The 57,671-nt window shown below is 50.4% G+C and carries 53 protein-coding genes, 7 tRNA genes, 1 riboswitch and 1 other annotated feature (1 of these 62 running past the window's edge); of the genes, 19 read left to right on the top strand and 41 right to left on the bottom strand.

Features of this window, described 5'->3' with window-relative positions; all coding sequences use genetic code 11:
• The 4 genes from AC50Y3_RS27965 to AC50Y3_RS27950 form a co-directional block, all read right to left on the bottom strand.
• Positions 1-750, bottom strand: the 5' portion of a protein-coding gene (locus AC50Y3_RS27965; protein WP_494821986.1) for an ABC transporter permease. The gene continues 207 nt to the left of window position 1, outside the view; 750 of the gene's 957 nt are visible here — the first part of the coding sequence; the start codon lies at positions 748-750; the stop codon falls past the left edge of the window.
• Positions 751-753: 3 nt separating this feature from the next.
• On the bottom strand, positions 754-1,830 hold the full coding sequence (locus tag AC50Y3_RS27960) for an ABC transporter permease (protein WP_494821985.1): 1,077 nt from the start codon (positions 1,828-1,830) through the stop codon (positions 754-756).
• The gene (locus AC50Y3_RS27955) at positions 1,827-3,350 is read right to left on the bottom strand and encodes an ABC transporter ATP-binding protein (protein WP_494821984.1); all 1,524 of its coding nucleotides are present in this window, start codon (positions 3,348-3,350) and stop codon (positions 1,827-1,829) included. The genes AC50Y3_RS27960 and AC50Y3_RS27955 overlap by 4 nt, the downstream gene beginning before the upstream one ends.
• A gap of 116 nt (positions 3,351-3,466) precedes the next feature.
• Entirely contained in the window at positions 3,467-4,585 is a 1,119-nt protein-coding gene (locus tag AC50Y3_RS27950) for a BMP family lipoprotein (RefSeq protein ID WP_494821983.1), read from the bottom strand.
• Positions 4,586-5,085: 500 nt separating this feature from the next.
• On the opposite strand from AC50Y3_RS27950, the gene AC50Y3_RS27945 reads away from it, so the two are divergent.
• Entirely contained in the window at positions 5,086-6,348 is a 1,263-nt protein-coding gene (locus tag AC50Y3_RS27945; RefSeq protein ID WP_494821982.1) for an MFS transporter, read from the top strand.
• 255 nt (positions 6,349-6,603) lie between these two features.
• Here AC50Y3_RS27945 and AC50Y3_RS27940 read toward each other — a convergent pair whose 3' ends face one another.
• A complete protein-coding gene (locus AC50Y3_RS27940) occupies positions 6,604-7,008 on the bottom strand; it encodes a CBS domain-containing protein (RefSeq protein WP_494821981.1) in 405 nt (134 codons plus the stop codon).
• A gap of 257 nt (positions 7,009-7,265) precedes the next feature.
• Here AC50Y3_RS27940 and AC50Y3_RS27935 point away from each other — a divergent pair, with 257 nt between their 5' ends.
• Complete coding sequence (locus AC50Y3_RS27935; protein WP_494822017.1) at positions 7,266-7,472, top strand: hypothetical protein; 207 nt, start codon at positions 7,266-7,268, stop codon at positions 7,470-7,472.
• Positions 7,473-7,548: 76 nt separating this feature from the next.
• Here AC50Y3_RS27935 and AC50Y3_RS27930 read toward each other — a convergent pair whose 3' ends face one another.
• From AC50Y3_RS27930 to AC50Y3_RS27920, 3 genes are read right to left on the bottom strand one after another with little or no spacing between them, the layout of a single operon-like run.
• On the bottom strand, positions 7,549-8,277 hold the full coding sequence (locus AC50Y3_RS27930) for a DUF4386 domain-containing protein (RefSeq protein WP_494821980.1): 729 nt from the start codon (positions 8,275-8,277) through the stop codon (positions 7,549-7,551).
• A gap of 19 nt (positions 8,278-8,296) precedes the next feature.
• The gene (locus AC50Y3_RS27925) at positions 8,297-8,509 is read right to left on the bottom strand and encodes a helix-turn-helix transcriptional regulator (protein ID WP_210663636.1); all 213 of its coding nucleotides are present in this window, start codon (positions 8,507-8,509) and stop codon (positions 8,297-8,299) included.
• Between the two features lie 7 nt (positions 8,510-8,516).
• On the bottom strand, positions 8,517-8,963 hold the full coding sequence (locus AC50Y3_RS27920; protein ID WP_494821979.1) for a hypothetical protein: 447 nt from the start codon (positions 8,961-8,963) through the stop codon (positions 8,517-8,519).
• Between the two features lie 226 nt (positions 8,964-9,189).
• Here AC50Y3_RS27920 and AC50Y3_RS27915 point away from each other — a divergent pair, with 226 nt between their 5' ends.
• The 8 genes from AC50Y3_RS27915 (at position 9,190) to AC50Y3_RS27880 (ending at position 19,255) form a co-directional block, all read left to right on the top strand.
• A complete protein-coding gene (locus AC50Y3_RS27915; RefSeq protein ID WP_494821978.1) occupies positions 9,190-10,815 on the top strand; it encodes a response regulator transcription factor in 1,626 nt (541 codons plus the stop codon).
• 2 nt (positions 10,816-10,817) lie between these two features.
• Positions 10,818-12,605 carry a cache domain-containing sensor histidine kinase gene (locus tag AC50Y3_RS27910; protein ID WP_494821977.1) on the top strand — a complete coding sequence of 596 codons (1,788 nt, stop codon included), beginning with the start codon at positions 10,818-10,820 and terminating at the stop codon, positions 12,603-12,605.
• Between the two features lie 12 nt (positions 12,606-12,617).
• A complete protein-coding gene (locus AC50Y3_RS27905; protein WP_494821976.1) occupies positions 12,618-13,604 on the top strand; it encodes a substrate-binding domain-containing protein in 987 nt (328 codons plus the stop codon).
• Positions 13,605-13,631: 27 nt separating this feature from the next.
• Positions 13,632-14,909: an extracellular solute-binding protein gene (locus AC50Y3_RS27900; protein ID WP_494821975.1), complete on the top strand. Its 1,278-nt coding sequence runs from the start codon at positions 13,632-13,634 to the stop codon at positions 14,907-14,909.
• Positions 14,910-15,064: 155 nt separating this feature from the next.
• A complete protein-coding gene (locus AC50Y3_RS27895; protein ID WP_494821974.1) occupies positions 15,065-16,459 on the top strand; it encodes an ABC transporter substrate-binding protein in 1,395 nt (464 codons plus the stop codon).
• Positions 16,460-16,547: 88 nt separating this feature from the next.
• Positions 16,548-17,450, top strand: a complete 903-nt coding sequence (locus AC50Y3_RS27890; RefSeq protein ID WP_494821973.1) for a carbohydrate ABC transporter permease — start codon at positions 16,548-16,550, stop codon at positions 17,448-17,450.
• Between the two features lie 13 nt (positions 17,451-17,463).
• Positions 17,464-18,309, top strand: coding sequence for a carbohydrate ABC transporter permease (locus AC50Y3_RS27885; protein ID WP_494821972.1), 846 nt, complete (start codon positions 17,464-17,466; stop codon positions 18,307-18,309).
• A gap of 130 nt (positions 18,310-18,439) precedes the next feature.
• A complete protein-coding gene (locus tag AC50Y3_RS27880) occupies positions 18,440-19,255 on the top strand; it encodes a serine/threonine-protein kinase (protein WP_494821971.1) in 816 nt (271 codons plus the stop codon).
• 129 nt (positions 19,256-19,384) lie between these two features.
• On the opposite strand, the gene AC50Y3_RS27875 is transcribed toward AC50Y3_RS27880, so the two are convergent.
• Together AC50Y3_RS27875 and AC50Y3_RS27870 are read right to left on the bottom strand one after the other, a co-directional pair.
• Positions 19,385-20,230: an aldo/keto reductase gene (locus AC50Y3_RS27875; RefSeq protein WP_494821970.1), complete on the bottom strand. Its 846-nt coding sequence runs from the start codon at positions 20,228-20,230 to the stop codon at positions 19,385-19,387.
• 24 nt (positions 20,231-20,254) lie between these two features.
• Positions 20,255-21,499 (bottom strand): MFS transporter, encoded by a 1,245-nt coding sequence (locus AC50Y3_RS27870; RefSeq protein WP_494821969.1) that lies wholly within the window; start codon positions 21,497-21,499, stop codon positions 20,255-20,257.
• A gap of 162 nt (positions 21,500-21,661) precedes the next feature.
• On the opposite strand from AC50Y3_RS27870, the gene AC50Y3_RS27865 reads away from it, so the two are divergent.
• Complete coding sequence (locus tag AC50Y3_RS27865; protein WP_494821968.1) at positions 21,662-22,054, top strand: winged helix-turn-helix transcriptional regulator; 393 nt, start codon at positions 21,662-21,664, stop codon at positions 22,052-22,054.
• Between the two features lie 188 nt (positions 22,055-22,242).
• On the opposite strand, the gene AC50Y3_RS27860 is transcribed toward AC50Y3_RS27865, so the two are convergent.
• A complete protein-coding gene (locus tag AC50Y3_RS27860; RefSeq protein WP_494821967.1) occupies positions 22,243-22,617 on the bottom strand; it encodes a hypothetical protein in 375 nt (124 codons plus the stop codon).
• Positions 22,614-22,757: a hypothetical protein gene (locus tag AC50Y3_RS27855; RefSeq protein ID WP_494821966.1), complete on the bottom strand. Its 144-nt coding sequence runs from the start codon at positions 22,755-22,757 to the stop codon at positions 22,614-22,616. The genes AC50Y3_RS27860 and AC50Y3_RS27855 overlap by 4 nt, the downstream gene beginning before the upstream one ends.
• Before the next feature lie 244 nt (positions 22,758-23,001).
• On the opposite strand from AC50Y3_RS27855, the gene AC50Y3_RS27850 reads away from it, so the two are divergent.
• Together AC50Y3_RS27850 and AC50Y3_RS27845 are read left to right on the top strand one after the other, a co-directional pair.
• The gene (locus AC50Y3_RS27850; protein ID WP_494821965.1) at positions 23,002-23,334 is read left to right on the top strand and encodes a PadR family transcriptional regulator; all 333 of its coding nucleotides are present in this window, start codon (positions 23,002-23,004) and stop codon (positions 23,332-23,334) included.
• Positions 23,335-23,340: 6 nt separating this feature from the next.
• Positions 23,341-23,892 carry a DUF2812 domain-containing protein gene (locus AC50Y3_RS27845; RefSeq protein ID WP_494821964.1) on the top strand — a complete coding sequence of 184 codons (552 nt, stop codon included), beginning with the start codon at positions 23,341-23,343 and terminating at the stop codon, positions 23,890-23,892.
• Between the two features lie 80 nt (positions 23,893-23,972).
• Here AC50Y3_RS27845 and AC50Y3_RS27840 read toward each other — a convergent pair whose 3' ends face one another.
• A complete protein-coding gene (locus AC50Y3_RS27840; RefSeq protein WP_494821963.1) occupies positions 23,973-24,974 on the bottom strand; it encodes an ABC transporter substrate-binding protein in 1,002 nt (333 codons plus the stop codon).
• A gap of 201 nt (positions 24,975-25,175) precedes the next feature.
• Here AC50Y3_RS27840 and AC50Y3_RS27835 point away from each other — a divergent pair, with 201 nt between their 5' ends.
• The 3 genes from AC50Y3_RS27835 to AC50Y3_RS27825 are packed head-to-tail and all read left to right on the top strand — an operon-like array spanning position 25,176 to position 28,100.
• On the top strand, positions 25,176-26,180 hold the full coding sequence (locus AC50Y3_RS27835; RefSeq protein WP_494821962.1) for a FecCD family ABC transporter permease: 1,005 nt from the start codon (positions 25,176-25,178) through the stop codon (positions 26,178-26,180).
• Position 26,181: 1 nt separating this feature from the next.
• On the top strand, positions 26,182-27,225 hold the full coding sequence (locus tag AC50Y3_RS27830) for a FecCD family ABC transporter permease (protein ID WP_494821961.1): 1,044 nt from the start codon (positions 26,182-26,184) through the stop codon (positions 27,223-27,225).
• Between the two features lie 14 nt (positions 27,226-27,239).
• Positions 27,240-28,100, top strand: a complete 861-nt coding sequence (locus tag AC50Y3_RS27825) for an ABC transporter ATP-binding protein (RefSeq protein ID WP_494821960.1) — start codon at positions 27,240-27,242, stop codon at positions 28,098-28,100.
• Between the two features lie 57 nt (positions 28,101-28,157).
• On the opposite strand, the gene AC50Y3_RS27820 is transcribed toward AC50Y3_RS27825, so the two are convergent.
• The 7 genes from AC50Y3_RS27820 to AC50Y3_RS27790 all read right to left on the bottom strand — a co-directional run bounded on the left by AC50Y3_RS27820 (position 28,158) and on the right by AC50Y3_RS27790 (position 35,730).
• Positions 28,158-30,308, bottom strand: coding sequence for an acyltransferase family protein (locus AC50Y3_RS27820; protein ID WP_494821959.1), 2,151 nt, complete (start codon positions 30,306-30,308; stop codon positions 28,158-28,160).
• A gap of 180 nt (positions 30,309-30,488) precedes the next feature.
• Complete coding sequence (locus tag AC50Y3_RS27815) at positions 30,489-31,898, bottom strand: glycoside hydrolase family 71/99 protein (RefSeq protein ID WP_494821958.1); 1,410 nt, start codon at positions 31,896-31,898, stop codon at positions 30,489-30,491.
• Between the two features lie 99 nt (positions 31,899-31,997).
• Positions 31,998-32,597, bottom strand: a complete 600-nt coding sequence (locus AC50Y3_RS27810) for an eCIS core domain-containing protein (protein ID WP_494821957.1) — start codon at positions 32,595-32,597, stop codon at positions 31,998-32,000.
• A 15-nt stretch (positions 32,598-32,612) separates the two neighbouring features.
• Complete coding sequence (locus AC50Y3_RS27805; protein ID WP_494821956.1) at positions 32,613-33,173, bottom strand: hypothetical protein; 561 nt, start codon at positions 33,171-33,173, stop codon at positions 32,613-32,615.
• A gap of 220 nt (positions 33,174-33,393) precedes the next feature.
• Entirely contained in the window at positions 33,394-34,497 is a 1,104-nt protein-coding gene (locus AC50Y3_RS27800) for an N-acetylmuramoyl-L-alanine amidase family protein (RefSeq protein WP_494821955.1), read from the bottom strand.
• A 140-nt stretch (positions 34,498-34,637) separates the two neighbouring features.
• Complete coding sequence (locus AC50Y3_RS27795) at positions 34,638-34,898, bottom strand: hypothetical protein (RefSeq protein ID WP_494821954.1); 261 nt, start codon at positions 34,896-34,898, stop codon at positions 34,638-34,640.
• A 145-nt stretch (positions 34,899-35,043) separates the two neighbouring features.
• On the bottom strand, positions 35,044-35,730 hold the full coding sequence (locus tag AC50Y3_RS27790) for a class I SAM-dependent methyltransferase (protein WP_494821953.1): 687 nt from the start codon (positions 35,728-35,730) through the stop codon (positions 35,044-35,046).
• A 259-nt stretch (positions 35,731-35,989) separates the two neighbouring features.
• Between AC50Y3_RS27790 and AC50Y3_RS27785 the strand changes: the two genes are divergently transcribed.
• Positions 35,990-37,357 carry a dicarboxylate/amino acid:cation symporter gene (locus AC50Y3_RS27785; RefSeq protein WP_494821952.1) on the top strand — a complete coding sequence of 456 codons (1,368 nt, stop codon included), beginning with the start codon at positions 35,990-35,992 and terminating at the stop codon, positions 37,355-37,357.
• A gap of 56 nt (positions 37,358-37,413) precedes the next feature.
• Here AC50Y3_RS27785 and AC50Y3_RS27780 read toward each other — a convergent pair whose 3' ends face one another.
• The 5 genes from AC50Y3_RS27780 to AC50Y3_RS27760 form a co-directional block, all read right to left on the bottom strand.
• A complete protein-coding gene (locus AC50Y3_RS27780) occupies positions 37,414-37,962 on the bottom strand; it encodes a TlpA family protein disulfide reductase (protein WP_494821951.1) in 549 nt (182 codons plus the stop codon).
• 13 nt (positions 37,963-37,975) lie between these two features.
• Entirely contained in the window at positions 37,976-38,677 is a 702-nt protein-coding gene (locus AC50Y3_RS27775; protein WP_494821950.1) for a cytochrome c biogenesis CcdA family protein, read from the bottom strand.
• A gap of 73 nt (positions 38,678-38,750) precedes the next feature.
• Positions 38,751-43,202, bottom strand: coding sequence for an S-layer homology domain-containing protein (locus AC50Y3_RS27770; protein WP_494821949.1), 4,452 nt, complete (start codon positions 43,200-43,202; stop codon positions 38,751-38,753).
• Positions 43,203-43,245: 43 nt separating this feature from the next.
• Positions 43,246-44,019 (bottom strand): hypothetical protein, encoded by a 774-nt coding sequence (locus AC50Y3_RS27765; RefSeq protein WP_494821948.1) that lies wholly within the window; start codon positions 44,017-44,019, stop codon positions 43,246-43,248.
• A gap of 321 nt (positions 44,020-44,340) precedes the next feature.
• Complete coding sequence (locus tag AC50Y3_RS27760) at positions 44,341-44,868, bottom strand: hypothetical protein (protein WP_494821947.1); 528 nt, start codon at positions 44,866-44,868, stop codon at positions 44,341-44,343.
• Positions 44,869-45,003: 135 nt separating this feature from the next.
• Positions 45,004-45,226: a binding site (T-box leader), on the top strand.
• A gap of 54 nt (positions 45,227-45,280) precedes the next feature.
• Between AC50Y3_RS27760 and tyrS the strand changes: the two genes are divergently transcribed.
• Entirely contained in the window at positions 45,281-46,567 is a 1,287-nt protein-coding gene (gene tyrS / locus AC50Y3_RS27755; RefSeq protein ID WP_494821946.1) for a tyrosine--tRNA ligase, read from the top strand.
• A gap of 141 nt (positions 46,568-46,708) precedes the next feature.
• On the opposite strand, the gene AC50Y3_RS27750 is transcribed toward tyrS, so the two are convergent.
• The 5 genes from AC50Y3_RS27750 to AC50Y3_RS27730 all read right to left on the bottom strand — a co-directional run bounded on the left by AC50Y3_RS27750 (position 46,709) and on the right by AC50Y3_RS27730 (position 51,020).
• Positions 46,709-47,224, bottom strand: a complete 516-nt coding sequence (locus AC50Y3_RS27750) for a hypothetical protein (protein WP_494821945.1) — start codon at positions 47,222-47,224, stop codon at positions 46,709-46,711.
• A 124-nt stretch (positions 47,225-47,348) separates the two neighbouring features.
• Complete coding sequence (locus AC50Y3_RS27745) at positions 47,349-48,284, bottom strand: SMP-30/gluconolactonase/LRE family protein (RefSeq protein WP_494822016.1); 936 nt, start codon at positions 48,282-48,284, stop codon at positions 47,349-47,351.
• Between the two features lie 15 nt (positions 48,285-48,299).
• Positions 48,300-49,067 (bottom strand): SDR family NAD(P)-dependent oxidoreductase, encoded by a 768-nt coding sequence (locus AC50Y3_RS27740; RefSeq protein WP_494821944.1) that lies wholly within the window; start codon positions 49,065-49,067, stop codon positions 48,300-48,302.
• Between the two features lie 73 nt (positions 49,068-49,140).
• Positions 49,141-50,289: a mandelate racemase/muconate lactonizing enzyme family protein gene (locus tag AC50Y3_RS27735; protein WP_091225446.1), complete on the bottom strand. Its 1,149-nt coding sequence runs from the start codon at positions 50,287-50,289 to the stop codon at positions 49,141-49,143.
• Between the two features lie 89 nt (positions 50,290-50,378).
• Complete coding sequence (locus tag AC50Y3_RS27730; protein ID WP_494821943.1) at positions 50,379-51,020, bottom strand: GntR family transcriptional regulator; 642 nt, start codon at positions 51,018-51,020, stop codon at positions 50,379-50,381.
• 87 nt (positions 51,021-51,107) lie between these two features.
• On the opposite strand from AC50Y3_RS27730, the gene AC50Y3_RS27725 reads away from it, so the two are divergent.
• Complete coding sequence (locus AC50Y3_RS27725) at positions 51,108-51,782, top strand: GntR family transcriptional regulator (protein WP_494821942.1); 675 nt, start codon at positions 51,108-51,110, stop codon at positions 51,780-51,782.
• 412 nt (positions 51,783-52,194) lie between these two features.
• Here AC50Y3_RS27725 and AC50Y3_RS27720 read toward each other — a convergent pair whose 3' ends face one another.
• The 11 genes from AC50Y3_RS27720 to AC50Y3_RS27670 all read right to left on the bottom strand — a co-directional run bounded on the left by AC50Y3_RS27720 (position 52,195) and on the right by AC50Y3_RS27670 (position 57,639).
• Positions 52,195-52,665 carry an SRPBCC family protein gene (locus tag AC50Y3_RS27720; RefSeq protein WP_494821941.1) on the bottom strand — a complete coding sequence of 157 codons (471 nt, stop codon included), beginning with the start codon at positions 52,663-52,665 and terminating at the stop codon, positions 52,195-52,197.
• A 90-nt stretch (positions 52,666-52,755) separates the two neighbouring features.
• The gene (locus tag AC50Y3_RS27715; RefSeq protein ID WP_494821940.1) at positions 52,756-53,325 is read right to left on the bottom strand and encodes a xanthine phosphoribosyltransferase; all 570 of its coding nucleotides are present in this window, start codon (positions 53,323-53,325) and stop codon (positions 52,756-52,758) included.
• Between the two features lie 84 nt (positions 53,326-53,409).
• Positions 53,410-54,114, bottom strand: a complete 705-nt coding sequence (locus AC50Y3_RS27710) for an IMP cyclohydrolase (RefSeq protein ID WP_494821939.1) — start codon at positions 54,112-54,114, stop codon at positions 53,410-53,412.
• 58 nt (positions 54,115-54,172) lie between these two features.
• A riboswitch (ZMP/ZTP riboswitch) is annotated at positions 54,173-54,249 on the bottom strand.
• Positions 54,250-54,311: 62 nt separating this feature from the next.
• Positions 54,312-56,483 carry an alpha-L-rhamnosidase-related protein gene (locus tag AC50Y3_RS27705; RefSeq protein ID WP_494821938.1) on the bottom strand — a complete coding sequence of 724 codons (2,172 nt, stop codon included), beginning with the start codon at positions 56,481-56,483 and terminating at the stop codon, positions 54,312-54,314.
• Between the two features lie 520 nt (positions 56,484-57,003).
• Positions 57,004-57,080 (bottom strand) — tRNA-Pro (locus tag AC50Y3_RS27700).
• 13 nt (positions 57,081-57,093) lie between these two features.
• Positions 57,094-57,170: transfer RNA gene (locus AC50Y3_RS27695), tRNA-Arg, on the bottom strand.
• 6 nt (positions 57,171-57,176) lie between these two features.
• Positions 57,177-57,251, bottom strand: a tRNA-Gly gene (locus AC50Y3_RS27690).
• A gap of 9 nt (positions 57,252-57,260) precedes the next feature.
• Positions 57,261-57,343: transfer RNA gene (locus tag AC50Y3_RS27685), tRNA-Leu, on the bottom strand.
• 28 nt (positions 57,344-57,371) lie between these two features.
• A tRNA-Lys gene (locus AC50Y3_RS27680) sits at positions 57,372-57,447 on the bottom strand.
• A 9-nt stretch (positions 57,448-57,456) separates the two neighbouring features.
• Positions 57,457-57,532 (bottom strand) — tRNA-Thr (locus AC50Y3_RS27675).
• A gap of 30 nt (positions 57,533-57,562) precedes the next feature.
• Positions 57,563-57,639: transfer RNA gene (locus AC50Y3_RS27670), tRNA-Asp, on the bottom strand.
• Positions 57,640-57,671: the final 32 nt, after the last annotated feature.

The following is a 57,671-nucleotide window of genomic DNA, read 5'->3' as shown; positions in this document are numbered from 1 at the left end:
CGGACGCCATTGTCCGAAGATCAAGGCCGCTAGTGCCAAGAAACCGAGACCGGAAACCGTCCCCGTGAATTCGCCGGCGATCGTAACCAGATGGATGCCGCCACCCAATCCTGCGAAAGCACCGGAAATTAACACGCCGATATAGCGCATTTTCCGTACATTAACGCCTGCTGCCTCTGCTGCTTGCGGATATTCGCCGCAAGAACGCAACCGCAGGCCGAAGGCCGTTTTTCTCAGAATCAAGGAACTGAGAAGGACGACGAGCAAGATCAGCCATGTCGTCCAATACGTCTTCGTGAAGAGCAGCGGTCCCAGAATTGGAATATCCGATAGTCCCGGCACATTGAACGGCGGGAAACCGCCCGCAAGGCGGATATTACCGCTGCCCGTGATGTTACGTGAAAGGAACACCGTAAGGGCTCCTGCAATCATATTAATCGCCGTACCGCTGATAACCTGATTCGCACTTAGATGTATACTTGCGAAAGCATGCAGCAGCGAGAAGAGCGTCCCTGCCACGATCGCCACCAGGAGTCCGATCCAGATCGATGCAATTTGATGATCCGGCCAAGCCGTCTGCAGCTTATACATCGTGAAGGCCGATGCGAAGGAGCCAATAACCATGAGCCCTTCCAAGCCGATATTCACGACACCGCTTCGTTCGCTGAACAATCCGCCAAGCGCCGTAATGAGCAGCGGAATCGTAAACATGATCGCATACGGGAATATTTGTTGAATCGTTGTCCACATACGCTACACCTTCTCCTTTCCGCTAACCGCTCCGTTTGCAGCCGCCGCTTTGCGTTTGGACATCATTCGCGTAATGAGTTTGTCCATTAGTACGCTTGTTGCGGCGAAGTAGATAATGATCGCAATAATGGAATCCGCAATTTCCGGCGGAATCTCGGTCATCGCATTCATGAAGCCGCGGCCGGAGTACAAGAGACCGAAGAACAGCGCAGATAACAATACACCGATCGGCGAGTTGGCACCAAGAAGCGCAACCGCGATACCATCGTAACCCTGCGTCGGTAATACACCGATCTGGATGTTGTTTCCGTTGCCTGCATATTGCGCCAAACCGCCAAGTCCGGCGAGCGCGCCGGAAATCAGCATGGACGTGATGATGCTGCGATTAACGCCGATCCCCGCATATTCAGCAGAGTGACGATTGTAGCCAACCGCTTTGAGCTCGTAGCCGAGCGTTGTTTTGTTGATAATGAAAGCAATGATGATCACGACAATCACCGCAAGGAACAAACCCAAGTTTACATAGGAGCCGCCGAACATATCGGATAGGAAGGCCGCCTTCAACGTAGCCTTATCGGCAAGCGAGCGAGATTCCGTCTCGATTTGCTCCGCCTTCAGATAAGCCGGAACCGCATAATAGATCGTCCAATAAGCGATCCAGTTCATCATAATCGTGGATACAACTTCATGTACGTTGAATCTTGCCTTGAGCAGCCCCGGAATAAAGGCCCAAACTGCGCCGCCAAGAATAGCGGCAATGATCATGAGCAGCAGAAGCAGCGGCCTTGAGGTGTCGATATTAAGGCCCACTGCCGACGCGCAGAAGCCGCCGAACAGCATCTGGCCTGCTGCTCCGATATTAAACAAACCTGTACGGAACGCGAAAGCAACCGACAGCCCCGTGAAGATAAGCGGAGTTCCCGTCGCGAGCGTATCACCGAAGCGAGACGAGCTTTTGAGGCCGCCCTCAAAGAGGTACCTGTAGCCCTCAATTGGCTGATGACCTGTCACGGCCATCAGGATTGCGCCCCCAATTAAGCCGAACAGCACCGCACATAGGGATATAATGATATTTCTCATTGGTCTCCCCCATTTCCAACGCCGGCCATCATCAGGCCGATATCGTTCTCGTTCGTTTCGGACGCATTGACGACGCCGATCAATTCTCCGTTATTGAGTACCGCAATGCGGTCTGACACGTTAAGCACCTCGTCAAGCTCCAGCGAGATGAGCAGCACAGCTTTGCCTCTGTTCCGGTGCTCGATCAATCGCTTGTGAATATATTCGATCGATCCCACATCTAGACCGCGCGTAGGCTGAACCGCGATTAACAGACCCGGATCAAGTTCAATCTCACGCCCGATGATCGCCTTTTGCTGGTTACCTCCGGATAACGATCGCGATATGGAAAGGGGTCCTCTGCCTGAACGCACATCGAAGCTCTCCAGAATGCCGCTCGCATATTTGCGAATAGCAGCCTTGTTCAAGATGCCCCGCTTCGAGAATGGCTTGCGGTTATACACCTGCAAAATCATATTCTCTTCGAGCGTGTAGTCCAGCACCAGCCCGCGTTTCTGACGGTCTTCCGGGATATGCGCAATGCCCTTCTGAATCCGGCCTCGGATCGATTCGCGCGTAATGTCGTGTCCATCGATCTCAATCCGTCCGCTTTCGACTTTGCGCAGACCTGTAATCGCTTCCACTAGCTCCGTTTGCCCGTTGCCTTCTACGCCGGCGATACCGACGATTTCTCCTGCCCGAACTTCCAGCGAGAAGTTTTTGAGCCCGGGTACGTTTTTATTATTATTCACGGTGAGCCCATCCAGCTTCAGGATCACTTCGCCTGGCCGACTACCTTCTTTTTCAACTTTAAACGAGACATTGCGTCCAACCATCATCTCAGCCATCTTGAGTTCGCTCGTTGCCGCGACGTCAACCGAACCGATTGTTTTGCCGCGGCGGATGACCGTACACCGATTAGCTACCGCCTTAATTTCCTTCAGCTTATGCGTGATCAGAATGATCGACTTGCCTTCAGCGACCAAGCTCAGCATGATTTTGCCCAATTCTTCAATTTCCTGCGGCGTCAGAACGGCAGACGGCTCATCAAGAATAAGCACTTCCGCATCCCGATACAGCATCTTCAAGATTTCCACGCGCTGCTGCATGCCAACCGAAATATCCTCAATCTTCGCATGAGGATCCACATTCAAGCCATAACGCTTCGAGAGCTCCTCGATACGGCGAGCTGCTCCATTGATGTTTAGCACGAGACCTTTTTTAAGTTCATTGCCGAGAATGATATTTTCGGTAACGGTAAAATTGCTGACCAGCTTAAAATGCTGGTGAACCATGCCGATGCCAAGCTTGTTTGCTACGTTCGGGTTTGCGATCTTGACTTGCTCGCCATTGATCTTAATCGTACCGCGGTCCGGCTGATACATCCCAAATAGGATGCTCATAAGCGTCGACTTACCGGCCCCGTTCTCTCCGAGCAAAGCATGAATCTCGCCTTTGCGCAGCTGGAGCGTAATATCGTCATTAGCCACGACTCCCGGAAACTCCTTGTGAATATTCAACATTTCCACTACAAATTCCATACGATAGGCTCCTTTACCTAAGTGATCGTAAGGGTAAAGCTGATTCATTCTATAATGGTAAAAAGAGACGGAGCGTCCCGTCTCTTCTTAGAATTAAGGTTTATCGCGAAAAGTTCTTACTTGATAAGGCTGCCTTTTTCAGCTGCTACTTTGATATCGCCGCTTTTCATTTTCGCTGTGATATCGGAAACAGTTGTCATGGTTTCTGCGCTAAGGTTCGGGTTCTCTGCTGGCAAGCCAACGCCGTCGTTCTTGATGTCGAACGTCAATGTTTGGCCGCCTGGGAATGTACCGTCTTGCTCAGCTTTCATCATGTCAAAGGATGCGGAGCTAACTTTCTTCATAGCGGAAGTGATGATGACGGATTTGTCGCCTTCATACACGCCGTCTTTGAATTGGTCGCCGTCTACGCCAACGATCCATACTTCTTTACCTGCTTTAGCGCGAGTCTTAGCTTCGTTGATTGCGCCAACGCCTACGCCGCCTGCTGCCGTGAAGATTACTTTAACGCCGCGGTCATACATTTGAGCTGCCAATTGGCCGCCTGCCGCTACGTTGTCGAAGCTGCCTTGGTAAACTACGTTTTCCGCTTTAAGCGAAATTTTAGTGCCCAGGTTGTCATTCGCGTATTTCACGCCTTGCTGGAAGCCCCAGTTGAACTTCTGTACAGCCGGAATTTCCATACCGCCGATGAAGCCTGCTTCGCCTTCTTTCAATTGAACCGCAGTTGCTACGCCAGCGATGAAGCCGGACTCATGCTCTGCGAAGAAGATTGATACTGTGTTATCTTTCACAACCGGTGTGAAGTCGTCAGCAGTATGAGGAGCGCCGTCGATCAGAACGAATTTTGCGTCTTTATATTTATCTTGTGCCGCAAAGATCGCTGTTTCGAATTTGAAGCCCGGTGCAACGATGACTTTGAAGCCAGCGTCGTACAGGTTGCCGATTTCCTTCAGGTAGTCAGCTTCCGTTGTGCCAGCCGGTTTCAAGTATTTCGAATCTACGCCAAGCTCTTTCGTTGCGCGCTGCAAGCCTTCCCATGTACCTTGGTTAAACGATTTGTCATCGATCGTACCGGAGTCCGTAACCATACCCGCTTTAAAGGAAGCTTTGGTGCCTTCATTTGTACCTGCGTTCCCACCTGCATTGTTAGTGTTGTTGTTCTTGCTTCCACAACCTACGACCATTGCAAATGCCAGCATACAAATCACGATTGTTACTAAACTTTTCTTCATGGTATTCTACTCCTCATTTCCATATTTAGTTTACTGCTAACCCCAGTCTGAACATTTGTAAAAAACCTGTTTTAGCATTTGTTTGACCTTTATCAAATATACGGTGATTTGAGATTTTTGTAAACTAGTTTTGCGGATTAAATCCAGTGTCTCTACCTTGATATGTAACGTTTTCTCACACTTATGTCACATCTCATTCTATTCACGTATAGCATTCCCATTACGAATAAATTCTTCCATATTTTTTGGTTCGAAATTGATTTTTTTCGCCCTTCGCTGTCAGATGAAGCCTTATTCAAACACGAACAGCCATAAATGGCAGAAAGACAAGCCGCGGAAATGCAGCTCGTTCCCCCTCAATACGACAAAATAACAAAAAATACCACTTTTTCTTTACTAGTTTAACGCGTTTCCGCAATCTTGTCCATGTAACATTATCTTGTTCGTTTCTTCATTTGCCGTTAAACTTTAACCTATCTTCCTCAGGAGGTTCTACCTGCATGACATCCGCTCGATCCTTATTGTTCGTTTATATTCTGAATCAATCGCTGCACTGGTTCATTATCGGCTTGATTCTGCCCGTCTCCAGCTTGTTCATGTTAGATAAGGGACTAAATCTGCAAGAAATCGGGCTAATTTTCGCCGTTTCCTCGGCGGCAGTGCTGCTGCTCGAGCTGCCGACAGGCGGATTATCGGATGCGCTGGGTCGTAAGCGAGTATACCTGATCTCCTTGCTCTTCATGCTGGGAGCGGTGCTCCTCGTCATGGTTTCATGGAATCTTATTACGCTCATGCTTGGTTATGTACTGTTCGGCGCAGCAAGAGCACTCTCCTCAGGCTCCATCGATGCATGGTTCGTTGATGAATACAACCGAATCGAGCCCGAAGGCGACTTGAGCAGCAAGCTGGCGAAAGCAGGCATCTTCATCCCGCTTGCCATGGGAATCAGCGCTCTTGCCGGGGGCTGGCTGCCTGATTTGCTCGGACCGCTTACTTCGGATTTCGGAGCAGGCATTTACTCCATTAACTTCATTGCCATGGCTGTCATGATCGCCGTGCAGTTCATCCTCACTGCGAAGCTGGTGGTGGAGCAAATTCACGAGAGCAGATCGATGAACATGCTAAGCGGTTTCCGCCAGCTGCCTCAGCTTGTCGCTGATGCTGTGCAATACGGATTTAAGCAGCTTGCCGTACTCCTGCTTCTGATAACGACATTCGCATGGGGTTTCGCCTTCTCCGGTCTCGAAACCTACTGGCAGCCGCAGGTGAAGAACATGCTCGGCCCCGATTCCGCCACCTGGCAGTTCGGTCTGCTGACAGCCGGCTACTTCTTATCCGCATCTGCTGGGAGCTTGCTCTTCTCGCCGCTGTCCAAGCTGCTGCGTGTACCCGTAACGGCATTACTATTCGGATCACGCTCAGCGCTCGGCATCCTGTTCCTTATCCTTGCTGCACAGCATGGCGTAGCAGGCTTCACGGCTTTCTACTTCATCTTGTTCATGAGCAACGGCATTGCCAGTTCACCGGACAGCGCTCTATTCAATCAGCAGCTAAACGAAAACAACCGCTCGACGATGCAGTCTCTTAATTCGTTATTCCTGCAGCTGGGCGGCTTGATTGGCTCCTTCATTCACGGTTTCATCGCGCAGTATGCCTCGATTTCCATCACCTGGTGCGTGGCAGGCGGCGTGCTGATTGCCTCCGCTTTTCTATATCTCAACGTCCGAGAGAACGCGAAAGAACCTATCCGAGCAGTCGGGTAGGTTCTTTTTCTTCCTATGCTTGGTCAGAGCATTCTGCTACTTCGTAATCATTTTATCCATCTGCGCCATGGCATTATCCATCTCTTGAGATAAATCGCTCATCAAAACGCCGATAAATTGCAATCCCTGATCGGAGTATTTCTTAATAAAATCGTGGAATTACGTTCTACAATCTCGTGGCAGTGATTATGCGCGAACAAAAAAGAACCTACCCGGTAGTCGGATAAGTTCTTTGCAGGTTTACGATCAAATCCATCAATCCGTAATATTGCGCGTGTAATACTCGATAATATCTTTACGTCTTATGATGCCAAGGAAGATGCGATCATCATCCACTACCGGTACGAAATTCTGATCGGCTGCTAGGGTTAACATATCGTCCATGAGCGCACCAATTGCGACACACTCGTTATAAATTCTTTTCTTGATGCCGCTCACCGGAATTTCGTGCATATTCTCAAAATTGAGCCCGGCCGTTCCCCGAAGCTTCCACAGGATGTCCCCTTCGGATAAAGTACCAATATATTTGCCTTCCTCATCAATGATCGGAATAGCTGAATAATGGCAGGCTTCCAGCTTCTCAAGTGCATCTTTCATGGTGGCTGAGGTCGTCAGGTAAGACACTTTTTCTTTCGGCAGCAGAAAGAATCCAATTTCCATTACATTAGCTCCTCCTCTGGTTGCGGGTACTAGAGTGTTTTAACCCTAATTCCGCATGATTGAAACACAACCGGAAAACCATTTTTTGCATAAACAATGTGCTGGGCAGCGGCGGAAGGCATCTGACCCGGCAGGGCATACACTAAATGCGATGAACGTTTCCGCATACTCAAGCTTGCCTCTATATGAAGGAGTGATTCCGTATGTTCATGCAAAGTCCGGGTCAAATGCAAAATCCCGGTCAGGCCCAGATTAACATGTCGCTGCAGCAGAAAGCAATGTATCTTACTGGGCGCCCAGTCGGGATCTCCCTGCGCAACGGCCAAGGTGTATCCGGTGTCATCTGCGGCGTACAAGGCGGCGAGGTGTATGTCATGCAATATATGTACGCCTCTCAATTCGCTACATTCCATTATCCGTTTAATCAGATTCAAGATATTTTGCCGTATCCGGCTTGCAGGTAGAGCTAGTTGAAGAGGATGGCAAATGGTTGATCTGCATCAGCCATTTGCCCGCTTCCATATCTGTCACCTATCTCAATTACATAGAGGCTGCTATCGACGTCTCTTTCTTATTTGCAGATAGGGAATGAAGGGCATCATCATTGAAGCCTTTCATGAGGAGCCACACCGCGAGGATCATTTCGTTCGCTGCTACCGGCAGTGCCAGAATACCGCCCCAGAACGAAATTTGTTCAATGACACCGAACATAACGAGCAAGGCGCATGCGAAAACGAGAACTGCCCCTGTCATGCCCAAGATCGGGATAAACCTCGGGACGAGCCTCGATTTATAGAAGATATAACTGTACATCATCGTGTTGATTCCCAGCATGAATAGCGGCCCAAGCAGAAAGGTCCAATCATGAATGGCTGCCAGCAGCGTTCCGGAAACTTGAAACGTGGCCGCATCGACAGCGCCTGCTGCAACAAATTCACGGCTTAACGACACTAGGGACAGTACGCTGATTACGCCGACCGTAATCATAATCGCTTCAAGAAATCGAAAGCATATATGCCACAGCGCGATCGTTTCATTGTATTTTCTGAGAATGGGAAACATGGTGGTTGCCGTACCAATCGCGGAAACGACAAGCATTAATTCCATCACCGCGCCCAGTATCACTTGGTTTGCGTGCTTAGAACCTTGAACCAGGTAATCAGCATTATTTAGAATCGGTTTGTACAAAATAAAAGCAGCGATCATCGATGTAACGGCTGCAAGGATGAACAGGATTCCAACAATCTTGGCAGCTAATTTGGGCGACATTATTTCCCCATCTCCTTTTCTATTCCCCGTAAAAGAAAACCTCTTCCAATGGCAAGCTGAAGGCGTGCGCGATGCGAAAAGCAAGTTCCAGAGACGGGGAGTAATTCCCCTTCTCCAAGGCCACGATGGTTTGTCTGGTTACGCCCACCTTGTCAGCCAATTGCTGCTGTGTCATTTCATCATGGTTGAATCGTAATTTGCGGATGTGATTGCCGACAAGATGCTTACTCATCTTAGACTTATACTCCTCTCCGGTAGTGATAAAGTTTCGTAATGGAGCCGGTCACATCGGATAAGAATCCGCTTGCGATCAGAATCACAAACATCACCTGTGACGGCTGATCCAAGACCAGTGACCCCATTGCAAGCAGAAAACCGAGGATAAACACGAAGAAAGAAATCCGGTTCGACTTGAGGTCAATCAGTTTATCCAGCTCATCCGCGAATGCCGGCTCTTTCTCGTTGGTGGTGATTCTGAAGATGATGTTGAAAATAATGCTGACCAGAATATGAGCAACGATGGAGACTACCATGAGGATAAGGACGAACGAGCCCCAATAATGAAAGGTTTCCTCCGCTTCAAGCCCGGCTTCGGGGTACTGCGCATACATGTACAAGCAATAGAAGCCGAAAATGACAATGGTGCTGATCAACGAAACGATGCTCTTCTTCTCTTGGTAAGTCATGGATTTGCCTCCTGTTTATAATCTTCCCCAAACAAAGTAAATGATGATATACATAATGTAATCAAAACCAATCATTATGTCAAGTAAACTATACATTAAATAGGCAGCTATTCCAGCTTCCTAAGCAATCATCAAATAATAAGTCTTTGTAAGCGGTCTATGAATAAGGCATAATTGAAATGATTATAGCGCTTATACTTACCGCGGATAGGCTGGGGGAACGCCGATGTACAAAGTTATTATTGTGGATGATGAAGCGGTTGTCCGGGTCGGATTGAAAAATACGATTAACTGGAACGAGCATGGCTTTGAATTGATTGGCGATTATGCGAACGGCCGCGAAGCATGGGAAGCGGTCGAGCAGCACAAGCCGGAGCTTGTCATCTCGGACATCAGCATGCCTTTCATGGACGGACTTGAGTTGGCCGGATTGATCTCTACGCAATTTCCTTATATTAAAATGATTATATTAACGGGCTATGACGAATTCGAATATGCGCAGCAAGCGATCAGACTGAAGGTCTCCGATTTCATCCTGAAGCCGATTACGGCCAATGAAATTCGCTCCCTGCTCGATCGCGTCAAGAAAGAAATGGACGAAGAGACCAAGCACCGTGAAGATCTCGGGCGCTTAAAGAGCCAGTTGAACCAGAGCCTTCCGCTGCTTAGAGAGCGGTTCCTCGAACGCCTGGTCGCCGTAGGACTCAATTATGAGGAAATCACCGAACGTTTCTCCTATTTCGGTATTCCCGCGCCACCACCGCTTCATGTTGTTCTAATTGTCGATATCGATGATTTTGGCGACCGGGAGCTTCACTCGTACGAGCATGATGTGGAGTTTCTGCGGTTTGCCGCTTTTGATATATTCAAAGAAACGCTCGAACGCGAGGGCGTTATGCTCTTCCGTACGAGGGAGGAACGAATGGTTGCCATTATATCCGGTCAGGATGACGAAAGCTTGCTCTACGAGCAGGTCTATTCCCTGGCGGAGCAAGTAAGGCACCATATCGAGAAGTACTTGAAGTTTACCGTCACGATCGGCATCGGACGCGCCTGCGCCAACCTGGAACAGCTGCCGGAATCTTATAAGAGCGCGCTTTCCGTATTGGATTACCGCTTCTTGCTCGGCAAGAACCGAGTGCTTAGCATTCTGGATATGGAAGGTAAACCCTCCATTCCGCTGCCTCCTCAGCTCGATTGGGACCGCAAGCTGGCTTCCGCCGTTAAGAGGGGCTCTGCCCAGGAAGCTTTTCAGCTTATCGAGAACGGTGTCGCGGAGCTGAAATCTTCCCTTGCTCCAATTGAAGCCTGTTTTCTGCAAATGCAGAAGGTAGTGCTGTCCTTGATGAACTCGATCCAAGAGCTGGTCGCTCACGATCCGGAAGCTTCCTTCGACCGGCAAATGAGGCTCATGGACGTTTATGGACTCAAGACCTTGGATGAGGTCGAGATCTGGTTAAAGGATGTTGTGCGTTCCGTGATGTCCACAATTGCCGATAACCGCAGTCATTTGACGAACATGCAGATTCACCAGGCCGTGGAATATATCGAGACGAACTACGCCAACGATAAAATGTCGCTGCAGGACATCTGCCGCCACGTCTTGATGAGCACCAGTTATTTCAGTCTCGTCTTCAAGCAGCATACAGGTGAAACGTACATTGAATATTTGACCGGGGTACGCATTGCAAGGGCGAAAGAGCTCCTTCATCATACAACGATGAAATTCTATGAAATTGCCGAACAGGTCGGCTATAAGGACCCGAATTATTTCAGCATTCTGTTCAAGAAACATACGGGCATAACCCCGAAGGACTTCAGAGAGAAGCAGCTTAAGGAGAGCGGAAACTAACGATGCCAAGTGAACGTGCGCGAAGAATCCCCCTGTTCCCGTTAAAGAGCATTCAATCGAATATTTCCTTGGCGTTCTCTCTCCTCATTCTCGCGGCAATCGTGCTGACGAGCTTAATCAGCTACCAGCTGTCGGTCGATGCGGTTGAGCGAAACTCCAAGGGGTATATCGAAGAAATCATTAAGCAAGTGAACATGAATATTCAGTCTTATGTGGATAACATGGAGAACATTTCTTTGCTCGCCTTGACGAACAAGGACGTGAAGTACTACATATCCGACAATTCATACATTAGCGCTGAGGATCGCCGGATCTACGAGAAGCGCATATCCGATCTCTTCCAAGCCATCTTGTACACACGCAATGACATCGCTTCGATTATGGTCTTTGGCTACAATGGACGTTTCGTATCCGACAGACGAATCACGAATTTGAATCCCAATATGAAGCTGTCCGATCAGAGCTGGTTCCAGATGGCGAAGAGCGAAGGCGGCAAATCCGTCATCTCCTCGCCCCATGTGCAGAACATTATCCAGAACGAATACCGCTGGGTCGTTTCCTTGAGCCGGGAGCTGAAGAGCACGGATGGGATTACGGCGGAAGGCGTTTTCCTAGTCGATCTGAATTTGAGCATCATCAACGATATTTGCAAAAATATCGACTTAGGCAAGAAGGGTTACCTCTTCATCGTGGACAATAGCGGCAACATCGTCTATCACCCGCAGCAGCAGTTGATCGATAGTAAGCTGCGGACGGAGCGAATCGCCGATGTCATCAAAGCTTCCAGCGGCAGCTCGTTCGTCGTGAATGACGGCGAAGGCAAACGGATTTATTCCGTGCAGGATACGAATTTCGGCTGGAAAATCGCCGGCGTCGCCTACACAGACGATCTCATTGCGAGCAAGGATGATTTAAGAAACTCGATCCTCTTATATTCCTTATGCGGACTGGCGATCTCCCTGCTCATCTCGGTTTGGCTCTCTCACCGTTTATCGAAGCCGATCAAAGTCTTGCAATCCGATATGAAGCAAGTGGAGAAAGGGAACTTCGACATTCAGACGGAAATCGGGCAAATGAACGAGATCGGACAGCTCGGACGGTCTTTCAACATGATGGTCAGTCGAACCAAGTCTCTTATGGAAGAGACGATCCTAAATCAAGAGAGTAAGAGGAAGAGCGAGCTGCTGCTGCTGCAATCGCAGATTAATCCCCATTTCTTATACAACACGCTGGATTCCATCGTATGGATGGCAGAGCAGAAACAGCATGAAGAAGTTGTTCTGATGACCTCGGCATTGGCGAAGCTATTCCGGGCGAGCATCACGAAGGATCAGGAGCTAGTGCCCGTCCGCGTGGAGATTGAACATATTACGAACTATTTGCTCATCCAGAAGATGCGCTATGAGGAGCTCGAATATGACATCCAGATTGATGAGTCGATTCTGGGCTTCAAAACCTTAAAGATCTTACTTCAGCCCTTGATTGAAAATGCGATTTATCATGGCATTCGCAATAAATACGGCATCAATGACGGCATCATCACCATTCGCGGCTGGCAGACGGATGATAAAATCGTGTTCGAGGTCGAGGATAACGGCTTCGGGATGACACCGGAACAAGCGGAACGCCTCCTGATCCCCGTCGAGGGGGAACCCCGCAATCAAGGCATTGGGATCAGGAATGTCAACGAGCGGATCAAGCTGTATTTCGGCTATGAATACGGCATCCAAATTCGCAGCGAAATTGAAGTCGGCACCTGCGTTTCGATTTCGATCCCGAAACTCAGCTAAAGGGAGAATGCTATGTTTAGGCAAAGATTTACGATAGGGCTCGCGCTCGTACTCTTCATTGCTGCTGTTTATTCTATTTTCTACTACAAGCTATTTAGCGTATCGACCCATCACGAGAAAAGTATTACGGTCGTACTGAAGTCCTTAAATGTCCGATCCGATTTCTGGCAAGCAGTCAGCGCAGGAGCGGAAGCAGCTGCCAAAGAGAACGGGCTCGCGCTTAACGTCCAGGGCCCGCTGCAAGAAGGCGATGTGGATGAGCAGATTCATGTGCTGGAAGAGGCGATCAGGGAGAAGCCGCAAGCGATCGTGGTGGCACCTTATGTGGATGATCGCATGGCGTCTTTATTCGAACAAATCCGTGACGAGGGCATTAGATTAGTCGTGATCGATACGCCGCTTAAGATGGAGCCAGCCCCCGTTGTTGTCTCTAACAATCATGTAGAGGCCGGGCGACTAGCGGGAGAAACCGCCATAAACGAGACGAATAGGAAACCTGTCATCGCGATCATTAGCGATCATGCAGATGCCACGATTTCCAAGGAGCGGCTGGAGGGGCTGAAGCATGCCCTTGAGCGCTATAAGAACAGCATTGTCGGGGTTTATTACGGCGAACAGTCCGAGGATAAAGCTTATGAGATTGCCAAGAAGCTGCTGGCCGGCGATCAGTCGTTTAATACATTCATTACGATGAACGAATCCGCGACTATAGGCGTAGCCAAATTGTTGAAGGAACAGAACAAAGCCGGCGCGATCAAGCTGATCGGCTTCGATAGCTCCTTCTACGAAATCCAGCTGCTGGAGGAAGGCGTCCTGAATGCGGTCATCGTACAGAAGCCGTTTAATATGGGATATCTCGGCGTGAAGAAGGCCTTAAGTTTGATTAAAGGCACGAATACGGCTCCCGTTACGTACATCGAATCGAATGTAATCAACCGCAAGAATATGTATTTGCCGGAAAATCAGAAGCTGCTGTTTCCTTTCATAGAGAACAAATAAAACTTAGGAGAAGGGTGTGAGCCGCGTATGACCGTCTTCTTCCGTCCCGCACATTATTCGAAGGCAGCTGTTTCTGCCATCTTCCTATCCGTTATCCTTTCCTCCTGTATGTCATCAAGCGAAGAGCCCTCCCCTCCTCCCAAGGAGGAACGAGCGCTTATTCGGTTCGTTGCCGCCGAATACAGTACAGAAACGAAGCCGTTCCTAGAGAAGCTCGTGAAGGATTTCGAAATCAAGAATCCTCTGATCGACGTCGAGCTTCAGGTCGCGAACTGGGACAATCTAGATGGCATCTATACGACGATGATTAGCAAAAACCAACCGCCGGATCTGCTGAATACGAATGTGTATGCTCATTTCGCCCAAGATGGGATGCTCAACGATTTGGGTACGATTATTTCGAAGGAGCTCGCTGGCCGGCTCTACCCGAATTTAGTGGCGATGGATCAGATGAACAACGTGCAATTCGCCTTACCGTATGTAGCCTCGACGCGGAATCTCTACTACAACAAGGAATTGCTGGAGAAGGCCGGTATTAAGGCTCCGCCTACCACTTGGTCCGAGCTCGAGAAAGCGGCGCATCAAATCAAAGCGACAAGCGCTGCAGATGGTTTCGGCGTTGATTTGACGGACAATGAGACGCAGGCGTATCTCTCTTATTTCTTCTATGGAGCCGGAGGGTCGTGGACCAAGGATGGCAAATGGACGATCAATTCTCCCGAGAATGTCGCGGGGTTGACGTTCCTTAAGGATATGTTCGATAAAGGATTAACTGACCCGGAGCCGACCGTTACGACGCGCGATGAGAAGCAGCGGATTCTGGGCGGCGGCGGACTTGCCATGCTCATCTCGGGCAATTATTTTACCTCTGTCGTGCCGAAGGAATTTCCCGCGCTCAAATGGGACAAAGGTCCGATCCCCGTGAAGGACGGACAGCCTCCGATAACGTTTGCCGTGCAGGACGTGCTTATCTCGTTCAAGACCGATCATACGAACAAGGAAGCGTTGTCCAAGTTTCTGGATTTTCTATACGACGATTCGGCTTATGGCGATATGATCAAGCGTGAAGGCCTGCTCCCCGTCACAAGCACGGTAGGCAGCCAATTGTCCATGCAAGACAACGTCATGAAGGGCAATCTCGATGCGCTGAGCAAAGCGATGTTCTATCCGGTCAGAGAGCCGGCCTGGCAAGCTGTTCTGGACTATGCCCGCAAGATGGGGAATGCCGTACTCTACGAGCATCTTACTCCGAAGGACGCGCTGGATAAGCTGCAGCAATTTGCCGAAACCAAGAGCGGCCGATAAAGCCGAATAGTAAGAAAAGAAGAAAATAAAGAATTCGTGGAAGATATTCGATAGAGACTTAAGCCCTCCCACCTTATGATGAAAACAAGCGCTGGCGTTCACTTGCGAACACCAAAGAAAGCGTAAATCATCATATATTGGGAGGGTTTGCTTTTATGACCATGAACAAAAAAATGGCTGCAATCGGTCTGGCCAGCATTCTGGCTGCCGTATCGCTAACAGGATGCGGTTCCAAGAATAACAACGAGGCTGCGGGCTCGACTACCGAAAATACGACGGCTGCTACCTCAGAGAACACAACGGCCTCCAACTCGAACTCCGGCACGAACACCACAACTACAGATACAACTGCCAAATTGACCGGCGACTTCGAAATTCAATATTTCGTTGGCGGATACGGCGACAAATGGTGGAAACAAGTTATCAATGATTTCCAAGCCGCTAACCCGGATCTGAAAATCAAACAGTCCGGCGGTCCGCAAATAAACGAGCAAATGAAACCGCGTTGGATCGGAGGCAACCCGCCTGACTTCGTTTACATCGACGGCGCTGGCTTGAACGACCGCCAGATGGTTGAAGATAGCCAACTCGAAGATTTGACCGACTGGCTGAAGGATGCCAAGAACATTGACGGCGATCTGATCACCGACATTTTGGCACAGCCTGCACAGCAGTTCGACGGTAAAGTATTCAACATCCCGCTCGTACTGAACTCATGGGGCGTGTTCTGGAATAAAGCCTTGTTCAAAGAAAAAGGCTGGACTGAGCCTACCGATTTCCAATCCTTCCTAGACACAAGCGACAAAATCAAAGCAGCCGGCATTAATCCATTTATCCATACAGGTAAATATCCGTACTACATCAACGGATCGATTCTCTACCCGGCCATCGTTTCGGCTAACAACAATGATTTCACAATTCTTCAAGACATGGCGGCCAACAAAGTAGAAGCTTTCGAAAGCCCTGCCGTACTTACGGCTTTGAACAAAATCGTAGCGCTGCGCGACAAAGGCTTCATCGATCCGGCGTCGATTCAAATCAACCACACCGATTCGCAAATGCTCTTCCTGCAAAACAAGGATGCCTTTATCCCGAACGGCCTCTGGCTGCCTAACGAAATGTCCAAAGACATTCCGGATGGCTTCGACTTCGGCTTCATTCCATCTGTAACGCAGGATGCAGGCGGCAAAGTTGTAGCGAATACTTCGACAGCAACAGTAGCGATCGCTAAGGACGCGAAGAACAAAGATGCAGCGAAGGCATTCCTGCAATTCATCTTCTCTAAAGCCCAAGCTTCCCAATGGGCAGAGCTTAGCGGCGCGCCTTCCAACATCAAAGGCGATATCAGCGCATCCAACGCGCCGAACTTCGTTAAAGATGCCGCGAAATACCTAACAGATCCAAACACAGTCGTTATCCCGACGATCACTTATAATGCGGACGTGGATAAAGCGATGATGGATGCAACAGATGCACTTACAATTAGCAAAATCACCCCTGAAGAGTGGGTCAAACGTGTAACTGACGTAGTGAAAAAAGTAAGTAAATAATAAGCCTTCAGAGGCTTAACGCGGAGGGTGATCGGGGCAGCCGCCTCGATCATTCTCTGCGAATTTACTCGGAGGGATGGCAGGCACTATGACTCATAGAACGACTAAGTGGCAGCGTAATGTATTCATCGCAACCTTCATTATCCCTACTCTATTGTTCTTTGGGGTATTTACGATTTATCCGGTTGCGCAAGGGTTGTATTTCTCTTTCTTTGACTGGTCCGGCATGTCGCATCATAAAACCTTTATCGGTTTGGATAATTTCAAGGAATTGTTTCACGATCCCATTGTGTGGAGAGCGATTGGCAACGATTATTTTCTGGTAGTGGGCAAGGTTATCGGCATTATGACGATCGCCACCTTTTTCGCAGTAGCACTTACCCGGTTTGGCTTTAGGCTGTCAGGGTTCTTCCGTTCGATTTTCTTCATTCCGAATGTTATTTCCGTCGTCGTTATCGGCGTATTGTGGAACTTCATATATAATCCGCAAATCGGTTTCTTGAACGCGTTTCTGTCGTTATTTACGAAAGAACAGGTCACGATTACATGGCTTGGATTTACGAATCACACGATTTGGATGCTGCTGCCTCCGGCGATTTGGGCCGGTATCGGATTTTATATGATTCTCCTGATCGCCGCGATCCAGAGCGTTCCGGACTCCTATTACGAAGCTGCCAGCTTGGAAGGCGCGGGACAATGGGGACAATTCCGCAACATTACCCTTCCGCTCGTCTGGGAGCAAATTAAAGTTTCGACGCTCAATATCATGATGACGACGCTTAACGGCTCGTTCGTGATTGTGTGGATCATGACGGAGGGCGGTCCGGATAACAGCACGCAGGTTATGGGCTCCTATTTATACCAAATGGCATTCCGCCAGTATCATTTCGGCTATGGTGCTTCGATCGGATTTATCATCTTGATCTTGTCGTTAATGACGACAATCGTACTTCAGCGGTTAATGCGCCACGAAACCGTCGAGATGAGTTAAGGAGGACTTCGAGATGATTGTAGGCTTAAGAAATCCAGTCGCTAAACTATTCTTCTATGGGATCCTTGTCGTATGGGGCCTATCGGTCTTATACCCGCTTCTTTGGACGCTCCTGGACGCTTTGAAAAATAATGAGCAGTTCTTCCGCAATGCGCCGTGGTCCTTGCCGGAATTCCCGCTGCTGTGGTCGAATTTCTCCTATGTGTGGAGAAACTACAACTTCGGCACCTATTTCATCAACTCACTGGTCGTCACAGTGGGCTCCACGGGGCTCGGCCTTATCCTATCGGCCATGACGGCCTATGTGCTGGCGAGATATAAGTTCAGAGGCAGCAACATGCTGTATCTGCTCTACATCTCTTCCATGATGATTCCGTTCGTGCTTGCACTTATTCCTTTGTTCTTCTTAATGAATTCGATGCATTTGATTAATACGAAGCTCGGATTGATCGTCGTCTATGCTTCAAGCTTGCTTGCTTTCGGGATCTTCGTACTCGTCGGCTTCTTCAAATCGCTGCCGAAGGAGCTTGAAGAAGCCGCTATCGTCGATGGTACTTCTTATTTCGGAACGTTCTTCCGCGTCATGCTGCCATTGTCGCAGCCGGGGCTGATCACCATCGCGATCATCAATGTCTTGAACATCTGGAACGAGTATATCGTAGGTACGATCCTCGTTAATGATCCCCTGCAGTATACATTGCCTGTTGAGATTGGTGTCATGCGAGCGGAGATGCAGTACCGTACCGAGTGGGGTCCCCTATTCGCTGCTTTGCTCATCACGATCGTGCCTGTTCTGTTCATGTATATCATCTTCCAGCGTCGAATCGCGAGCGGTATAACCGCTGGCGCCGTTAAATAAGAGTAAAAGGGCTGCCCCTTGTCATCTTGGATGACATCTGGGACAGTCCTTTTCTCACTTCTACAGGCTGGAATCCGCTATAATTAAAATATATGGATAGTAGAGGAGCATCAAATTCTAGGAGGTAGCAATGATAACGCGACATATGGATGGCGTATCCTTCGGGTTGAAGGCGGATTTTGACTTTGACTTTCTAGGTGAATATGGCGAGGTTTTTGCAGTCTTCGATAAACAAGATTCCGGATACCTTTGCTTTGGCGTTCAGAGCGAGAACAGGAAGCTGTTCTTGAAACTGGCCGGCGCTGCCACGCTAGAGAGTAATGTCAGTCCGGAAGAAGCCATTGCTCGACTTCGATCTACCGTAGTTGTTTATGAGGATTTACGTCATCCGGTGCTCATTGATATGATCGCGCACAAGGAAATCCCCGGAGGCTATCTGACCGTCTACGAGTGGTTCGAGGGCGAGTGTATGGGCAGGCAATATCAGTCTCATGATAAATTCTTAGCGCTGCCGATCGATGAGAAGCTGGCGATCTACTCGGATCTCGTATTATTCCACATCCATACCGTCAAATGCGGCTATATCGCCTTAGATTTCTACGATGGCAGTATCATGTATGACTTTCGCGCACAACGGACCATGATTTGCGACATTGAAGTATATAGCAAGAGCCCCGTAATCAATACAATGGGGCGTATGTGGGGCTCCAGTCGGTATATGTCTCCGGAAGAATTCCAGCTGGGCGCCGAGATTGATGAACGCTCCAATGTTTTCTTAATGGGAGCTACTGCGTTTCAACTGATGGGCGGCGGAACGGACCGCTCGATCGAGAAATGGCAGGCTTCCGAGAAACAATATCTCGCAGCTCTACGCGCGGTAAGTGCGGATAAAGACGATCGCTATCCAACGATTGAAGCTTATTATGAGGCTTGGTCGAACGCTTAAAGAAACTGCGGTAACCGGTACCTCTCTTACGGCTACTTCCCGTTGCTCTCGATGAGAGTTCCAAACGAAAAAGGAATGTTGCCCTAATGGCAACATTCCTTTTCGCATATCTCCGCTAGACAGCCCAACTTAGAAGTCGAAGTTGTCCGGATCCGGGCCGACGCGAAGGTTTTGGTTCAGCTGATCAATGCGAGCTACCTCATCGGCCGAGAGCTCAAAATCAAACAACGACGCATTCTCGGCGATGCGATGTTCCTTCGTCGACTTCGGAATCGTCACAATTCCATGCTGCAGATCCCAACGCAGGATCACTTGAGCAATCGATTTGTTATGAGTGTCTGCGATTTCTTTCAGCACGGGATGCTCCAGCAATTGACCTTGCATTAACGGGGACCAGGCTTCGATTTGAATGCCATGCTCCGCGCAGAATCGTCTAAGCTCCAGCTGCGACAGTTGAGGGTGGAGCTCCACCTGGTTCACCATAGGTTTAACGGCAGCATCCTTCATCACATCTTCAAGATGATGGATTTGGAAGTTGCTCACGCCAATCGCTCTCACGCGGCCCTCCTGATAGAGCGTTTCAAGCGCTCGCCATGCCTCTTTGTATTTGCCTTGCACCGGCCAATGGATGAGGTAGAGATCGAGATAGTCCAAGCCTAGTTTAGCTAAGCTTGCCTCATAAGCTGCCAGCGTAGCTTCGTAACCCAAGTCAGCATTCCAAACTTTTGACGTCACGAACAGCTCTTCTCTTGTGATCGCGGACTCCGAAATGGCTTCTCGAATCCCCTGCCCCACACTTTGTTCATTCCCGTAAATAGCCGCTGTATCTACACTCCGATAGCCTTGTTTTATAGCTATTTTGACAGCTTGGACAAGCTCATCGCCTTCTGCCACTTGAAATACGCCCAGCCCGAGCCAAGGCATTTTAACGCCGTTGTGTAATGTTGTTGTATCCTGTACCTGTTTCGAAACCATAAGAAAAACCTCCTGAGTTTATGTTTAGTAGGATGTAGATGCTGATGTAGATGCTGTTGCTGGTGCAGATTCAGATGTTAAGTCGTTCGCTTCAGCTCGCCGCTCCAAGACGCGCGCTCTCCCCGTTAAGATAACCGCTCCGAACACCATCAATGCTCCAACCCATGCGGTATGAATAAGCCCGATGGAGTCCGTCACGACGCCGCCCATAAAGGCCCCAATCGCAATTCCGGCGTTAAACGCGGCGATATTGACAGCAGACGCGACATCAACCGCCTTTGGCGCATAACGCTCAGCCAGTAGCACGACATACACTTGTAAGCCCGGCACGTTCATGAAAGCCAGCAATCCCATGAAGAAAATCGTAATCAGCGCCGCAGCTTTAAACGGAACGGTAAACGTTAAGACGAGCAGCACGATGGATTGCAAAATAAACATATAGAACAAAGCAGAAACCGGCTTGCGGTTGGCCGCCTTACCTCCAATGACGTTGCCGATCGCAATGGCCACGCCATAGACAAGCAGGATGACCGCGATCGTCGTGTCTTTAAATCCGGTTATATTATGCAGCAACGGGGATAAATAAGTGAAGACGACAAAGGTGCCCCCATATCCGATTGCCGTAATGGAGAATGCCAGCAGCAGCCGTCCATTCGTGACAAGCTTGAGCTGCTCGCGAAACGGCGTTCGGCTTCCTTTTCGCATATTCGCAGGAATCAAGATCAGGTTAGCGATCAGGGCAATGATACCGATCACGACGATCCCGATAAAGGCAGCCCGCCATCCCCATTCTTGACCGATTAACGTCCCCAGAGGCACGCCTGTAACGGTCGCCACGGTTAGTCCGGAGAACATAATCGCAATTGCGCTCGCTCTGCGGTTCTCAGGTACGAGGTCAGCCGCAATCGTTGAGCCGATCGACATGAAGATCCCGTGGGCAAAAGCTGATATCACACGAGCTGTGAGCAAAATCCCAATCCCGCCAGCCCCCGCCGCAAGGCTATTCCCGACAATAAAAACAAGCATAATCCATAGCAGCAAGGTTTTGCGCGGGATACTAGACGTTAAGGTAGTCAGTATTGGGGCGCCCAAGGTTACCCCAAGCGCATATATAGTTACCGTTAAAGCGGAAGTAGTCACAGATATGTTCAAGTCTTTCGAGACTAGAGGCAGCAGCCCCACGCTGATAAACTCCGTTGTCCCGATTGCGAAGGCGCTTATGGCGAGCGCAAGCAGGGCTAATGTACTTCTCTTTTTATCGAAACCCATGTGAGATCTCTTCTTTCGTTTGGTTTGGTATTCCCGGCCGGTAAGTGCTACTATAGGTGAAGTAAGCTTATATGAACAGTACGTACTTTTTGGTGATATAGGCACTTCCAAGTGCTATACGTACTAAAAAGTGCCTATCGAAGTTTGGGGGAGGAACAGCCTTTGCTTAAGAAGAAATACAACATCTCGGTGGAAGCAACGCTAGAAGTGATCGGCGGGAAATGGAAATGCGTCATCCTTTGCCATCTGACACACGGGAAGAAACGAACCAGTGATTTCCGCCGCCTCATGCCGGGCATTACGCAGAAAATGTTAACGCAGCAGCTGCGAGAGCTGGAGCATGACGGCATAGTGAATCGGATCAGCTACAATCAGGTTCCGCCTAAAGTGGAGTATGAGCTCAGCGACTATGGATGGAGCTTGGAATCCATCTTAAACGCGCTGTGCAATTGGGGGGACACGCATATTATTAAAGAATATGGCGATCGATCCGCCGTGCTGGAGGATAGCATTCTGAATAATAAGGACAGTCAAATAGAAAGCCCCCTCGTATAGAGGGGGCTTTGCTATTATTGCTGCTTAGCAGCTACTTGGAGTCCAACTTATAGGTTGATGCAAAAAAGCGGTAAGAATCGAAAATGGCAGTACACTCAAAGCAATAACAACCGGCGTGATGGGTATCATAAACAAGACAAAGACCAGTCAGCCCACCGGTACATAAAGCAGCAATATTCCGAATCCAATCACAGACGAGGCCAGCATTCGACTAGCGACTGCTTGCGCATTCTGAAGGATATCACAGCAAGAATGAACAAACTAAGCACAACGAATAAGCGGAGAAACACATTGTCATTATTCGTTCTTTTGCTCAGTCCCATCATCTCAGTTACCAACAATACGATACCCCAGCTAAACAGGCCCATCGCCGCAACCGAACCCACCAGCCCCCCTGAGTCGACAACGATTCCGCGAAGTTTAACCCTGCCCTGTCGAAGCTGCATCATCAACCAGAATAAAGAAGCCAGCACGGCTAATCCGGTTAGGATATAAGCGACGATATCAGTCATAACTACAAGATGGCCGGGCAGGAAGGTGAAGAAGACACTTTCCCTCGTCAAACTGCTGTCCCCACCAATTTGCACATGCCCTGCGTAATCGGCCATTTCCTTAGCAGTCTGCAAGAAGTGATAAGCAGTTCCGCGATCCAGATTTCAACGCTATTCGTCATCCGGTGATAATGCTCTACCCCTTCTGCCACTTCCTCCTTAAGCCTCCTCTGACTCCTCCTAGACAACCAAACCTTCAGCCTCTGCGTATCAGCTATAGCTATGATAGCGTATAGTTGGTTAAATTTCGGTAAAAATTCCACTGCTTGCGGCGGACTCGCCCATTTTCCAACTTTTGTATCCTAACTATATTGACACCCGATATATCCGGTAGTATTATATCGGTATAAGATATATCGACTGACGATATAATGAAATGCGAAAGGAGTGAACCCTATGGTCAAAGATTCCTTGCCCCTTACAGAGGCGTTCTATTACATTCTCGTGGCGCTGCACGTAGCGCCTTCTCATGGATACGGGATTATGCAGGATGCCGAGAAGATGAGCGGCGGCCGCGTGAAGATCGGGGCAGGCACGCTCTATACGGCACTTAACACCCTGCTGAACAAAGGGCTCATCATTCCATTCCCCGCACCGGATGGCCTTGATCCAAGGCGGAAGATGTATGCCATCACAGAGGATGGCAAAGCGGCCGTAGCCGCCGAAATGGTTCGGCTTGAAGAGCTTCTGAAAGCCGGACAGCTGGCGCAAATTTCATATAAGGAGTGATCCGAGATGAAACCAAACACGGAGAAAAAGTATCGGATGAACTTAAGCTGGGATTACGAGAATGAAGAAAATTGGATGAACGAGCTTTCCGCACGCGGTCTGCATCTGCAAAAATCCGGTTTCTTGAGCGGTACTTTCGTACGGGATGAAGAGGTTCGCTACACCTACAGTCTGGACTATCAGCCGGGTCTGACGAAGAAGAACGGCAAGCTGCAGGAGTATATCGAGCTGTACCGGGATGCAGGCTGGGAGTATGTCATCTCTTATGGAGGGATCTGGCACTACTTTCGCAGAGAGTGGCAGCCCGGAGAGGTGCCTCGTCTGTATTCCGACCGCGATTCGCTTGCCGCACATTATAAGAAAATCCAACGCATGATGGGCGTGATGCTGCTCTTGAACATCGGGCTATGCGCGATCAATATGGCGAACCTGCTGCCTCGCGGCCACCAATTCTGGGGCGTAGTATTTCCCCTGGCAGTCATCTATATTTTCCTCTTCGCCTTGCTCCTATATGGTTACGTGAAGATGGGCAGCAAGATCAACAAGCTTATGAACTAAACTACGAAATAGACATAGAAAAAGAGGCTGATTGCGCCCTGTTACTCCGGACGCCTCAGCCTCTTTTTTGACTTCTATGATTAGTTGACTTCGTAGATTTTGAACAGCTCATCAAGCATCAAGTTCGCTGCAATTACGCCGCCGGCTGTATTCCAGATCGCATCGCTCACTCGAATCGCCTTTTTGTTTTTCACCACGTTCAGGCTCTGCCACAGCGGATCCTTCAGCATTTCCTCTTCCATCGCCGTACCTTTGCCATCACCGGTCTCGTAAGTGAAGTAGAACAACCGATCCGCATCAACCTCCGGAAGACGTTCCTTCGTGATCTCTTCTACGAATGTATCCTTATAATTCTTCTGATTATCCGGACGAGTAATGCCAAGCTTGGAGAACGCGATTCCCGTAAACGTGTCATCTAGGTAAATACGCGTTTTACCGGCCATAAAACGCACAACAGATACTTTCTCGTTCAGCTTGTCGCCCGCTTTCGCTTTGAAGTCAGCCGCACGGTCATCATAGGCTTTGATGATTTTCTCTCCTTCAGTTGTTTTACCGATTGCGCCGGCATACAGCATGAAGTTCGACTGCCAAGCTCCGCGAAGGGTTTCCGAGAAGATCGTCGGTGCGATCGCACTCAATTGGTCATACACTTTCTCTTGACGCAGCTTGTTACCGATGATGAGATCGGGCTTCAGGCTGGCAATAAGCTCCACGTTCGGCTGGCTTTCTTCACCAACTACCGTTACGCCTTCCATGTCTGCTTTGATATGGTCATACCACGGATCTCCTGTCCATGATTTAACAGCTCCTACGGGCTTCACGCCAAGTGCCAACAACGCTTCTGTTCCTTCGTTCGTCAATACAACGATGCGCTGCGGAGTTCCTTTAATTGTGGTCTCTCCCATTGCGTGAGTGACTTTATGCTCTTCGGAATTCGTCGCTGCCGAATTCGATGAATTACCCGCGCTATTATTAGCGTTATTGCTAGAATCGGACTGCCCGCAAGCGGACAAGATGAGTGCGAATGTAAGCAACAATACAGAGACGGACCACGTGTACTTCTTCTTCAAAGCGGATGCCATGACGTGAAAACTTCCTTTCGTATTTGAAAATGATTATCAATGCTTTTACAGTTAGCAACTATAGCAGGGTTAAATTCGGATGTCAATGATTTTGAGAATCACTCTCATTGACATCGAGGAGCTCATCGCCTAGAATGACAAAGTGCAATTACTCTCTTCTACACCTTAATCTCACACGCTAACGCTAGGAATGGGGCAGCTATGAACACCTTACTTACAACGCGCTTTCAGAAGGTACTGGGTCTAATCGCCTGTTTAGTCCTTCTCGTCATCGGGATGTCAGGCAGTATTATCTTTGGCACTTCCAATATAAGCCTGCATACCATTCTGGAATCTTACATCTCATATAACGGATCGCAAGAGCATCTCATCATCCAAACGGCAAGGATGCCAAGAGCCTTAATCGCCGCCTTCGCCGGTGCCAGTCTTGCCGTAGCAGGCGCATTGATGCAGGGCATTACCCGCAACCCGCTCGCATCGCCAAGCCTCTTTGGCATCAACGCCGGGGCGGCTTTCTTCATTGTGGTAAGCTCAGCATTCTTCGGCGCAAGCAGTCTGGGCACGTTCGCGACGCTGGCCTTCGTTGGCGCAGCATTTACGGCATTGCTTGTCTATATCCTAGGCTCCATCGGCAGTGATGGTTTGACCCCGCTGAAGGTGACGCTCGCGGGCGCTGCCATGACAGCGTTCTTCTCTTCCCTTTCGATGGGCGTGCTGCTTACAGGCGGTCAAACCTTCGATCAAGTCTTGTATTGGTTCGTAGGTTCGGTAGCCGGACGAGACATGCACATCTTCACGACCGCAGCCCCCTATATGGGGATTGCGCTTCTAGGCACTCTGGTCCTCTCCCGTCATATGAATCTGCTCGTATTAGGAGAAGATGTTGCTACCGGGCTTGGACAGACGACCGTCTACATAAAACTCGCAGCTGCCGTCATTATTGTATTGCTGGCCGGCGGTTCAGTCTCCATTGCGGGACCGATCGCTTTCGTAGGGATTATTATTCCGCATATTACACGTTACGTGGTAGGCATTGATTTCCGCTGGGTTCTCCCTTATTGTGCCTTCCTCGGAGCTATATTGCTGCTCGTCGCTGATGTGGGCTCCCGTTTCATTGCCTATCCCGGTGAAGTGCCTGTCGGCATTATGACCGCAATTATCGGCGTTCCGTTCTTCGTCTACATTGCCAGAAGGGGGGATCGTTAACATGAGCAAGTCTCTAACACTGCGAAACAATCGTCTCTCGTTCCTAATCGAACGCAGAACCTTGTCTGTTATTCTGCTCTTAATTGCCGCCAATCTTGTCGGCATCATTGTCTGTGTTGGGCTGGGCAGCACCGTCGTAAGCCCGATGGCGGTGATTCGCTCGTTGCTTGGTATAGGCGACCGAGCGGATTCCATGATTATTTTCAAACTGAGGATGCCTCGTGTTGTCATTGCCATTATGGTGGGTTCGATGCTGGCTGTCTCCGGTGCACTGCTGCAAGGTATCGTACGCAATCCGCTTACTTCTCCCGACGTCATCGGTATATCGGGCGGCGCTTCGCTCGGTACGGTGTTCTTTATCATTTATATGTCAAATGTCAGCATACGCTTTATGCCGATCAGCTCGATTGCAGGCGCTTTCGTCGCGGCATTCCTGATCTATCTCTTTGCTTATCGACGAGGCATTACCCCGCTTCGGCTAGTGCTTATCGGGATTGGCATGGCAACCGCGTTAACGGCAGCAACCTACATGCTCATCCTCACTGCATCGTTTACGCCAACAGCTGTAGCGGTAAAAGCCTTTACGTTCATGACAGGCAGCATCTACGGGGTGTCCTGGAAACGTGATGTGCTTACGCTGCTGCCATGGATGGTCGTATTAATGCCAATTGCGCTCATCTATGCCCGGCATCTGAACGTACAAGAGCTCGGCGATGAGGTCGCTACAGGCGTAGGCAGCTCCGTCAATGCCAAAAGAACGATGTTGCTTATTATCAGTGTCGCACTCGCAGGTACAGCAGTGGCCATTGGCGGCGCCATCAATTTCATCGGGCTCATGGCTCCGCATATTGCGCGCAAGCTGGTTGGCCCTTCGTACGGGGGCGTCATTCCGGTATCGGCTCTGATCGGCTCGCTTATCCTCATGCTGTCTGATTTGGTCGCCAGAGTCGCGTTTATTCCGCTCGATATCCCTGCAGGCGTATTTACGGCCGCAATCGGAGCGCCGTTCTTTATCTTCTTGCTCTATCGCCACCGCAACTCGTAAAAGGAGTGAATCTTGTGTCTGTTATTGCAGCTACTAACCTCACGTTATCGTATGGAAAGAAGCCGATTTTTTCAAAACTTGAATTAGAGATTCCGAAAGGCCAAATTACGGTGTTTATCGGGAGCAACGGCTGCGGCAAATCAACCCTGCTGCGCTCCCTTGCCCGCTTATTGAAGCCGCAAGAAGGCTCCATCGTGCTCGATGGCTCCGACATTGCCAAACTGTCAAGCAAAGAAGTGGCCAGGCGTCTGGCTATTCTGCCGCAAGGGCCGACAGCTCCGGAAGGATTGACCGTGCAGCAGCTCGTGAAGCAGGGACGCTACCCGTATCAGAGCTTCCTGCAACAGTGGTCCGCAGAGGATGAGAAAATGGTGAAGAAAGCGCTGCAAGCGACCCATATGGAGGAATTCTCCGCTCGTACGGTAGACTCGCTATCAGGCGGGCAACGGCAGCGCGCTTGGATCGCCATGACGTTAGCGCAGAACACGCAAACGATACTGCTCGATGAGCCTACCACCTATCTCGATATGACGCATCAAATCGAAATTTTGGATCTCCTTTTTGATCTGAACGCGCAAGAAAGCCGGACTATCGTGATGGTGCTTCATGACATCAATCTTGCTTGCCGGTACGCGCATCATATTGTGGCGGTTAAAGAAGGACGCATCTTTGCGCAAGGAAAACCGGAGCAAATTGTGAACGAGTCGTTTATTCACGAGGTGTTCAACATGGAATGTCAGGTCGTACAGGATCCGATCTTCGGAACACCGCTGTGTATTCCATACGGCAAAGGCCGGAAACTTCTTGGTGATCCGTACACGGCGAATATGAACGGAAACAAGAGTGAGAATGAGGCGCTTCTGACGCCTCGCTAATAGAGTAGAAGAAGCCCCCGCGGGACTGTGTTACACAGACCCGCGGGGGCTTCTTGTTTAGGATTGTTTGGCCAAAGCGTCTACAAGCAATTGTGCGAAGAACTGCGCGCCGTTCTTCCTCAGATGAACGCCATCATTGCTGAAGAAATCGTCTTGTCCTTTACTCGCGGAATACCAGTCGATAAGCGAAATACCCGGGATCTTCGTGACCGTATCGGCCAGCATATTGTTTACGACATCCTGCCATTTACGAGGAACGCGTGTATTGACGAGAATGACTTTATGTTCACTGCCAATTGCCGTTAACAACGTATTCAGCTGCTTGTCCGAGAACGAGCCATTCGTGCCAAGCTCAATAATGACGGTTTGCCCTAGCTTGTTACTTTCCTTCAGCTCCAGGACTACTTCGTCAGCCTCGGACATCTGCCGTCCGACCTTCCCGTCCACGACAATTCCTTTCACAAGCTCTTCCAGATAAGGCTTCGCATCCAGAAGAATCGAGTCGCCGATTACCGTAACACTGCCTGCTGCAGGCGGTGTTATCGGTTTATGTGGCGTTGGTTTGGTTGGAGGAGGGGTTGGTTTAACTGATGGCGTCGTCGTCGGCTTGGTGGCTCCGTTGTCATTCGTGCTGCCATGATCTTTCTCGCCGTTGCCCGGCTTATCTGCTACGGTACCCGCTTCGCCCGGTTTACTTGTAACCGGCTGTTCAGGGCTTGTCCCATCATCTACTGGATTTGTATCAATTACGCCTGCATCGCCAGGGCTCGTTTGACTCGAATCCGTATCTCCCGAGTCCGGTTCACTCGGACTCACGTCCCCCGGAGTCGTATCGTTCGATTCCGTATCATCCGGCTTCGTCACAACAGGACGATCCTCCGTCTCCCGACTACCTTCCGATACAGCCTGATCGGCTTGATCTTCGGCCGGCCTCACATTTGACATACCCGGCTTCAGAATGGGAATGCCCACCGATAATCCGCCGTCTATCGCGTACAATTGTGTAGAGCATGATACGCTTACAGCCATCAGCGCGCATAGTGACATGACCAGCACGATCCGACTTGCGCGAAGCGGCTGTCGCTGCCTAGCGGCCAATTGCGAGAGCTTGCTGCGAAGTCTGCCCAGCGCACCGCGCCGAATCGGCTCCTCGACAAAACGCCCGGAGAGTTCGGCCAACACAATAGCTGCCGTCACTTGGAGCACGGCTCGCATCGCATGAAACTCGTCTACCTCCGCCGTAGGCGTAGTCAGAGCAATGATCGGATAATGATAGAGATAGATGCCGTAGGATCGCACCCCTAAATAGCGGAGCGGCTTATATCCCAGCACGCGGCCAATTCTGCTCGAAGGATGTGCCAGCGAGGCGACAACTGCCGCAGTTGCAAGCGACAATACAACCATTCCGCCGCGATACAGCGTCTCATCATACTCGCCTACAGTTGCAATCATAGCCAGCACAACAGCCAGGCCGCTGAAGCCAACGACGTCCAGCACCAGTTTCGTCTTGCTTCTGGCATGATCGGACAGCTTCCAGCTTGGCCATATCACGGCCAAAGCAGCCCCGATCAGCAGCGCAAAAGCCCGTGTATCTGTGCCGTAATAGACACGGCTCGGATCAAGCCCCGGTTCATAGAGCGCGGCCATCAGCCCTGCGGATGCTGCCGCCCCTGCCAATATGACGAGCGCCAGTTTACCGCGCTGCGGTACCCAGCGTACTAACAGTACAAGTGCCAGCGGCCATACGAGATAGAATTGCTCCTCAACGGCGAGCGACCACAAATGGCCAAACGGCGACGGCGGCCCAAATGATTCGAAATAGGATACCTGATGAAAAATCAGCCGCCAGTTGCTCGTATAGATCAGCGCTGAACCGATTTCCCCTTTTAACGAAGACAGTCTTGCCGGGTCTGCACAAAGCAGCCAAGCTGCAACGAGCAGGAGCATGATAAACATGGCCGGCAGCAGTCTTCTCGCCCGGCGTATCCAGAAATCACCGAGATTCAGCCGCTTTGTATGACTCTGTTGTTTTAACAATATATCGGTTATCAAGTAGCCGGAGAGGACGAAGAAAATGCCTACACCCAGCAACCCGCCCGGTACCCACGATAGATTCAGATGATAAGCGATTACCGCAAATACGGCAATTGCACGCAAACCATCGATTCCGGGCATGTAGCGGCCGCTGTTTCCTAATGGTTTTGGCATATTAACATTCTCCTTCCGGCAGGGGACCGTTTCCCCCTACTTGCTGACTGACTAACCTGTCTCTAGGCTGCATGTTTGATTATAAAACGATATGACCCCTTTTGCGTTACAGAAGAGTTACATTTCGGTATCAAATGTGACTGACTCGCTCCATCCTGTAACCATGTCCTATACCCACATTTAGCCGAACCGAATCACATCAAGCGCTAATTTGCCGCCAGTCAACGTTACGCGCAGCACATGAGCACCCGGCGCCAGGCCTTCTGCCTCGAACCATACGCTGTCCTGCTTTAATTCCTGATAAGCAGTACCCGCAGCAGCAGTACCATCGATCTCAACCGTTGCCGTCCCTCCGACTATACTTCGCTCTCCGCACAGCTTCACCCATGTTCCATGGAAGGAGAAGCTGAAGCTATCCCCTTCCGTTTCGCTCCAAGTGTAGTCATCGTTATAACTGCCCGCAGCTCCGCGCTCCCGCTGCCAGTTCCCTTCGTAGCTGATACCGGGGTTCGAATCGTTCATCCGATTCTCGATCCGCTCCGGATGAACGCCAGTCTTCACAGCGCGAAGCGCATCCAGAAACATTGTGCCCTCCTGCTTCGTCGGCATGATACCGGGACCGCCTTCATCCAGCTCATTCCATGCATAGATCGCCATTACAGGCGGCGAGCTCGTATGCTGCGGATGACGGAACAGCCAGCTGCGCATTTCGCTGAGATGCTCGAACCATTCCGCATAGGTCGGAAATTCAAACGAGTACCCATAATAGCTAGCGCCAACGGCAGCCGTCCATGTCTCATTATGGCGCGGACTCGGATCGATAACCGCACTGACGCCGGGGATCACTTTAAGCCCCTTCTCGATATTTCGTTTGTTACGATCATGGCGAGCCAGCTCTTCAAACGTGTAATGCCCTTCGCCGCTGTGCGACGCCGGACCATAATCGGATACACCGTCGAAACCAAACCGAGCGGCAGATCCATAGTCGTTGCGCATATCAACCAAGTAAGGCGAACCCAGACCGGCCACCGCGCAAGCTTCCGCCAAGTACGCCAGCTCTTCAGCCCAGCGGCTGCCGAATCCGCGCTCCGCGTCATCCAGCAGTCCCGTGTCCATCCAGAACAGCAGCGGCCGGTTGCCGTCCACCAGCACATACTGCTTGTCCTTCATAAGCGCTACAAACTCAGGTACATTGCGTCGCCGCCAGCCCCGTCGCTCCTCTTGGTTCGCGCCGCTTACCCAACCGGTCTGCAGGATGAGCGCAAACTGCAGCAGATCATGTTTCGAAGAAGCCATGTAGTCCTTCAACGGATTATTTAGCCGTCTAATCCCCTCATGAGGATCATCATCCGGATACCAGACGAAAGCCCAGAAGTCGAGCATCCCATCAGCCGCAGCTTGAATTTGGCGGTCAACCCGATCAGCATGATCCGGAACCTCCGAATCGAACCAGCCATCGATAGGCTCCCTGCTGCTATAACGGGTATAAAGTGTCGGATCCACGAACCCCGCGTAAGTTTCGTTGCCCGGAAACCACGCATCCCATCTAATTGCCCCTGCCAGAAAAGCTTGTTCACCCTGTATGCCCATCTTCTCCTATCCCCTCTCTTGATAGAAAAAATGCCCTTCCCCCATGCGGGAGGAGAGCATATAAGCAGATTGGTTTCCGTTCGAAGCCAAAGCCGTCGATTAATCCACTTTCTGTGAAGCCGCCTTCTTGCCCATGTCGTCGGCTTCCTGCTCCAGTGCAGGATCATCGTTGACCGGCATACCGGCTACGGACAGGGTCGGCTCGATTCGCCCTTTACGCTGCTGGACGACGTGCTGCAGCTCATGGCCAATCAGCTCTTGCCCTTCTTGGGTATCCGGTTGATACTGACCCGGTGCAAAATGAACATCGCTGCCCTGCGTATACGCGAGCGCCCCTACTTCTCTCGCAGACGAAGAGTCCTCATGGACGCGAACATCCGACACATTCGTCTGAAGGGCGGCTTCCATCTTCGCCTGAACGTTCGAAGGAAGACGTCCTTTCTGCCGCTGCTCGCCATCCCCCTCTTCGCTTCGCTGCACTACCGATGAGCGGCTGCTCTGCCGCATCATCTGCACTACCGCTCGATTGCCTGCTGCCTTCTGCAGCTGCAGCACCTGCCGTGGAGAGAGCATATGCTCACCGCCGGCAGTTGAACCTGCGGTCATACTCGATTTCGTGCTTTCACTGCTCCGAGCTTCAGCTTGATAAGCGGAAGGACGTTTGAACTTGGCAGACGGGGACTGATGCTCGTGCGACACGGGTACTCCTCTTTTCTAATGGGTTTTGCGCAACCGTTTGATGATCAGCATCACTACCCCGAACAGCAGCAGTAGAATGCTGATTGCCGCCATCGTCCATTTCAGTGTAGTAAAGAGACTGCCGGCCTTTGCAATGAATGTGATTCGATCCGGATAGTTGGTGAGCATCGTCACGATGCATGCATTTTCTAAGTAATCCAGGAGGAGCGTGATGTAGATAAGAAGAGGTAATTGTTGGGCCCATGACTTCGGTACGAACGCACGCCGGTAAATAACAGTCGCCAGCAGCGCAAAGAACATACTGTATACGATGGGGTAGATAAAATCTGCTGTGAGCGTAAATGTGGCGTAAAAAGCTCTCCCTGCGTCGCTGTATGCCCCGATTATGGCATACGCCTGGTCAACGGAATAAGAGAAACGCAAATCCAGAATGCCGGCACTGCCTGAATAATCATTTAGCTTGGATGATCCGTAAGGCAGCACAACCGCTTCAATAACCAGCAATACGATGAACAACCCTGTGATGACTTGCCAAATACTCAGCCTTGTCTGCATTCGTCGCAGTACGGTCAGCATGGCGATTCCCCTTTTCTTCCCATGGAATAATTAGGTGGGTGTCACCGTTATTTTAGCGGATTTTTGCTGCATTTCATACTACCAGTTTGCCAAAAATATCAATTCATTCTAAGCCGTCCATGAGCCCCCTCGAAGACGCTTCTTGTTTACGCCTAAACGCAAAAGAAGACCGCCCTCACAAGGGGCAGTCTCCTTCTCGTCTGCGTTGTTAAACAGCCGCTTATCCGAAATAATTCGCCAATCCTCTGGCAATAGCCGCAGCCGCTTTCTTCTGATAAGCCGATCCGCGAACAATCGATTCATCCTTGCGGTTCGACAGAAATCCGAGCTCAACCAACGTCGCTACCGTGTCATTCTCCCGCAGTACATACAGATCGCCGAAGGATAGACCATGGCTGCGCAGCCCGCCGACTTCAGTCAATTCGTCCTCAATAGCTTGCGCCAGCGGTCTGTCTTTCTTCTCGGAATAGAAGAAAGTAAGGATGCCGGACGTTTGTTTCTCCGAGGAATTATAATGAATGCTGACGAACGCATCCGCGTCCGCTCTTTCGCTTATCCGTACACGCTCCGAGAGCTCGGGCTTCTTATCCGTCGTCCGCGTCATGATGACCGTAGCCCCTAAGCTTTGCAGTTCCTGCTTGAGATAACCCGCTGTGCTAAGCGTGAGGTCTTTCTCCTTGGTTTCGTACGTTGTTCCGATCATGCCCGGATCATTACCGCCATGCCCGGCGTCAACGACGATGACCTTGCCTCTGAGTCCCTTGCCGGAATGCTTCGGCGGGACAGCGCCTTTGCCGACGTATGCCTTGGCCACCCAGCCAGTTGTACTGCCTGCCGTACGAATCTTGATCCATTCGCTCTGACTGCCCGTAATCGTAATCTGCTCGCCTTGCGTCAAGGAGCCGACTACCTTATAGCCCACACCCGGGCCGGAGCGAATCCGAAGCGAATCCGCAAGCACTGTCGCCGTAGAACCCGGGCTTGTACTTACCGTACCGCTCGTAGGCGGCTCATTAGCTGCCGGGCTGGATTCCTGACCGGAGCCATCCAGCTTGCCGAGCAGATATCCGGCTGCCCAACCGGTCAACTTGTTGTGTTTAATCTGAACCCAGCCGTCGCTGTCTTCATCCGTAACCGAAACGATATCGCCTTTATTCAGCTTGCCTACGACAGATGCTTGCAGAGATGGTTCGCTGCGTACATTGAGCGCGCTGCTGTTCACTTTAGCTTGATAAGGAAATGCAGATGTTGCCGAGACGATCGAAATGCCAAGGCTGCCGACCAGAAGTGTAATCATTATTACTAGGCTGATATATCTACGCATAGAGTCTCCTTCCAGTGGATAAAAAAGGTAGACTCTTATTATATCAGCAGTTTATCGATTAGGGCACCACATTTTACAAAAAAATTAGGTACTGCGAAGGTTGTCGAAGAAAGTCGACTCCATTTTCTATACCTATGTCCCTAGCCCTTCTGGATATTCAGCCCGAGCTCTTCCGCTCTGGCAAGTGCCTCAGGGGAAAATTTATTCTTGCCATACTTCTGAAGGAACTCTTCTTCCGACACCGGCACCCAGCGAAACTCGCGATTCTGATACACCCATACTTTCTTGCCCCAATCCACGTGAATCGTGCGGTTATTCACCTTCTTCACGACTCCGATTTCCGTAATGACATTCGTATTATTGAACGTTTTCACGCATAGCTTGTTCAGCATTTGACTCATCCTTTTGTCCTCCTTCTACATCTTGGTGTTGTCCTCATTATACCCGTAAAATAGGCACAATAGCTTAACCACGAGGTAAAAAATAAAGTCCGGCTAAGTGAAGGCACAATGCGCACTTCACCCACCGAACTCTCTCAGTCGCCCGCTACAGCTTTCTCCCGAACATCACAACAAAATTATAATATTTATACACGCAGTCCACATCCGCGAAACCAGCCTCGGCCAACCAGCCTAGCTGGGTTGGAAGATCGGCCATCCGATCGAGCTTCGTCCGCTCGTAAGCAGCCGCGATTTCAGACGTTGTCAATCCGCTTGCTTCAACCTTCCCTTTCCAGTCCTCTTTATAGAGTGTATCTACATAAGGCGTATGCCCCAATACCTGATCCGCATTGATAAACACGCCGCCCGGTTTAAGATTAGCGAAGCTGTTGCGATACAAGGTCAGCTTATCCGCATCGGACAGATGGTGGATCGACAGCCCGGAAACGATTATATCGAATGATTCTCCCGGGACAAAGGTTGTATAGTCTTCACAGAGATACGTGACGCTCGAATCAAATTCTTTAAACCTCGACTTCGCGACAGCAAGCATCTTATCGGACAAATCGATGAGCGTAAGCTTCGCTTTCGGATAACGTTCCAACAGAAAGGAAGAGAGCAGGCCCGTTCCCGCACCTAAATCCAAGATAGAAGGTGCCTCCGTTTCGACCTCGGCGAGCGCCGAAGCAACGCCGTAAAAGTCGTCAAAGCAAGGTATTAATTTCCGCCGCTGCTGATCGTACACGGCTGCTGTTTCATCGAATGTGCTGCGAACATGCTGGTGTTTCTCCATTCCGAACACCTCCCAAGGACTGCATCCATCATAATAGAGCGATGCAAATCCGTGAAATATTTAGAATCTATGAGCTCCATCGCTTTCGCCTATACTCAAATCGCTGATATTTATCCGCTCTTTGCTTTCTTCCCTGGAAGAAACCACTTCGCTGATATTTATCCGCTCTTTGCTTTCTTCCCTATTGACAATATTCCCCTTCGCGATTAGAGTAAAAATATATTCCGATAAAACAACTTGGATTAAGGGGGATTAATCGATGGGACATATAGACAACAACTTTTTGTCAGCCATTGAAACGAACTGGTACAGCTTTGTTACTTCCATCTTTGTATTTTGGGTCTTATTTTTTCTTGCACGCAAGCGGGTAAACTTCGGCGCTCGGGTACTGATTGGCCTAGGCATCGGACTTGTAGTCGGCATCCTGTTTCAGAACTTGGACTATGACACCAAAGGCATTACAACGTTCGGCAGCATGTACATAAGCTTAATTCGTATGCTTGTAGTACCACTGGTCTTCATCCTTGTACTGAACAGTATTTCATCCTTAACCAACCTGGAGTATTTGCGCAAAATCGGTCTTAAAACCTTCGCTTGGTTCCTTGGCACCACCGGAATCGGCTCCATTATCGGTCTTCTGATCGCACTTGCGTTCAATCCGGGCAGCGGCATTCAACAGGCGGCTCCGGCGGATTTTGAAGCTCGCGAAATCCCGACTTTCTCCCAAGTTATTCTTGATCTTGTTCCATCCAATCCCATTAATGAAGCAGCCAATGGCAAAGTTGTGCCTGTGCTTATCTTCGCAATCTTCCTTGCAGTAGCCATTATCAAGCTCGGATCCAGAAATCCGGATACGGTAAAACCCGTCCGCGATTTGATTCAATCGCTCGCTCAAGTGCTTCATCAGGTCGTGAAGTTCATCATTCGACTCACGCCATATGGCGTATTCGCACTTATTGCCGGTGTTACCTCCCATTATGGGTGGGAGACGCTGCAGGAGCTCGGAAGTGTCATCATCACCTCTTATGTTGCGCTGATCGTACACTTTGTTCTCGTATTCGGTGGTTTGGTCTTCTTCGTTGCTAAGGTTAATCCAATCCGTTTCTTCCGTAAAATCTATCCAACAATCGCTGTTGCATTTACAACCCGCAGCAGCTATGCAACGCTTCCCGTTAATCTGGATGTCATTACGAAGCGTCTGCATGTGTCACCGCGTATCGCAAGCTTTGTTGCACCGCTTGGCGCCTCCGTCAACTTCAACGCATGCGGCGGCATCTGGCCGGCCATCGTCGTTGTTTTTACCGCTCAGGTGTACAGCATTGATCTGACGTTTACGGATTATATCGTGCTTGTGCTTGTCAGCATTGTTTCATCAATCGGCGTTGCCGGCGTTCCGGGACCAGCCGTTATCTCGACAACAGTCGTATTGACTGCACTGGGTCTTCCGCTTGAAGGCATTGCCATTGTTGCGGGCGTTGAGGCTCTGATCGATATGGGCCGCACAACAGTCAACGCAACCGGAACAACCGTTACTTCCCTGCTCGTTGCGAATTCGGAAGGCGAGTTCGACCGCGAAGCCTTCAACAATGACAAGGACGATGAAATCTCCCTGCAAGCTGCAATTTAATAAGTCGTCAAATAGCCCTCCCGTCCACATGCTGGACGCCGGAGGGCTTTATTTCGTTACGAGTTGATCATCGGATCAAGAACGGCCCTCATCTCCGCTTCCTTCATCGCACCCACTCGTTTTTGCACAATATTACCCTGTCGATCAACAAACACAGATACAGGAATCGACGTGATGCCGTACTTCATCGTGATCTTCTTATCGGAATCGAGCACAGCGCGGAACGGGTAGCCGTTGTCCTGCAGGTACGCGGCAGCCTTCTCTCGATTCTCGCCGACATTGACCGTCAGAATAATAAGATCTTTCTCCTGATAGTGCTCATAGATCTTCTTCATATCCGGCATTTCCTTCTTGCAGTATTTGCACCAGCTTGCCCAGAAATTGATATAGACGTTATGGCCTCTCAGCTCCCGCAATGAAACATGATTCCCGTTCAAATCCTCTAAAGTAAACTCTATTGCCCGATCTTCGGTTGCCTTAGCGGTTTGGGATGCAACAACACCCGCTTCCGCATCACTTAGACTGTAATGACCGGTGACATACACGGCGGCTGCAATCGTCATGACAAGAAGCAGCATCCCCCATAACAGTACGCTTCTCTTCATCCATTAAACTCCTTTATAGATCGAACAGGCCTTGGCCCTGACTGATCAGCTCCAGATTATCCGTAAACACGAGGATACCTATGATTATCATAATGACTCCGCTAACGATCGATACCACAGGAAAATAAACCGCAAACCGCTTCATATAACCCGATAGATTTCCCACCAGGAGCGCTGCCATTATAAGCGGCAGGGCTAGTCCCATTGCGTAAGCCGCCAGCAGCCATACGCCTTTCCCAATCGTGTCCATGCTGCCTGCATAAATAAGAATGGAAGAGAGAATCGGCCCGACACACGGCGTCCAGCCTGCCGCGAAAGCCATGCCGAGCAGGAGTGAGCCGAAGGCCGTCTTCTCCCCGACTTTGCCAAATGACAACAGCCGCTTCTCAGCATACAAGGCTTTTATCTTCACGAGCCCTGTTGTATGTAAGCCCAAGATAATAATCAGCACGCCGCCAATTTCCTTTACAACCTCTATATTCATCGTCAGCAACTGACTGACTGAGCTTACCGAGATGCCAAGCAGCATAAAAACAGCCGTGAATCCTGTAATGAAGAAACCCGCTTTCAGAAGCAATTTCATTCTGGCTTGATGCGACTGGTGTTCAGCTACCGACGTCCCGACAAGATGACTGAGATAGATCGGGATAAGCGGCAGCACGCACGGCGACAGGAAAGAAAGCAGTCCTGCTGAGAAGGCAACGATGAGATCCATGCTTTCTCCTCCTACTCTTACTTAAAATGGACAAAATGGGCAGCCGATTGGATGCCCATTTTGAACGAATCTTCTATTTGCTCGAGAGCAAGTTATACAATACTTGAGCAACCTCGGCTCTAGTCGTAACCCCTTTAGGGCTTAACTTGCCGTTATTGCCGGATACGATTCCGCCTTCCACGAGCGCTGCAGCCGCCTCTTGCGCGTAAGCAGCAATTTGATCAGCGTCTGTGAAGCTGCTTACACTCGCGCCTGATTTGGCCGTTGGAAGCTTGCCAAGTGCGTCAAGCGAGCGATACAGAAGCGTAAACAGATCTTGACGGGTAATGGCTTTATCCGGTGCAAACAGATTGTCGCCAAGCCCGGTTGTGATGCCCAGACGTTTCGCTGCGCCTAGATAATTCGAGTAATAGGTATTGCCTGCATCCGCGAAATTATCCGCTTCAGTCTCGTTCGGCACGATGCCATATGCTTTCAATAGCAGCACCAAGAACTGACCGCGAGTTACGTTCGCGAGCGGGCTGTAGTGAGTCTCGTCCGTACCCGTAGCAATATCTCTTGCTGCAAGGAAGGTTACCGCTTTGCTGTACCAAGAAGCTGGTGCAACATCGGAGAATACAACCTTATTGTAGCCCACGATATATTGCGAGAAATGAGTCGTCACGAAGTCAACCGTTCCCGTTGCAGCGTTGAACACTCCGTTTACCGTTTCCAAGTAACCATCATCGGTCAAATAGTAGACCACGACTGCATTCGGATCTTCGTCCGCCTTCAGCGTATACGGCACACTGACTTTGACACTGCCTCCGCCAAAAGTTGAAACCGTTTGGTCTCCCGCTTTCACCGTCAGCTCATATACAGGTCGGTCACCTAGTACTTGCTTGCCTTCTTCGGTAAGCTCACGCTTAGCAATTTCTATCGTGATATCGGCGTCACCGGAAGCTGCACGAATGTTCTCCACTGCTTTCGAGTCGAACACTATGGAACCGACAGCCGTGTAGTTCACTTTAACCTGCGCCCCAGTGCCATCTGCGACTTCGTTGAAAGCACTGCGCGGAATGCTTAGCTGGCCGGTTTGAGTAGCTGCGCTTGCTTCTACCTTAAATTCGACAACAGCTGATTTTCCGGCCGTTTCTGCTTTCTTCGCATCGGCTACAAGAGCTGTAACCACTTCCTTCGTGACAACAGCTGATGTTGTACCTGTAGCCGCATCGGTTTTGGAAGGTACGGTAAAGGTTGAAGTAGCTGTATCACCTGCAGTTGTATTCGTTACCTCCACAGCAGGAGGCGTGCTCACTGCGTAAGGCGGCGTTGGTGGACTAATAATTTGATCTCCGGGAACGACAACATCCACGGATGCTCCCGCATTGTACAGGACTTCGGTTGGCGCAATCAGCGTCGATACATTACCTACTCGCTGGCTGACTGGACCATTGTAGCCCGGTTTAGCCGCATAACGGACATTGTAAGTACCTGCTGCCAAGCCTGTAATGGAATTGCCCGTTACAGCTGTGTAGCTTGCAGCTCCGGCCAGCTTGTATTCCAAGCCTGCTTTCGTGCCGGTAATGCGGCCGTCATTTGCGGATGACGAAGTTGGCGCAACCCCAGTAAGGCCTGTCGGTACAGCCTCTAATCTTGAGAACAGTTTGTCGAGTGCACCCTTGTAAACCGTGTTTGGCAATACGCCGTTCGATACGTAATCCGGCTGGATATTCGTCCACGAATACATCAGCTCGACATGTCCAAGAATCGGAGCGCTGTTCCCGTCTGCATCCTTGTTGTCCTTGTTGTACGTGAACAAGTAAGGAACCTGCAGCTTGTTTACAATGATTTCATTGTTATTCGCATCGGTGTAACGTACGTCCGTAGTTCCTTTCACGTATTGCGTCTTAATGTTCGTCAGGTACGTTTTCACTAGGTCCACATACAGATTGGCATATGGATGGCCGGTTCCGCGAATCATCAGACGATCGATATCGTGAGAGTTGAATGTAGGCGAATCCGTCTGCGTCACATCTACGCCCGCATCCAGTCTAGGATCCCACATATACACTTTATCGACGTTGTATTTCTTCGCGTATTCATTGATAAACTTTATCGCCGCCTGCGTATTCGGGCACCACGATCCGCCGAAGAGAATCGCGTAGTTGCCTTGTGAAGCGAGCAATTTCGTAAGCTCATGATACGTTACGTGTTCCAACACGACGTTACCATCCGTACCGTCGAAGATGTCCCGTCCGTTAGTCGAATTGAATTTCACGTTTTTATTGAAAGCCAATTCGATAAAATCGTTCGGATTGATCGTGTCGAAGGATTGCGCTGCGCCAAAGACCGCTTTGACTTGATCCTTATACGCGGTTACCTTCGCCGCATCCTCCACGCCGTCTGTCAGGAAATCAGCCGCGCTGTTGCTGCTTTTCAGCGAAGCAACGATTGGCTGGCTGTTCGCGCCGTCTTTATTGTCCTTGTTGTAAATAAAGAGGAACGTTTGGTCTTTGACGTCTGCTGCGGGACTCACTTCAATTGCTGCGCCGCTCGCATCCTTCTTCGTCAAATATTTGTTCACCAGATCCGTGTACACGGAAGCAAACGGGTTGGTGCTGTCTGCAAGATCTAAGCTGACCCCATCAAGCTTCGTATCAAAGTTGTAGATGGTCGAGATGTTGTATTCTTTGGCAACCTGATTGATGAAGCCAATGTTCGCCTGTGTGCTGGCAACGGATGCGCCGCCAAACAGTATGGCGTATGTTCCTTCACTCTCGAATAGGTGAGCGATATCCTCATACGTAGCCGTTCTAAGCACATGATGGGCATCCTTCAAATTCGGGTATACGTCGCTAAAATAATTATACTGGCTGATAGCATTGGTTGAAGGCGGTACGACTACATCCACGGACTCACCTGCGCTATACAGGACTTCGGCTGGCGCAATCAGCGTCGATACATTGTTCACTCGCTGGCTGACCGGACCATTGTAGCCCGGCTTTGCCGCATAACGGACACTGTAAGTACCTGCTGCCAAGCCTGTAATGGAATTGCCCGTTACAGCTGTGTAGCTTGCAGCTCCGGCCAGCTTGTATTCCAAGCCCGCTTTCGTGCCGGTAATGCGGCCGTCATTTGCGGATGCCGAAGTTGGCGCAACCCCAGTAAGGCCCGTCGGTACAGCCTCTAATCTCGAGAACAGTTTGTCGAGTGCACCCTTGTAAACCGTGTTTGGCAATACGCCGTTCGATACGTAATCCGGCTGGATATTCGTCCATGAATACATCAGCTCGACATGTCCAAGAATCGGAGCGCTGTTCCCGTCTGCATCCTTGTTGTCCTTGTTGTACGTGAACAAGTAAGGAACCTGCAGTTTGTTTACAATGATTTCATTGTTATTCGCATCGGTGTAACGTACGTCCGTAGTACCTTTCACGTATTGCGTCTTAATGTTCGTCAGGTACGTTTTCACCAGGTCCACATACAGATTGGCATATGGATGGCCGGTTCCGCGCACCATCAGACGATCGATATCGTGAGAGTTGAATGTAGGCGAATCCGTCTGCGTCACATCTACGCCCGCATCCAGCCTAGGATCCCACATGTACACTTTATCGACGTTGTATTTCTTCGCGTATTCATTGATAAACTTAATCGCCGCCTGCGTATTCGGGCACCACGATCCGCCGAAGAGAATCGCGTAGTTGCCTTGTGAAGCGAGCAATTTCGTAAGCTCATGATACGTTACATGTTCCAACACGACGTTACCATCCGTACCGTCGAAGATATCGCGTCCGTTAGTCGAGTTGAATTTCACGTTCTTATTGAAAGCCAATTCAATGAAATCGTTCGGATTGATCGTGTCGAAGGATTGCGCTGCGCCAAAGACCGCTTTAACTTGATCCTTATACGCCGTTACCTTCGCCGCATCCTCCGCGCCGTCTGTCAGGAAATCAGCCGCGCTGTTGCTGCTTTTCAGCGAAGCAACGATTGGCTGGCTGTTCGCGCCGTCTTTATTGTCCTTGTTGTAAATAAAGAGGAACGTTTGGTCTTTGACGTCTGCTGCGGGACTTACTTCAATTGCTCCGCCGCTCGCATCCTTCTTCGTCAAATATTTGTTCACCAGATCCGTGTATACACCGGCAAACTGGTTGGTGCTGTCTGCAAGATCTAAGCTGACACCATCCAGCTTCGTATCAAAGTTGTAGATGGTCGAGATGTTGTATTCTTTGGCAACCTGATTGATGAAGCCAATGTTCGCCTGTGTGCTGGCAACGGATGCGCCGCCAAACAGTATGGCGTATGTTCCTTCACTCTCGAATAGGTGAGCGATATCCTCATACGTAGCCGTTCTGAACACATGATGGGCATCCTGCAAATTCGGGTATACGTCGCTAAAATAATCATAATGGCTGATAGTACTTGGGCTTGGGCTCGGGCTTGCCGGATCCGCGGCAGCGGTCGAAGCTTGGAAGAACGGAATCGTTAGGAAGATGGCTAGTAGTAATGCTCCTAGTCTGACAATGGGTTGATGTTTTCGCATATAGTTACGCTCCTAATAGTCGGATAAGTGTGAAGTATGCAGCTTAATTGCAATCCTCTACGTCACTTACCACGCCGCAGTCCTCAGTGTCCGAAGAGCCTGAATCCGAAGATGGTGAAGACGGTTGTGAGGAAGAAGAGTTAGATGACGACGACGAGCTCGACGAAGACGTCGAAGGTGCAGCTGCTTGTGGAGTTTCTTTCTTAGCCACCAGGGAGCCCACTTTTTTCGGTCCTTTTTCAGCAGGAGCTGCTGCCGGAGCCGGTGTGCTTGGTTGCTCCTCAACTACAGGTGCGGATACAACAGCTGCCGGTTTTTCTTGCTTCTCGGATACTGCAGCTGCTTTAGGTGCAGCGGAGCTGGTCGTTTCCGGGGAAGCAGCTTTCGGGCTTGTTGTTGCTGCTGCGGCTTTCACTTGCTTCACCGCTGCAGCTTTAGTCGATGCTGCCGGCGCTGCTTTCGTTTCTTTAGCGGAAGCATCCGTATTTTCAATTGTCACAGCTTGTGTTTCATCGGATGGTGCAGCTACAGTCTCAACAGCTGGTTCAGCTGCCGGCGTTTCTGCAGCAGGAGCGACAGTTGCTTCCGGTTGCTTTTCTTCCGTTGTTACTACTGCTGCAGGAGCGGCCTCTTTCGTTTCCGCAGGTGCAACCGCCGGTGCTGCAGCTTGTTCAACAGTAGTAGCGGCATTTGGTGTTGAAGCGGAACCCTCTTGCGAATCTTTATTGGCGAATACTGCGGTATAAGTCAACACCAGAAACACAGCGCTTGCGATGACCAAGGAATAAGTAAGTTTGGACACTTTTGGTTTTTTCATAGAAGGAATCTCCTTTTCGCTCTCTGAGCATAGTGTAGTGGAATCTCAATTTGTCTTGCCTGTAAAGAACGACAGCTTACTTCGTCGTTCCTCCCCCTTAATAATGATTCCGGATAAAAAAAGAAGACCCAACGATGGCGTGTACATTCACGCTCTCATTGAATCTCTGGTGGTCCAGTAGACTGATCATCCTATGCCATCCGACAAATAAATTGCTGTCGTTTGCTTTACTTGTTTCTATCTTATTGGCAATAGAATCCATTGTCAAGACTTTTCCTATCGTTTTTGTCGGAATTAAAATCCGTACCTGAAAATACCCCGTCAATCCGCCGTGCTTAGGCCATCCAGCGCCTCAAGCGTCTGCATCACATGATCGATAAGATCCGGCAAATCCTCCATTTGCTCCTCGTTGATTTTCCGGTTGAAATGCAATTCAATTTCATTGAAATAACTGACCGTCTTTTCGCCGAACGTAAAGCTAAGCGTTTGTGTGGGCGGCAGCTCCGGCTGCCACAAGTCAACGATCTTCTGCTCGATCGCTTTGCACTCCGCTTCAATATCTTGAACCGGCATATAGAAGCGCAATCGCAGCGTACATCCCGGGTTTTCGCCTTTCTGCTCCAGCAGCTCTGCCGCGAGATCCTTCAGCGATGCTTCCAGCCGGATCTCAGCCGTAATGCCGTCTCCGTTCACCAGCGTGAATTGCAGCGCGAATACCCGTGCCATAACTGCCATTTCCAGCCGATCGACTCGATGCGTAATCAATATCTGCCCGGCAATATTGTCCAAATCATAGACTTGGTTCTCAATCGCTACCTTCAAGTTATCAAATACGGTCGGATCAAACATGTGTGATCGAGCTCCCTTCGCTGGTATGGTCTTATCTTATAACGTAGCGAAAAACCTGCCAAGTTCTTCTTCAGCTCCCTTCAAAGTTGACATGCTGAGCCACTATCGTATAAAGTTATTTCAATAAGCCAAATGGATAAAGCCATGAAGGAAAACAGCAGCGTTCTAATCTTGCTTCCAGAGAGCCGGCGGTTGGTGCAAGCCGGTACAGGTTGAACGTGAATTACATTTCCCGAGCTTCTCGTCTCCGAAACTGCCATGTGCAGAAGGAGCAGACGGTTGTCAGCCGTTACATGACAAGAGTGGAGAACGCGCTGCGTTTTCAATTAGGGTGGTAACGCGATGACTCGTCCCTGTCTATGACAGGGGCGGGTCTTTCTTTGTTTTCAACTAACTACTGGAGGGATTTCAAATGTTGAGTGGAACGGTACAAAGCAGTAAAGACCTGGTTAATGATCTGGAGTATCGCGGTCTGATTCATCAGCTAACCGATACCGAAAATTTGCGTAAGAAGCTGGAAAGTGAGCGCGTTACGCTGTACTGCGGTTTCGATCCGACGGCCGACAGCCTTCATATCGGCAGCCTGTTACCTATTCTATGCCTTCGTCGCTTCCAGCTTGCAGGTCATATTCCGCTTGCGCTTGTAGGCGGCGGCACAGGGTTGATCGGCGATCCAAGCGGCCGCTCCAGCGAGCGCTCGCTTAATACCGCGGACACGGTTGCTTCGTGGACGAACAGCTTGAAAGCTCAGCTGTCTGCCTTTCTCGATTTCAATTCAGATGGCAATCCGGCTAAGCTGGTAAGCAACTACGACTGGATTGCTCCGCTTGATGTGATTACGTTCCTGCGCGATATCGGTAAGAACTTCACTGTAAATTACATGCTGGCTAAGGACTCCGTGGACTCGCGCTTGTCCAACGGCATTTCGTTTACGGAGTTCAGCTATATGATTTTGCAAGCATACGATTTCTATAAGCTGAATCAAGAACATAATTGCGCCCTGCAAGTAGGCGGCAGCGACCAATGGGGCAACATTACCGCAGGTCTTGAATTGATCGGCAAAATGGGCGGCAGCGACGCTTACGGCATGACGATGCCGCTTGTTACGAAGAGCGACGGCAAGAAGTTCGGCAAATCCGAGACAGGCGCAATCTGGCTCGATCGGAACAAAACATCGGTGTACCAGTTCTATCAGTTCTGGATCAACACGGACGATAACGATGTAGTCAAATTCTTGAAATACTTCACGTTCCTCTCCCAAGCGGAAATCGAAGCGCTGGAGAACGAACTGCAGCAGCAGCCTGAACGCCGCGTCGCACAACGCGAGCTTGCTCGTGAAGTAACGAAGATTGTACATGGCGAAGAAGCCGTCATAACCGCAGAGAAAATCACGCAAGCATTGTTCTCCGGCGAATTCATGTCGCTGAGCGAAACCGAGCTGGTAGAGGCGCTGCAAGATATGCCGACTACCGTTTGTACGGGTGAAGAAGATCGCAGCCTAATGAACCTGATGATTGAAGTCGGAGCAGCTCCTTCGCGCCGCCAAGCTAGACAGGATATCGAGAGCGGCGCTGTCTCTGTCAACGGACAGAAGCTAACGAATGGTGAAACCATTCTCGGACAAGATCAGAAGCTATACGGCAAGTACATTCTCCTTCGCCGCGGGAAGAAGAACTATTTCCTAGCGCGGTTCGAATAGCCTATTTCATATAACCGGAGCGGCAGCCCGGGACTTCCACTTCATGGAGGTCTCGGGCTGCCGCTTTATGATAAACAAATAAAGCCGCAATCCATGCTGCGCATGGATTGCGGCTTTTCGAGGGCGAATGGCCCAATAGTTTTAAGGTATAAATTGCTGTACGATACGCGTGACTTTACCGTTCTTAATCGTGAGATGATACGGATAATCGCCGACTGCAATGAGGCCGTCCGCATGATAAATCGCTTCGAATTTATCAAGTGGAATCGTTTGGTTCCACTCGGTGGAAGCATTCACGAGGCTGCCGGTGCGGTCGTAGATTTGCATGATGACGGCTGCGCGAGGATCAACCTCAAGCGTCTTCACCGTTTCATCATCGTTCACGATGTAGTAGCCGTCCGGCGCTTTGTCGAGACCGGAATCCGGTTCTTCTTTGACGAAAGCCTCATCCGCCGCTTCGCCTTCGAACCACTGAATCTCGTCTGTCTGCAGAAGCAGCTTGCCGCCTTGCTTGTCCATGCCATTGATGAATACGGTGATCATTTCCGGAGTTTGGGTTACAGGCGCGTAGGCCTTATTATCGACTGCCGATGCTGTTGAGATGCAAGCTACCAATCCGATGATTGTTAGCGCGATGCCTAGCGCATGTCGGTTCATAATTGCCATCTCCTCGCTCGCAAGCGTTAGCGAGACTTGCCCTTTGAGTAAGGCTTGCCTCTATCTCTACTATACCCGTTTTGGGTGAAATTGATAGATTCCGCAAGCTCGAAATTGCTAAAGTTTACGTAAATGTTTTGTCGCTTCGGAAAGCATGCGTAGGCGTGCCGACTACTCCCGGTTTGCAAGCGAAGATTCCGCCTGCATGCGGCTGATCCCCATTCGTATCTGCCGTGAGACCGATACTCGCTGTCGTGATATAGAGGGTATCCAGGTTGTCCCCGCCGAAGATGCAAGAGCTTGCTTTTGCCACCGGAACGTAGATCGAATCCAGCTTTTGCCCGGTCTGCGGGTTCCACCTCGACACCTGCCAGCCGTCCCAATGCGCGATCCACAGCATGCCTTCGCTATCAATCGTCATTCCATCCGGGAACCCTTCCTCCGGCATGAAATCAATGACCAGCCGTGGATTACTGATCGTCCCTGTCAACACATCATAGTCGAATCCAGTTACTGTCTGCTTCATGGAATCGATATAGTACAGCTGCGTCTCATCGAGACCCCAAGCGATGCCGTTGGACACGCCAACGTCATCCGCCATTTTGCGGCAGCTTAAATCGTTATCCAGCACGTAGAAGGATCCCGTGACTTCCACTTCGGCATCCTGCATCGTTCCAGCCCAATATCGGCCGGCGGAATCACATTTTCCATCGTTAAATCGGTTCTCGGGCAAATGCGCCTCCGGGTCTGCAATCGGGGTCAGCTTGCCTGTTCCGCAGTGATAATGCTCGAATCCGTCCCGCGTAGTCAGAATGACGGCATCGCCATCCGAAGCATCACAGACGACAGCGCCAACGGGCTTGCCGATCGTAAACTGCTCATTGCGGCCCGTAGCCGGATCGAAGCGGCTAAATGAACCGCCCGTTATATCCACCCAATAGAGCTTCCGTTGCTCCGCGTTCCAGCTTGGCCCTTCCGCGAGTATGGCTTGGGCGTCAAGCACTAGCTCCGCCTTGCGCAAGTGTTGCTGCTCTCGCAGCTGCGCATTAGATTGCTGCATCACTCGTTCATCCTCCTACAAATCAATAGTCATCCCGCCATCTGCCACTAACACGGCCCCCGTCATAAACGAGTTGTCCGCGCTTGCCGTGAACATGACGACCGATGCGATCTCATCCGCTGTTCCGACACGGCCCATCGGCTGTGCTTCGTTCCATTGCTTCATCGTCTCCTCGCGCGGTGTATCGAGGTTCTTAATGCTGCTCTCCAGCATCGGTGTATGTACAGCCCCGGGCAGCACCGTGTTTACCCGAATATTTTGCTTGGCAAAATCAAGTGCAATCGCCCGAGTCAACGACACGATGCCGCCTTTGGAAGCCGCGTAAGCAGAATAACCATCCAGTGTAGCCAGCGCATGAACAGAGCTGACGTTCACAATGGCACCGCCTCCGTTGCGGACCATAGCAGGAAGCACCTCACGGCAAAATAAAAAGACCGATGTCAAATTATTCGTGATGACTTCATTCCAACCCTGCAAGCTCATCTCCGTAATGCGGATTTGTGGGCATACCGCGGCATTGTTCACCATGACATCGATCCGGCCGTACTTCGCAAGCGTATCCTTTACAACTCGCTTTACATCCGACTCCGATGACACATCTGCCTGCATCGCCGTAGCGATTAATCCCGCTTCCGTAATCTCCTCTGCAACCGACTCGCCTTTGGAAGCCGTGCGGTTTACTACGACAACCGCCGCCCCCTCATTTGCAAAACGGTGACAGACAGCTCTGCCAATCCCGCTTCCTCCACCTGTAACGATGACCACTTTCCCGATCCAGCTCATACGCTGCCCCCATATTCAGACTAACGCTATTATCGAAAGAGACATCCTTGGTATGGACGCCTCTCTTCTGCTCTTACTTAACGGTTTCGCGCTTCTCCCAGCCTTGTTTGAAGAGCGGCAGCCAATTGCCGACTTGATAGGGATGCTTATCGATTTCTTCAAGATTCAGCTCCACGCCGAGACCCGGCCCTTCCGGAGGCAATAAATAGCCATTCTGTACTTTCAAAGGCGGGAGCAGCACTTGCTCTTCCCACGGCTCATTAAATTCATCGAAAATTTCATGAATGAGGAAATTCGGCGTCGCCATGTTCAAATGGCTGCATACAACCGAGCATACCGGACCTTGCGCGCTGTGCGGCGCCGTCACGCCATTATGGGCATGCACCATGCCGCAAATTTGCTTCGATGCCGAAATGCCCAGATACTGCGGCTCCAGCTGAATAATGTGCACCGCATCATGGCGGAGCAGTTCCGCGAATTGCTCGCGCGAGTAGTAGTCCTCTCCGCAGGCAACCGGTACCGGGCTGCGGCGCGCCACTTCAACCATGCTCGAGATGAGCTGCGGCGGAACAGGCGCTTCGAACCAGGTCGGCTCATATTTCAGCATCGCATCTGCGAATTGCAGTGCCGTACTCACGCTGAAGCGGTTATGGCCTTCGATGAGAATGTCGACGTCCTTGCCGACGGCTTCCCGAACAGCCGCAATATTCTCGATCGCAGCTGAGAAATCCTGCCGGCTGACTGTCCGCCAAGCAGCGCCGAACGGATCGAACTTCAAGGCGGTGTAGCCTTTATCGACTACGATCTTCGCTTTCTCGAAGAAGTTCTCCGGCGTATTCGGCCCGCGGTACCAGCCGTTTGCATAACAGCGAAGCTTATCGTGACAGCTGCCGCCAAGGAGCTTGTAGAGGGGCTGATTCGTCACCTTGCCCATGATGTCCCAGCAAGCGGTTTCAATTGCGGCCAGCGCAGAGCCTTGAATCTGTCCGCCATCGGAGTAAACGTCGCGGAACAGCTTCAAACTGATCGTTTCCACATCGAACGGGTCGCGTCCGATTACGAGATGCTTCAGCTCATGAATAGCAGCCTCGACGGTTTTGGCAAAACCATTCAGTGTCCCTTCGCCAAGCCCCGTGACGCCTTCATCCGTATCCACTAACACGAAGAGCCAGTTCTTCCACGGGTTGCCGAGAATATAGGTGCGAATGTTTGTTATTTTCATTGCCGCTATGCCTCCCAATTGATTGTCGTTAATTGAGCCCAGCGTAGCACAGCCGTTTGGGAGGCGACAAGATGTCTAACTTGTATACATCAAAGCATGATCTTCTTCACATATTCGATATGCCGCTGCGTTAGCTGTACAGTCAGCTCGGGGTCGGTGCCTGCCAGCGCATGACGAATCTGCCAATGCTCGTCGATGCTGCCCGCAAGACGCTTCTTATTGCGGTTGAAGGTCGTCCGCACGACGAGCAGAAACTTATCCTGTATGCGCGACATTACCTCGGTATATTCCTCATTATCGAGCCCTGCGATAATCAGCGCATGGAAATGGCGGTCAAGCTCCACATATCGCATGATATCTTCATCAGCTATCGCTTCGGCCTGCTGCGCCAAATTGTCATCCAGACCGGCGAAGAACGCTGCATCCATCTTCCCCGTCAGCCGGCGAACGGCATAGGTTTCGAGCGATAATCGCAGCTCGTAGATTTCCAAAATCTTCTTAAGCGATACCTCTTGTACGATGACCCCTTGCTTCGGAGACAGCTTTACGAGCCCCATCATCTCCAGGCGATCGAGTGCGGAGCGAATCGGCGTTTTGCTCATACCCAGCAGCTCGCTGAGCAGCTTCTCGGGCAAAAACATCCCGCCTTGCCACTCTCCGCTCACAATCCGATTCTTAATCGCTTCGAAAGCCTGATCACGCAGCGTCACAGCGTTCTGCTGCTTCTCCAACGGCCGTCCCTCCTTCGCTTCCTCTCTCTTATGTTATACTACTTTTTAGTAGCTTTCGGATGAAAAATAATAGGAGGGATCCTCCGCATGCCCCGCCAATCGCTGCGCGATGAAGCCTATCACGTCATCTATGAACAAATTATAGGCGGTGAGCTGCCCAAAGGAACCGTCACCTCCGAGGTACAGCTCAGCCGTCAGCTCGATATGAGCCGCACGCCCATCCGTGCCGCGTTGCAGCAGCTCGAGAATGAAGGCTTCCTGCGGATCATTCCCAAGCACGGCGTGCTGGTGCTCGATTCATCTGCCCAGCGGGTCGGCGATCTCCTTGAGCTGCTGACCGCGCTGCTATTGTATGCCGTCACGAGCGTGCGCAACCGCGACGAAGCCGCGCTCGCCGAGTTGTCCCGGCAGCTAGTGGACGAGCTGGAATCGCTGCTGGCTGCTGGCGATGAATCGTCAGCTTATGCTGTCGACGATGAGCCCGACCATGTTGTCGACGGCGAGCTTGCGTTATGTCAATTCGAATATGATTTCGTGAGCCGTGTCATCGCACTCAGTCATAACCAGGAAATGCAGCAAACGCTGGCGAACAGCGCATCCCGCTTATTCTGGGCCGGCAACAAGAAACGGTGGATCGCCCCATACCGTCATGAGATGGGGGACACGCTCCACTTGCTGCTGAGCCGATTGACCTCCGATACCGACAGCTTCATCGAAGCGATGAATCGTTACTTGCAGATGCTGAAGAAGACTTGGATCTAGTCACTAGAAATACTTAGAAGTACGCTTCCACATCGCTCTCCGTCATTGAGTTCACTCTCTAACGAATCCCAGAGGTCTTATTTAGATCTCTGAACTGGGTTTGAATTTCTAACGAATCCTACAAGCACTATTCCATATCCAAATGCCGATTTCGACTCCATTTTCCCATAATAAGACCCATACGATTCGTTAGATCTGAATATCGGCTAAATTCATGCATATAAGGCCCATAAGATTCGTTAGCACATCCCCACAGTAACAATCTTCCTCTAGCTGTCTCGAACATAGCATACTTCTGATCCCGACCCATACAAAAATGGCTGCACCGGGCACTATCCCCCAGTACAGCCATTTCACTTTCCAATATCTCCTGTCACTGTTTACTCATCATTCATCTTTCATCACTCGTAACTCACTTCGCAGTCAGCGTACCCAGCAAAGCTTCCAGCCGGTCGAAGTTCTGCTCATTCCCATCCACTACATAGTCCTTCACATGGTTGAATTCAGCCGCCGTGTTAAATTGCATAAGGAACGACAGCTTCGTACGCCCGACATCCACTTCCTCGAATGAAGCGTTCACCTGAAAATGCGGTCCCGTAACATGTTTGAGCACGATTTGCTCCGGCGCCTTGATCGCCTGGAATACATTTTTATTCTTATAGTCGGTGCCGTCAGGGCCGTGCATGACGAATTCCCAGACTCCGCCTTCCCGAAATTCGAACGTGCTGAACGTGTTCGTAAATCCATTCGGTCCCCACCACTGCGCCAAGAGATCCGGATTCGCCCATGCCTGAAATACAATTTCGCGCGGCGCGTTCATCACGCGCCAATTCAGCACATCTCTCTCGCCAATAATCGGATTCGGGTTCGATTCTTTGTTCATCCTGTTATCCATTCCTCCCTATCATCATGATCATCCGTCACGCAAGAAATTTTTCCGAATCCCTAATTGCTCACGGTCAGCTGTCTGCCATTAAACAAACTCCACCTTGCCGCCCTCCAACGAAGCAATGCGAGCAAGCGACTCCACGCGGAATCCCTGCTCCAAAAGTTTCCCTCTGCCGGACTGGAACGACTTCTCGATCACGATCCCCATGCCGGCTACCTCTGCCCCGGCTTGCTGAACGATTCGCGCCATACCAAGCGCAGCTTCCCCATGAGCGAGAAAATCATCAATAATCAGCACGCGATCATTCGGTGCGAGGAACTTTCTCGATATCGTGACTTCGCTCTCCTCTTGTTTCGTGAATGAGTATACCTTCTCCGTGTACAGGTCATCCCGAAGCGTCAGCGATTTGCGTTTACGTCCGAACACCATCGGCACGCCAAGCTGAAGTGCGGTCAGCACTGCCGGTGCAATGCCCGAAGACTCGATTGTCATGATCTTCGTCACACCGCTCTCGCGAAACAGCTCGGCAAAAGCTTTTCCGACCGCAAGCATCAGCTCTGCATCCACTTGATGATTCAGAAACGTATCTACTTTTAATACCCCGCCATCCAGCACGATGCCTTCTTGCCTTATTTTCTGCTTCAGAAGCTCCACAGTACTCACACACCCCTTGTTCCCATTTCCGCTTAAACCTGCAATCAGTATTCCCCGATTAACCGACCTAATCCTGCCAGATTCTCAAACATGCTTATTTCTAAAAGCGTAATTAATCGTTTGATCCTCCACGCTAATCGATTTAACCAGCAGCGATATTCGGTTATCCGGGTTGATTCCCTCCCAATAGAAATCGGCGGTTTCTTCAATGGAATCGAATAACGGCACTTCGAACGGATCGCCCTTAAACGGCTTCAATACGCCATCCCGTTCCGATTCATAGGTATGTATACAGTGTCCCGTCCCCTGCTTAAACCGGCTGAAATGATACCGACTACGCAAACATACCGAAGGGTCGTTGTCATACGTTTTGAGAATAGACAATTCATACTGCTGCACATCCGCATAGATCACGGCAGAGATCCGCGGCGTAAAATGCGGCGCATCCGGCTCGAACTCTCGGTTCATCAACGCTTGCTCGAAAGTCTGCCGAAGCTGCAACCCCTCATAGATGGTGTCCGTCTGGTCACCGTTAGAGACAATGTGCGCATCCTCCCAGTGGCGGATCGGATAATAAATAATAAGCGAAGGATCTTCCATCAACGCCGGATCGAATGCCTTGTTCCTGACATACATGCCATCCTGCTCAAAAACCCGATTGCGGCTGTTCACGCTGCGTCCCATAATCCAATACACCTGCACGTAATGCGACCCGGAAGGTGTCATGCCTGCAATCAAGGTTCTCCCCGGATAAGGCTTCTCAAACAACTCCTGTTGATAGGACTTCACTCAACACTCGCTCCTCTCCGAATACAAAAAGAGGCAAGGAGAACTCGTAAGCTCCCCCTACCTCTGCCCAGGCGTACGGCTCGTATCCATATGCTCCCTCATGGTTGCCCATGTACGCCAGTTACATACAGACTGCTAAATTACTTTCACAATACCGAATTAAGCCCTATAAATCAACTATTATTCTGCGAGCTTGTTCATACGACCTTATGCTCGCTCAATTCCACGACCTGAACGCCGGGAGGTGCAATGACACTCGTACACACCTTGCCGCTATCGTCCACATACCACTTCACATGGAGATCACCATACGGAGTGTTGACCGTACCGCTGCAAGCGCGAATGCCGCCGACCGGATTTGGCGAGACCATCACTGTTTTGTAACCAGGCTCAAGCGACTGAACACCGAGAACAACTTCGCCGATCCATTTCACAGGCGTGCTGGACCATGCATGGCATAAGCTCATCCGGTAGGAGCCGTAAGCTGTATAAGTGGTGAGAGCATCGTGAAAATCACGCCCTCCGTTTCCTTCCCCATGCGAGTAAGCTTCCCAGAAGGTCGTCGCCCCGTGATCGAGCATTCCGCCCCATACGATCGAGATCACATCATACGCTCGCTCATGTTTCCCAAACCGGGAATAACACTCAGCCAGTTGGAACGCCGATAACGGCGTGATCGGATCCATCAACTCATATTCGTCCAAGAAGGCTACCGCTGCATCAGCACTCACATAACCGCTTGCAATACCGAGCACTTTAACTGCCAAAGCGTAAGGCTCTTTCATAAAATCCTCGGAGCTCAGTGCCCGCATCGGCCAATCGAGCAGCGGCGCCAGCTCCAGCTCAGGTAATTCGGCTGCCAATTTCACCAAGTCGGCATGCGCCAATGCATAGATTGCTTGCAGCGCAATAACCTTCTCCTCGTTGGTCAGCGGTACCCATTCAATCAGAATGCCGTCTTGGATGAGGAGCCCTTCACCTGGTCTCGTATTCTCAAGCACCCATTTCATATGGCGGTGCATCGGCTCCTTCAGCTCCAACACAAATTCCTTATCGCCCGTCTGAAAATAATACTCCGTTACCGTCTTCATCCACCACAGCGTATATTCACAAATACTGTTCATCCAATGCCCGCTCGGCGTACCTTCTCCCAGCTCACTCACCGCACGGCGGATAACCTTCGTATCGTCCCATAAGAAGTAACAGGATTTTGCCGCCAGATAGAAATCAAAGGTCCAGTTCAGCCGATCCCGCTTAATTCCGTCCCACAGCCCAATTTGATGACAAATCCGGCTCGTATGCGCGGAAACCTCAAAGATTTGATTCAGCTCCTCATTATCGCTTTGCAGTTTCCCAGCTTGGCGCAGCGCTACGTGCACCGTCTGGAACGTCAGCTCCAGTTCAAAAGACCGCGCTGGTTCGCCCAGTACATACAACTGTATATAACGACAGCCCTGCGGAAGCGTACAGACCGTTTCTCCCGGAGGAACAACGAGCCACTCCGTAATACAACCGTCGTAATGCGCAAGCTCCATGGTCGATTCAGCACCATTCCATAACAGCTTCACCGGCTCGTCACCTGAGTTTGAGACGATAAACCGGCAGTTATGCTCCGCTAGCAGATCGACAGTCACTCTCGAAGCGCTGCTTAAGTCCATCTCCATTTGCAGCTGTCTCATCGCTTTCCACTCATTCTGCTTCCGCAGATGGTAAAACAGCTCTAACTGCTCCTGCTCCGGTTTGACCACGGATCCATCCTGCCCATGTACGCCGCTGAGACTGACTTTACCGTCGCCCGATACCGCTGCTTCTATCGCGAACAGGTCTTGCACGATGACATTATCCAGATCGTAAGCCGCTATATCTCCAAAACCGCCTGCTACGAAAGCTGCCGGGCTGCTCTCTAAATCTCCGAATGGCTCTTCGCCTAATAAGCATATTTGCGCAGCAGCCGAATCATCCGCCTGCCAGCTCTCCGCCTCCGTTGTAAGCCACAATCCCTCTCCCTGCAGAAACGCGATCGCACCAACCCTGCGATTCCACAGATAGTAGTTCACTTCTACCAACGGGATGAACGCCGTACAATCCATTTCAAACCTAAGCTCATGCTCCCCTGGAAGCAATACATCCGGAAAACCAACAACTTTCATAAAAGCGCCTGCATTCCCGGCACGTTCGGCAATCTCTGCGACTACTTGCCCATCAAGCACAACGCGCGCTCCACCCGTAAACGATGCGTGTAAGGAGACTTGGCGAACTTCTTGCTCTACCGTAAATGTACGAGTAAGCACGCAGCTTGGCCGCTGCTCACGTTTCTGATGCCAAATCCAAACCGGCAGTTTTACCTCAGATTTCATTGTCGTCTCCATCGTATAGTTCCTCTCTTTGCTTACGATTTAACTACTCTGGCTACTTCATGCCAATCACAATGAAGAAACATACCCTGCTTCGCCGCTTCCCCACGCAATCCCGTCATTTCTTTATAAACCGTACACCTTTTATTGGAAACTGCCATAAAGCCATCCTTCTAGATGAAAAGAGTTAATCTCATAAAACGTTTTACTTGGCATCCACAACCACAATTCACTACCTCAGTGTGAGTAATCAAGAGTTGAAAGCACTTACAGGTTATTGTACTGACATCTTACCACCGCAGAAGTAAATTCTTCAACATTAAAACAAACGGCACTTTTTCAACCATGAAACCCTTGATATCACTGGACTTTCTCTCATTTATGGTATAAAAATAATTGAAAAATAAGCGGGCCGTTAAGCATAAAAACGTTTTTATACGGCATTAATTAAATACGCCATTGCATGCCTAATCAAACACTTGCCATAACGCAAAAAAAAGCCCCCTGCTTTCGCAAGGAGCGTTCATTTAAAAGATGGTCGGGATGACACGATTTGAACATGCGACCCCCTGGTCCCAAACCAGGTGCTCTACCAAGCTGAGCTACATCCCGTAATGAAGTAAAATGGCGTGCCCTGAGAGATTCGAACTCCCGACCTTTTGATTCGTAGTCAAATGCTCTATCCAGCTGAGCTAAGGGCACTAATAATGGAGCGGAAGACGGGAATCGAACCCGCGACCCTCGCCTTGGCAAGGCGATGCTCTACCGCTGAGCCACTTCCGCAAGTAAATATGGTGCGCGTAGAGGGACTTGAACCCCCACGGTCGCCCGCCAGATCCTAAGTCTGGTGCGTCTGCCAATTCCGCCATACGCGCATGAGTGAAAATCATTTTCCATAAAAAATGGTGAGTCATGTAGGATTCGAACCTACGACACCCTGATTAAAAGTCAGGTGCTCTACCAACTGAGCTAATGACTCGAGTAAAGATGGTGCCGGCGATAGGAGTCGAACCCACGACCTACTGATTACAAGTCAGTTGCTCTACCAACTGAGCTACACCGGCAAATGTTAAAGACTAAAGCTTTGGTAATAATGGCGGAGCCGACGGGATTCGAACCCGCGGTCTCCTGCGTGACAGGCAGGCATGTTGGGCCACTACACCACGGCTCCGCAGTAAAATTGGTTGCGGGGGCAGGATTTGA

It is taken from the genome of Paenibacillus sp. J22R98, assembly GCF_059383835.1.
Note: the sequence above shows the minus strand (reverse complement) of the source record. Positions and strands in the feature narration are given on the sequence as shown.

Bases quoted from the DNA above. Each gene is read 5' to 3' on its own strand.
- AC50Y3_RS27960 (WP_494821985.1), bottom strand. From the start codon at position 1,830: ATGAGAAATATCATTATATCCCTATGTGCGGTGCTGTTCGGCTTAATT.
- AC50Y3_RS27955 (WP_494821984.1), bottom strand. From the start codon at position 3,350: ATGGAATTTGTAGTGGAAATGTTGAATATTCACAAGGAGTTTCCGGGA.
- AC50Y3_RS27950 (WP_494821983.1), bottom strand. From the start codon at position 4,585: ATGAAGAAAAGTTTAGTAACAATCGTGATTTGTATGCTGGCATTTGCA.
- AC50Y3_RS27945 (WP_494821982.1), top strand. From the start codon at position 5,086: ATGACATCCGCTCGATCCTTATTGTTCGTTTATATTCTGAATCAATCG.
- AC50Y3_RS27940 (WP_494821981.1), bottom strand. From the start codon at position 7,008: ATGGAAATTGGATTCTTTCTGCTGCCGAAAGAAAAAGTGTCTTACCTG.
- AC50Y3_RS27935 (WP_494822017.1), top strand. From the start codon at position 7,266: ATGTCGCTGCAGCAGAAAGCAATGTATCTTACTGGGCGCCCAGTCGGG.
- AC50Y3_RS27930 (WP_494821980.1), bottom strand. From the start codon at position 8,277: ATGTCGCCCAAATTAGCTGCCAAGATTGTTGGAATCCTGTTCATCCTT.
- AC50Y3_RS27925 (WP_210663636.1), bottom strand. From the start codon at position 8,509: ATGAGTAAGCATCTTGTCGGCAATCACATCCGCAAATTACGATTCAAC.
- AC50Y3_RS27920 (WP_494821979.1), bottom strand. From the start codon at position 8,963: ATGACTTACCAAGAGAAGAAGAGCATCGTTTCGTTGATCAGCACCATT.
- AC50Y3_RS27915 (WP_494821978.1), top strand. From the start codon at position 9,190: ATGTACAAAGTTATTATTGTGGATGATGAAGCGGTTGTCCGGGTCGGA.
- AC50Y3_RS27910 (WP_494821977.1), top strand. From the start codon at position 10,818: ATGCCAAGTGAACGTGCGCGAAGAATCCCCCTGTTCCCGTTAAAGAGC.
- AC50Y3_RS27905 (WP_494821976.1), top strand. From the start codon at position 12,618: ATGTTTAGGCAAAGATTTACGATAGGGCTCGCGCTCGTACTCTTCATT.
- AC50Y3_RS27900 (WP_494821975.1), top strand. From the start codon at position 13,632: ATGACCGTCTTCTTCCGTCCCGCACATTATTCGAAGGCAGCTGTTTCT.
- AC50Y3_RS27895 (WP_494821974.1), top strand. From the start codon at position 15,065: ATGACCATGAACAAAAAAATGGCTGCAATCGGTCTGGCCAGCATTCTG.
- AC50Y3_RS27890 (WP_494821973.1), top strand. From the start codon at position 16,548: ATGACTCATAGAACGACTAAGTGGCAGCGTAATGTATTCATCGCAACC.
- AC50Y3_RS27885 (WP_494821972.1), top strand. From the start codon at position 17,464: ATGATTGTAGGCTTAAGAAATCCAGTCGCTAAACTATTCTTCTATGGG.
- AC50Y3_RS27880 (WP_494821971.1), top strand. From the start codon at position 18,440: ATGATAACGCGACATATGGATGGCGTATCCTTCGGGTTGAAGGCGGAT.
- AC50Y3_RS27875 (WP_494821970.1), bottom strand. From the start codon at position 20,230: ATGGTTTCGAAACAGGTACAGGATACAACAACATTACACAACGGCGTT.
- AC50Y3_RS27870 (WP_494821969.1), bottom strand. From the start codon at position 21,499: ATGGGTTTCGATAAAAAGAGAAGTACATTAGCCCTGCTTGCGCTCGCC.
- AC50Y3_RS27850 (WP_494821965.1), top strand. From the start codon at position 23,002: ATGGTCAAAGATTCCTTGCCCCTTACAGAGGCGTTCTATTACATTCTC.
- AC50Y3_RS27845 (WP_494821964.1), top strand. From the start codon at position 23,341: ATGAAACCAAACACGGAGAAAAAGTATCGGATGAACTTAAGCTGGGAT.
- AC50Y3_RS27840 (WP_494821963.1), bottom strand. From the start codon at position 24,974: ATGGCATCCGCTTTGAAGAAGAAGTACACGTGGTCCGTCTCTGTATTG.
- AC50Y3_RS27835 (WP_494821962.1), top strand. From the start codon at position 25,176: ATGAACACCTTACTTACAACGCGCTTTCAGAAGGTACTGGGTCTAATC.
- AC50Y3_RS27830 (WP_494821961.1), top strand. From the start codon at position 26,182: ATGAGCAAGTCTCTAACACTGCGAAACAATCGTCTCTCGTTCCTAATC.
- AC50Y3_RS27820 (WP_494821959.1), bottom strand. From the start codon at position 30,308: ATGCCAAAACCATTAGGAAACAGCGGCCGCTACATGCCCGGAATCGAT.
- AC50Y3_RS27815 (WP_494821958.1), bottom strand. From the start codon at position 31,898: ATGGGCATACAGGGTGAACAAGCTTTTCTGGCAGGGGCAATTAGATGG.
- AC50Y3_RS27805 (WP_494821956.1), bottom strand. From the start codon at position 33,173: ATGCTGACCGTACTGCGACGAATGCAGACAAGGCTGAGTATTTGGCAA.
- AC50Y3_RS27800 (WP_494821955.1), bottom strand. From the start codon at position 34,497: ATGCGTAGATATATCAGCCTAGTAATAATGATTACACTTCTGGTCGGC.
- AC50Y3_RS27795 (WP_494821954.1), bottom strand. From the start codon at position 34,898: ATGAGTCAAATGCTGAACAAGCTATGCGTGAAAACGTTCAATAATACG.
- AC50Y3_RS27790 (WP_494821953.1), bottom strand. From the start codon at position 35,730: ATGGAGAAACACCAGCATGTTCGCAGCACATTCGATGAAACAGCAGCC.
- AC50Y3_RS27785 (WP_494821952.1), top strand. From the start codon at position 35,990: ATGGGACATATAGACAACAACTTTTTGTCAGCCATTGAAACGAACTGG.
- AC50Y3_RS27780 (WP_494821951.1), bottom strand. From the start codon at position 37,962: ATGAAGAGAAGCGTACTGTTATGGGGGATGCTGCTTCTTGTCATGACG.
- AC50Y3_RS27775 (WP_494821950.1), bottom strand. From the start codon at position 38,677: ATGGATCTCATCGTTGCCTTCTCAGCAGGACTGCTTTCTTTCCTGTCG.
- AC50Y3_RS27770 (WP_494821949.1), bottom strand. From the start codon at position 43,202: ATGCGAAAACATCAACCCATTGTCAGACTAGGAGCATTACTACTAGCC.
- AC50Y3_RS27765 (WP_494821948.1), bottom strand. From the start codon at position 44,019: ATGAAAAAACCAAAAGTGTCCAAACTTACTTATTCCTTGGTCATCGCA.
- AC50Y3_RS27760 (WP_494821947.1), bottom strand. From the start codon at position 44,868: ATGTTTGATCCGACCGTATTTGATAACTTGAAGGTAGCGATTGAGAAC.
- tyrS (WP_494821946.1), top strand. From the start codon at position 45,281: ATGTTGAGTGGAACGGTACAAAGCAGTAAAGACCTGGTTAATGATCTG.
- AC50Y3_RS27750 (WP_494821945.1), bottom strand. From the start codon at position 47,224: ATGAACCGACATGCGCTAGGCATCGCGCTAACAATCATCGGATTGGTA.
- AC50Y3_RS27745 (WP_494822016.1), bottom strand. From the start codon at position 48,284: ATGCAGCAATCTAATGCGCAGCTGCGAGAGCAGCAACACTTGCGCAAG.
- AC50Y3_RS27740 (WP_494821944.1), bottom strand. From the start codon at position 49,067: ATGAGCTGGATCGGGAAAGTGGTCATCGTTACAGGTGGAGGAAGCGGG.
- AC50Y3_RS27735 (WP_091225446.1), bottom strand. From the start codon at position 50,289: ATGAAAATAACAAACATTCGCACCTATATTCTCGGCAACCCGTGGAAG.
- AC50Y3_RS27725 (WP_494821942.1), top strand. From the start codon at position 51,108: ATGCCCCGCCAATCGCTGCGCGATGAAGCCTATCACGTCATCTATGAA.
- AC50Y3_RS27720 (WP_494821941.1), bottom strand. From the start codon at position 52,665: ATGAACAAAGAATCGAACCCGAATCCGATTATTGGCGAGAGAGATGTG.
- AC50Y3_RS27705 (WP_494821938.1), bottom strand. From the start codon at position 56,483: ATGGAGACGACAATGAAATCTGAGGTAAAACTGCCGGTTTGGATTTGG.